This window comes from Flavobacterium sp. 2755 (assembly GCF_031455715.1).
In the GTDB taxonomy this organism is placed as follows: domain Bacteria; phylum Bacteroidota; class Bacteroidia; order Flavobacteriales; family Flavobacteriaceae; genus Flavobacterium.
This window is the reverse complement of sequence record NZ_JAVDTG010000007.1, coordinates 288357-346027: the sequence shown is the minus strand read 5'-3', so window position 1 is coordinate 346027 and position 57671 is coordinate 288357. Positions and strand designations below refer to the sequence as shown.

The 57671-nt window shown below is 34.1% G+C and carries 51 protein-coding genes (2 of these 51 cut by a window edge); 22 read left to right on the top strand and 29 right to left on the bottom strand.

Annotated elements, in window-relative coordinates:
- Positions 1 to 372, bottom strand: the 5' portion of a protein-coding gene (locus J2Y38_RS17630) for a KTSC domain-containing protein (protein WP_053474414.1). 69 nt of this gene lie to the left of the window's left edge; 372 of the gene's 441 nt are visible here — the first part of the coding sequence; the start codon lies at positions 370 to 372; its stop codon lies off the left edge, out of view.
- Between the two features lie 337 nt (positions 373 to 709).
- Positions 710 to 955 (bottom strand): hypothetical protein, encoded by a 246-nt coding sequence (locus J2Y38_RS17625; RefSeq protein ID WP_073488378.1) that lies wholly within the window; start codon positions 953 to 955, stop codon positions 710 to 712.
- Between the two features lie 86 nt (positions 956 to 1041).
- Between J2Y38_RS17625 and J2Y38_RS17620 the strand changes: the two genes are divergently transcribed.
- From J2Y38_RS17620 to J2Y38_RS17575, 10 genes are all read left to right on the top strand, one after another.
- Positions 1042 to 1584 carry a hypothetical protein gene (locus J2Y38_RS17620; RefSeq protein ID WP_309845071.1) on the top strand — a complete coding sequence of 181 codons (543 nt, stop codon included), beginning with the start codon at positions 1042 to 1044 and terminating at the stop codon, positions 1582 to 1584.
- Entirely contained in the window at positions 1584 to 1730 is a 147-nt protein-coding gene (locus tag J2Y38_RS17615) for a hypothetical protein (protein ID WP_091290999.1), read from the top strand. The genes J2Y38_RS17620 and J2Y38_RS17615 overlap by 1 nt, the downstream gene beginning before the upstream one ends.
- Before the next feature lie 73 nt (positions 1731 to 1803).
- Complete coding sequence (locus J2Y38_RS17610) at positions 1804 to 2040, top strand: hypothetical protein (RefSeq protein WP_309845069.1); 237 nt, start codon at positions 1804 to 1806, stop codon at positions 2038 to 2040.
- Entirely contained in the window at positions 2027 to 2407 is a 381-nt protein-coding gene (locus J2Y38_RS17605) for a YchJ family metal-binding protein (RefSeq protein ID WP_309845068.1), read from the top strand. Before J2Y38_RS17610 ends, J2Y38_RS17605 begins: the two co-directional genes overlap by 14 nt.
- A 106-nt stretch (positions 2408 to 2513) precedes the next feature.
- On the top strand, positions 2514 to 3632 hold the full coding sequence (locus J2Y38_RS17600; RefSeq protein WP_053474419.1) for a VWA domain-containing protein: 1119 nt from the start codon (positions 2514 to 2516) through the stop codon (positions 3630 to 3632).
- Positions 3633 to 3909: 277 nt separating this feature from the next.
- Positions 3910 to 5373: an AAA family ATPase gene (locus J2Y38_RS17595; protein WP_309845065.1), complete on the top strand. Its 1464-nt coding sequence runs from the start codon at positions 3910 to 3912 to the stop codon at positions 5371 to 5373.
- A gap of 153 nt (positions 5374 to 5526) precedes the next feature.
- Positions 5527 to 6120, top strand: coding sequence for a 2OG-Fe(II) oxygenase (locus tag J2Y38_RS17590; protein ID WP_309845063.1), 594 nt, complete (start codon positions 5527 to 5529; stop codon positions 6118 to 6120).
- 66 nt (positions 6121 to 6186) lie between these two features.
- Positions 6187 to 7038 (top strand): DMT family transporter, encoded by an 852-nt coding sequence (locus tag J2Y38_RS17585; protein ID WP_309845061.1) that lies wholly within the window; start codon positions 6187 to 6189, stop codon positions 7036 to 7038.
- A 440-nt stretch (positions 7039 to 7478) separates the two neighbouring features.
- The gene (locus J2Y38_RS17580) at positions 7479 to 8765 is read left to right on the top strand and encodes a Glu/Leu/Phe/Val dehydrogenase (RefSeq protein WP_309845059.1); all 1287 of its coding nucleotides are present in this window, start codon (positions 7479 to 7481) and stop codon (positions 8763 to 8765) included.
- Positions 8766 to 8907: 142 nt separating this feature from the next.
- Positions 8908 to 10131, top strand: coding sequence for a sterol desaturase family protein (locus J2Y38_RS17575; RefSeq protein WP_309845058.1), 1224 nt, complete (start codon positions 8908 to 8910; stop codon positions 10129 to 10131).
- Positions 10132 to 10376: 245 nt separating this feature from the next.
- On the opposite strand, the gene J2Y38_RS17570 is transcribed toward J2Y38_RS17575, so the two are convergent.
- The gene (locus tag J2Y38_RS17570) at positions 10377 to 11975 is read right to left on the bottom strand and encodes a DUF6377 domain-containing protein (RefSeq protein ID WP_053474425.1); all 1599 of its coding nucleotides are present in this window, start codon (positions 11973 to 11975) and stop codon (positions 10377 to 10379) included.
- 474 nt (positions 11976 to 12449) lie between these two features.
- On the opposite strand from J2Y38_RS17570, the gene J2Y38_RS17565 reads away from it, so the two are divergent.
- The 6 genes from J2Y38_RS17565 to J2Y38_RS17540 all read left to right on the top strand — a co-directional run bounded on the left by J2Y38_RS17565 (position 12450) and on the right by J2Y38_RS17540 (position 22335).
- Positions 12450 to 12971, top strand: coding sequence for a DUF5004 domain-containing protein (locus tag J2Y38_RS17565; protein ID WP_053474426.1), 522 nt, complete (start codon positions 12450 to 12452; stop codon positions 12969 to 12971).
- Between the two features lie 7 nt (positions 12972 to 12978).
- Positions 12979 to 14061: a hypothetical protein gene (locus J2Y38_RS17560; RefSeq protein ID WP_309845055.1), complete on the top strand. Its 1083-nt coding sequence runs from the start codon at positions 12979 to 12981 to the stop codon at positions 14059 to 14061.
- 120 nt (positions 14062 to 14181) lie between these two features.
- Positions 14182 to 17199 (top strand): SusC/RagA family TonB-linked outer membrane protein, encoded by a 3018-nt coding sequence (locus J2Y38_RS17555; protein WP_309845054.1) that lies wholly within the window; start codon positions 14182 to 14184, stop codon positions 17197 to 17199.
- A 24-nt stretch (positions 17200 to 17223) separates the two neighbouring features.
- The gene (locus tag J2Y38_RS17550; RefSeq protein WP_309845052.1) at positions 17224 to 18738 is read left to right on the top strand and encodes a RagB/SusD family nutrient uptake outer membrane protein; all 1515 of its coding nucleotides are present in this window, start codon (positions 17224 to 17226) and stop codon (positions 18736 to 18738) included.
- 302 nt (positions 18739 to 19040) lie between these two features.
- On the top strand, positions 19041 to 20285 hold the full coding sequence (locus tag J2Y38_RS17545) for a glycoside hydrolase family 71/99-like protein (protein ID WP_309845051.1): 1245 nt from the start codon (positions 19041 to 19043) through the stop codon (positions 20283 to 20285).
- 25 nt (positions 20286 to 20310) lie between these two features.
- Positions 20311 to 22335, top strand: coding sequence for a glycoside hydrolase family 97 protein (locus tag J2Y38_RS17540; RefSeq protein ID WP_309845049.1), 2025 nt, complete (start codon positions 20311 to 20313; stop codon positions 22333 to 22335).
- A gap of 442 nt (positions 22336 to 22777) precedes the next feature.
- Here J2Y38_RS17540 and J2Y38_RS17535 read toward each other — a convergent pair whose 3' ends face one another.
- Positions 22778 to 23698 (bottom strand): hypothetical protein, encoded by a 921-nt coding sequence (locus J2Y38_RS17535; protein ID WP_309845048.1) that lies wholly within the window; start codon positions 23696 to 23698, stop codon positions 22778 to 22780.
- Positions 23699 to 23933: 235 nt separating this feature from the next.
- Here J2Y38_RS17535 and J2Y38_RS17530 point away from each other — a divergent pair, with 235 nt between their 5' ends.
- Positions 23934 to 25109 (top strand): hypothetical protein, encoded by a 1176-nt coding sequence (locus J2Y38_RS17530; RefSeq protein WP_309845045.1) that lies wholly within the window; start codon positions 23934 to 23936, stop codon positions 25107 to 25109.
- A gap of 209 nt (positions 25110 to 25318) precedes the next feature.
- On the opposite strand, the gene J2Y38_RS17525 is transcribed toward J2Y38_RS17530, so the two are convergent.
- Both J2Y38_RS17525 and J2Y38_RS17520 read right to left on the bottom strand, forming a co-directional pair.
- Positions 25319 to 25753 (bottom strand): DUF6526 family protein, encoded by a 435-nt coding sequence (locus J2Y38_RS17525; protein ID WP_309845044.1) that lies wholly within the window; start codon positions 25751 to 25753, stop codon positions 25319 to 25321.
- A 294-nt stretch (positions 25754 to 26047) separates the two neighbouring features.
- Positions 26048 to 26530, bottom strand: a complete 483-nt coding sequence (locus J2Y38_RS17520) for a DNA-deoxyinosine glycosylase (RefSeq protein ID WP_309845041.1) — start codon at positions 26528 to 26530, stop codon at positions 26048 to 26050.
- 184 nt (positions 26531 to 26714) lie between these two features.
- On the opposite strand from J2Y38_RS17520, the gene J2Y38_RS17515 reads away from it, so the two are divergent.
- Together J2Y38_RS17515 and J2Y38_RS17510 are read left to right on the top strand one after the other, a co-directional pair.
- The gene (locus J2Y38_RS17515; protein WP_309845039.1) at positions 26715 to 27731 is read left to right on the top strand and encodes an AraC family transcriptional regulator; all 1017 of its coding nucleotides are present in this window, start codon (positions 26715 to 26717) and stop codon (positions 27729 to 27731) included.
- 345 nt (positions 27732 to 28076) lie between these two features.
- Positions 28077 to 29027: a bifunctional helix-turn-helix transcriptional regulator/GNAT family N-acetyltransferase gene (locus J2Y38_RS17510; protein ID WP_309845036.1), complete on the top strand. Its 951-nt coding sequence runs from the start codon at positions 28077 to 28079 to the stop codon at positions 29025 to 29027.
- A 74-nt stretch (positions 29028 to 29101) separates the two neighbouring features.
- Here the strand turns inward: J2Y38_RS17510 and J2Y38_RS17505 are convergent, their stop codons facing one another.
- The 9 genes from J2Y38_RS17505 to J2Y38_RS17465 form a co-directional block, all read right to left on the bottom strand.
- Positions 29102 to 30301, bottom strand: a complete 1200-nt coding sequence (locus J2Y38_RS17505) for an FAD-binding oxidoreductase (RefSeq protein WP_309845034.1) — start codon at positions 30299 to 30301, stop codon at positions 29102 to 29104.
- The gene (locus J2Y38_RS17500) at positions 30298 to 30789 is read right to left on the bottom strand and encodes a low affinity iron permease family protein (protein ID WP_309845031.1); all 492 of its coding nucleotides are present in this window, start codon (positions 30787 to 30789) and stop codon (positions 30298 to 30300) included. The genes J2Y38_RS17505 and J2Y38_RS17500 overlap by 4 nt, the downstream gene beginning before the upstream one ends.
- Positions 30790 to 30800: 11 nt before the next feature.
- On the bottom strand, positions 30801 to 33620 hold the full coding sequence (locus J2Y38_RS17495; protein ID WP_309845029.1) for an AsmA family protein: 2820 nt from the start codon (positions 33618 to 33620) through the stop codon (positions 30801 to 30803).
- Positions 33621 to 33635: 15 nt separating this feature from the next.
- Positions 33636 to 34499 (bottom strand): MlaD family protein, encoded by an 864-nt coding sequence (locus J2Y38_RS17490; RefSeq protein WP_309845026.1) that lies wholly within the window; start codon positions 34497 to 34499, stop codon positions 33636 to 33638.
- Between the two features lie 26 nt (positions 34500 to 34525).
- Positions 34526 to 35305, bottom strand: a complete 780-nt coding sequence (locus tag J2Y38_RS17485; RefSeq protein ID WP_309845024.1) for an ATP-binding cassette domain-containing protein — start codon at positions 35303 to 35305, stop codon at positions 34526 to 34528.
- 1 nt (position 35306) lies between these two features.
- Entirely contained in the window at positions 35307 to 36065 is a 759-nt protein-coding gene (locus J2Y38_RS17480) for an ABC transporter permease (RefSeq protein WP_309845023.1), read from the bottom strand.
- A gap of 491 nt (positions 36066 to 36556) precedes the next feature.
- The gene (gene fabF, locus J2Y38_RS17475) at positions 36557 to 37801 is read right to left on the bottom strand and encodes a beta-ketoacyl-ACP synthase II (protein WP_309845020.1); all 1245 of its coding nucleotides are present in this window, start codon (positions 37799 to 37801) and stop codon (positions 36557 to 36559) included.
- Positions 37801 to 38358 (bottom strand): TetR/AcrR family transcriptional regulator, encoded by a 558-nt coding sequence (locus tag J2Y38_RS17470; RefSeq protein WP_309845018.1) that lies wholly within the window; start codon positions 38356 to 38358, stop codon positions 37801 to 37803. Before J2Y38_RS17470 ends, fabF begins: the two co-directional genes overlap by 1 nt.
- Positions 38359 to 38578: 220 nt before the next feature.
- A complete protein-coding gene (locus tag J2Y38_RS17465; protein ID WP_309845015.1) occupies positions 38579 to 40849 on the bottom strand; it encodes a glycosyltransferase in 2271 nt (756 codons plus the stop codon).
- 435 nt (positions 40850 to 41284) lie between these two features.
- Here J2Y38_RS17465 and J2Y38_RS17460 point away from each other — a divergent pair, with 435 nt between their 5' ends.
- Complete coding sequence (locus J2Y38_RS17460) at positions 41285 to 41446, top strand: DUF1328 domain-containing protein (protein ID WP_073417710.1); 162 nt, start codon at positions 41285 to 41287, stop codon at positions 41444 to 41446.
- A 231-nt stretch (positions 41447 to 41677) separates the two neighbouring features.
- Here the strand turns inward: J2Y38_RS17460 and J2Y38_RS17455 are convergent, their stop codons facing one another.
- The 10 genes from J2Y38_RS17455 to J2Y38_RS17410 form a co-directional block, all read right to left on the bottom strand.
- Positions 41678 to 42139, bottom strand: a complete 462-nt coding sequence (locus tag J2Y38_RS17455; RefSeq protein WP_309845013.1) for a DUF1440 domain-containing protein — start codon at positions 42137 to 42139, stop codon at positions 41678 to 41680.
- A 4-nt stretch (positions 42140 to 42143) separates the two neighbouring features.
- Complete coding sequence (locus J2Y38_RS17450) at positions 42144 to 42653, bottom strand: DinB family protein (protein ID WP_309845010.1); 510 nt, start codon at positions 42651 to 42653, stop codon at positions 42144 to 42146.
- Positions 42654 to 42671: 18 nt separating this feature from the next.
- Positions 42672 to 43046: a VOC family protein gene (locus J2Y38_RS17445; protein ID WP_073488292.1), complete on the bottom strand. Its 375-nt coding sequence runs from the start codon at positions 43044 to 43046 to the stop codon at positions 42672 to 42674.
- A 76-nt stretch (positions 43047 to 43122) separates the two neighbouring features.
- The gene (locus tag J2Y38_RS17440; RefSeq protein WP_053474484.1) at positions 43123 to 43332 is read right to left on the bottom strand and encodes a hypothetical protein; all 210 of its coding nucleotides are present in this window, start codon (positions 43330 to 43332) and stop codon (positions 43123 to 43125) included.
- Positions 43333 to 43344: 12 nt separating this feature from the next.
- Entirely contained in the window at positions 43345 to 43725 is a 381-nt protein-coding gene (locus J2Y38_RS17435) for a DoxX family protein (RefSeq protein WP_309845006.1), read from the bottom strand.
- A gap of 571 nt (positions 43726 to 44296) precedes the next feature.
- On the bottom strand, positions 44297 to 45715 hold the full coding sequence (locus J2Y38_RS17430; protein WP_309845004.1) for a TolC family protein: 1419 nt from the start codon (positions 45713 to 45715) through the stop codon (positions 44297 to 44299).
- A 122-nt stretch (positions 45716 to 45837) separates the two neighbouring features.
- Positions 45838 to 49005: an efflux RND transporter permease subunit gene (locus tag J2Y38_RS17425; protein WP_309845001.1), complete on the bottom strand. Its 3168-nt coding sequence runs from the start codon at positions 49003 to 49005 to the stop codon at positions 45838 to 45840.
- Between the two features lie 12 nt (positions 49006 to 49017).
- Positions 49018 to 50238, bottom strand: coding sequence for an efflux RND transporter periplasmic adaptor subunit (locus J2Y38_RS17420; protein ID WP_309845000.1), 1221 nt, complete (start codon positions 50236 to 50238; stop codon positions 49018 to 49020).
- Between the two features lie 245 nt (positions 50239 to 50483).
- Positions 50484 to 51077, bottom strand: coding sequence for a TetR/AcrR family transcriptional regulator (locus tag J2Y38_RS17415; RefSeq protein WP_053474489.1), 594 nt, complete (start codon positions 51075 to 51077; stop codon positions 50484 to 50486).
- 267 nt (positions 51078 to 51344) lie between these two features.
- Positions 51345 to 52262 carry an SMP-30/gluconolactonase/LRE family protein gene (locus J2Y38_RS17410; protein ID WP_309844998.1) on the bottom strand — a complete coding sequence of 306 codons (918 nt, stop codon included), beginning with the start codon at positions 52260 to 52262 and terminating at the stop codon, positions 51345 to 51347.
- Positions 52263 to 52636: 374 nt separating this feature from the next.
- Between J2Y38_RS17410 and J2Y38_RS17405 the strand changes: the two genes are divergently transcribed.
- On the top strand, positions 52637 to 53956 hold the full coding sequence (locus J2Y38_RS17405) for a gluconate:H+ symporter (protein ID WP_309844996.1): 1320 nt from the start codon (positions 52637 to 52639) through the stop codon (positions 53954 to 53956).
- Positions 53944 to 55380, top strand: a complete 1437-nt coding sequence (locus J2Y38_RS17400) for a gluconokinase (protein ID WP_309844994.1) — start codon at positions 53944 to 53946, stop codon at positions 55378 to 55380. The genes J2Y38_RS17405 and J2Y38_RS17400 overlap by 13 nt, the downstream gene beginning before the upstream one ends.
- A gap of 349 nt (positions 55381 to 55729) precedes the next feature.
- Here J2Y38_RS17400 and J2Y38_RS17395 read toward each other — a convergent pair whose 3' ends face one another.
- The 4 genes from J2Y38_RS17395 to J2Y38_RS17380 form a co-directional block, all read right to left on the bottom strand.
- On the bottom strand, positions 55730 to 55957 hold the full coding sequence (locus J2Y38_RS17395) for a DUF2683 family protein (protein WP_053474493.1): 228 nt from the start codon (positions 55955 to 55957) through the stop codon (positions 55730 to 55732).
- A gap of 580 nt (positions 55958 to 56537) precedes the next feature.
- Positions 56538 to 56879, bottom strand: a complete 342-nt coding sequence (locus J2Y38_RS17390) for a hypothetical protein (RefSeq protein ID WP_309844992.1) — start codon at positions 56877 to 56879, stop codon at positions 56538 to 56540.
- A gap of 126 nt (positions 56880 to 57005) precedes the next feature.
- The gene (locus tag J2Y38_RS17385; RefSeq protein WP_309844990.1) at positions 57006 to 57599 is read right to left on the bottom strand and encodes a hypothetical protein; all 594 of its coding nucleotides are present in this window, start codon (positions 57597 to 57599) and stop codon (positions 57006 to 57008) included.
- A 25-nt stretch (positions 57600 to 57624) separates the two neighbouring features.
- A protein-coding gene (locus J2Y38_RS17380) for a hypothetical protein (RefSeq protein WP_309844989.1) crosses the window boundary here: on the bottom strand, positions 57625 to 57671 show its end. 370 nt of this gene lie beyond the right edge of the window; 47 of the gene's 417 nt are visible here — the last part of the coding sequence; its start codon lies off the right edge, out of view; it ends in the stop codon at positions 57625 to 57627.

Sequence of the window (57671 nt, the reverse complement as noted above, 5' to 3'; positions counted from 1 at the left end):
AGAATCAGCATTTACCATTTTCACGTAAGTAGCTTTAGGAACACTAATGTATTCGTAAACACTTCCGTTAGAAAAATCAATAATCAAACGTCCTTCTACAAATTTGTAATCTGTAATAGTGCAAGTTGAAATTGTCTCTGTATATTCAGGTAAATTAAGTTTAATAGTATCAGGGTGAATACTTACTAAAAAGTGGTAAGCTTCAATGATTGTTTTGCTTTTTTCTTCTGCCTCTTTTAAACCAGCGTCGTCTCCTACAAATTTATCAGGATGAGATTCTTTCATCGCATTACGATAAATTGTTTTTAAATCTTTTAACTCTGCAGTTTTTTCTACGTTTAGTAACTTGCGGTATTCAACTATTTTTTTCATAAATAAAAGGTAACTACTTGTCTATTAGTTTGAAATCGATATTAATTAGTTCAAATCGACAAATTTTTTGCAAAGGTACACTTTTTTTTAACTTTTCACTTTTGATCGAAAAAATATTCGGTAGAAGTTATAGGTTTTATAATGTTAGGACGATATTTTAACGCAAAATACGCTAAGATTTTTTTTTAAGTATGTTTTTTATAAAAACGGAAAGTTCGCAAAGCTTTACGTTAACAGCTTTACGAACTTAGTATTATTAATACCGCTTGCAATACAGTAAAAGAATCTTAGCGTACTTTGCGTTAAAATATTCTCATTTCAACTTGAAACAAAAAACTTATTCTGGCTTATGATTCGCCTTATCGAAGTTTTTAGATTTCTTAGGATATTTATCGTAGCTAATGTCGCTTGGATTTTCGATTACAGATTTAATCGTAACCCAGTCTCCAAGATTAAAGTTAGTATGAGCGATTTTATAATCTAAAAGATATTCACCACAGAAATAATTGTTGTTTTCATCTTTTTCGATAATGCCGGTATAAACCCCTTTTTGCGGCATTTTTTCTTGTGAATCTTTAGACATAGTTTTTTATTTTAAAATTGAAGTCGCAAAGTTAATCAATTTAGGTTTGTTTTAGGGAGTTCGCGACAATCTCAGTATATTTGCACATGCAGAAAAATTTTAAGCCACATCCAAATTCTTTTAAGAATACCTTTTGTGTTTTTAATGAAGTGCTTCCAAATGAAATAGAAGGTTTAAAAAAACAGTTTGAAAGCAAGGCAGGAAGTTCTTATTATTATACCGAAGCCGGGATGTATCGCGTATCCAATCATTGGGGAAGATTAGCCAATAGCAAATGGCGTTTAATTGCGCGTGAGCCGGAAATCGAATCGAAAACAAAAATTGGTTTTGCTGCCTGGGAAGAATTTTATCCTGATAATGCCGAAGAGAAACTATATTACATAGAAGCCGATTTTGAAAAGAATCTCGCCAATTATCAGCATAAAAATAACCCGAATTACGACGGAAAAGCGATTTTGAGAACAAGTTTTGAAACCACAAAACGCTTAAAACAAATTAGAAATCTGCAGCAATTAACTTCGTGGGCAAAATATTTTGATTATGATGATATTGCCGATTTAAGAAAGCAGATTATCAACGAACTGATTTTTACTGAAAGGAGTTTAGAAGAAATTAAAAGAGACATATAATGGGACGCAATAACGAAAGAAATATCAAAATTCACAATGACAAATTGCACAAAGCTCAGGCTAAGAAAAAACAAGCCGAAGTTTCCCGCAAAGAAAAACTCAAAGAAATTGTGAAAAAATTCAACGAAAATAAAACAGAGGAATAAATATAGTTTTAAGTTTCAAGTTACAACGGGACGTGAAACCTGAAACTTGAAACAAAAAAAACAAACATAATATATGAATACAAAATTTGAAACTTTAAAAGCAAGTGTGCAAGAAATCATTGATTTAATTGCTGCCGGAGATTCCAGAGAAGCAAATAATAAATTATTAGATGTAAGCGAAGTATTAGACGAAATGATTGATTTTGCTGAAGAAGATGAAGAAGTAAGAGAAATCAGCAGATATCAGGTTTTATTAAACCAGCTTCATGTAAAACTTAACGGAGAAGAGGAAGTAGATGGCGACGCATAAATGCTTTTGTGATACAGGATTACAGTTTGAAAATTGCTGCGGATTGTATCTTAAAAACAATCAAAAAGCGCCTACAGCTTTGGCTTTAATGCGTTCCAGATATTCGGCTTATGCGACTCATAATGCTGAATATCTTTTGGAAACAACCTATATTTCAGAAAGAAAATATTATTCGAAAGCAGAAATTCTAAAATGGGCTACCGCAAATAAATGGCAAAAATTAGAAATTCTGAGTTTTACAGAAAATACAGTGGAGTTTAAAGCCTATTTTTTAAACTCTGATAATAAACCGCAGACTCATTATGAGTTTTCAACCTTTAAATTTGAAAATAACGCTTGGTTTTATGTCGATGGAAAGTTTGAATAATTGTTACATCTAACACTGTTAGCTGTGAATTTTGGTTAAATATTTTAACTAAAAATTAATAAACGTTTCTATTTTCATAATTCCAAAAAGGCTTAATTTTAGAATTATGAAAAACGAATTTAAAAAAGGTTTTTATTTTAAGTCGTACGAAGCCCCGTTTCAGTCTCCGTTTGAAAAACTTTTTGGTATTTTCAAAGAGCTAATCACCCATACTTCGGGGGATTTTGATGAAGCAATCAACTGGCTTCGGGAATTAGATATAGAATATAAACTAACAGATGAGAACTACACAATCGATGATTTTATCGAAGATTTAAAAAAGAAAGGTTACATAAAAGACGAAGTCAAAGAAGATGGAAGCGGCGGTTTTGGAATCACTGCTAAAACAGAACGCGCAATTCGTCAGCAGGCTTTAGATCAGATTTTCGGAAATCTGAAACGTTCCGGAAACGGAAATCACAAAACAAAACATGCCGGAAATGGCGATGAACATACGGGAGAATTTCGCGAATTTAATTTTGGGGATGGTTTAGAACGTATTTCATTGACCGAAAGTCTGCGAAACGCTCAAATTAATAATGGTGTTGAAAGTTTCATGCTGACCGAAAATGATTTGGTTGTCGAAGAAACGCAGTACAAAGCACAAATGAGTACCGTTTTGATGATCGATATAAGCCACAGTATGATTTTATATGGTGAAGACCGAATCACGCCTGCGAAAAAAGTCGCAATGGCTTTGGCAGAATTAATCACAACCCGTTACCCAAAAGACACGCTGGATATTTTGGTTTTTGGAAATGATGCCTGGACGATTCCAATTAAAGATTTGCCGTATTTGCAAGTTGGCCCGTATCACACCAATACAGTTGCAGGATTGCAATTAGCGATGGATATTTTACGCCGAAAACGAAATACTAACAAGCAGATTTTCATGATCACCGACGGAAAACCAAGCTGCGTACGCGAACGCGACGGTTCGTACTATATGAACAGCAACGGTCTCGACGAATATATTGTAGATAAATGTTACACGCAGGCACAACAAGCCAGAAAATTACATATTCCAATTACGACTTTTATGATTGCAAACGATCCGTATTTACAGCGATTTGTGAATCATTTTACAGAAGCAAATCAGGGAAAAGCATTTTATACCGGATTAAAAGGTCTTGGTGAAATGATTTTTGAAGATTATGAAACGAATAGGAAGAAGAGAGTGAGGTAAGTGTTCAGTGTTCAGTTTTTAGTCGCAGTTTTCAGTTGTCATGCTGAGCGAAGTCGAAGCGCTGCTTTTATTGATTTGTGATAATTTTACACACAATGCATATCGTAGAGACGCACATCAGTGCGTCTACGCAAAGTGATGACACAAAGTTGATTTAAAAAAGGTTCAAAGTAGCAAAGGTTCAGAGGGACAAAGGTTTTTGAAATAAATTTATGCACAACGCAACAACACAATATTTGCCGTTAAATAACAATAAACAAAATAGATATTTCATAAAATGGAAATTAATAATATAAAAACATTAGGGCAGTTAAAAGCTGCAGGATATAAAAGCATAAGTATAAAGGACGAATTGCGAAATAATCTTCGTGAAAAGATAAAATCGGGGAAACCAGTTTTTGAAGGTGTTCACGGATTCGAAAATACCGTAATTCCGGAATTAGAACGTGCGATTCTTTCTCGTCACAATATCAATTTATTAGGACTTCGCGGACAGGCAAAAACACGTTTAGCGCGCAAAATGGTAGAATTATTAGACGAATATATTCCGTTTGTAACAGGTTCAGAAATCAATGACGAACCGTTGAATCCAATTTCACGTTTTGCAAAAGATTTAATCGAAGAAAAAGGAGATGAAACTCCAATTTCATGGTTACACAGAAATGAACGTTTCTTCGAGAAATTAGCAACGCCAGATGTAACCGTAGCCGATTTAATTGGAGATGTTGACCCAATTAAAGCTGCAAATTTAAAATTATCTTATGCGGATGATCGTGTAATTCATTTTGGAATGATTCCGAGAGCAAACAGAAGTATTTTTGTTATCAACGAATTACCAGATTTACAAGCCAGAATTCAGGTTGCATTATTTAATATCCTTCAGGAAGGCGATATTCAAATTCGCGGATTTAAATTGAGAATGCCGCTTGATATGCAGTTTGTTTTTACTGCAAATCCAGAAGATTATACCAACAGAGGAAGTATTGTAACGCCGCTTAAAGACAGAATTGGTTCACAGATTTTAACGCATTATCCTGAAACGGTCGAAATTGCAAGAACAATTACACAACAGGAAGCAAAACTGGACGAAAACCAAAGTGATGTTGTTTATGTTCCAAATTTAGCGAGAGATATTTTAGAGCAAATTAGTTTTGAAGCCCGCGAAAGCGAATACATTGACAATAAAAGTGGTGTAAGTGCCAGAATGAGTATTACCGCTTTTGAAAACTTAATTAGTACCGCAGAACGCCGTGCTTTAAAATCTGGAGTTGATAAAACAAATCTTCGTTTATCTGATTTTATCGGAATCATTCCGGCGATAACTGGAAAAGTAGAATTGGTTTATGAAGGAGAGCAGGAGGGAGCTGCTTTTGTAGCGCAGCATTTAATAGGAATGGCAATTCGAACTTTGTTTCCAACGTTATTTCCTAAAATAGAAAAATTAGAAAAGCCGGGAGAAAAAACACCTTACTCAGATTTAATTGAATGGTTTTTTGCAGAAAGTGGTTTCGAATTATTAGACGATGCTTCTGATGCTGAATATCAGGCTATTTTAGATGAAGTAACTCCTTTGGATATTCTATTAAAAAAATACCAGCCGCAATTAGATCAAAAAGATCAATATTTTGTAAAAGAGTTTGTACTGTGGGCTTTGGTAGAATATAAAAAACTAAGCAAAGACCGTTTTGCACAAGGGCACCAATTTAAAGATATGTACGGAAGTTATATTAGTAAATTATAAATTATTAGTTGTTAATTGTTAATTCAGCAGTAGTTATCAAACCCGACAGGTTTTAAAAACCTGTCGGGTTTATTATTTCTAAAAACAGCATTACCAGTTTTAAATAGTCTACCTTGCTCCGTTGGCTGTATTTGCAGTTTGCCTAAAAAAGCGATGGATGATAGTTTTGAGGATTTGATAGCAAGTTATATAGAGAATAAAATTGGAATTTCGGAACGGTTTATAAATGATGAATTATCCAATAATCTCAAGCAAAATTTAATCGATTTAAATGCTGCCAGTTTACTGTTGGCGGCGGGAATTGGAAATTCTGAAAAGCTTTCTTTTGACGGAAAAATTAGAAACGACGCTATTTATTGGCTGGATAAAAAGCACAATAATGCTTTTGAAAATGAGTTTTTCGATAAAATTGATGCTTTTGTACTTTATCTAAACGAAAGCTGCTTTGCCGGAATTACCGGTTACGAATTCCATTATTCGTTATATGAAAAAGGCGATTTTTATCTCAAACATTTAGATCAATTCAAAAATAATTCAAGTCGTAAATATTCTATGATCAGTTATTTAAATAGTAATTGGAAAGAAAGCGACGGCGGAGAATTAATGATTCATCAAAACAACAGCGAGCAGAAAATATCGCCTATTCAGGGTAAAACCGTTTTCTTTAAAAGTAATGAACTGGTTCACGAAGTTTTAGTTACACAAAATACCAGAGTGAGCATTACAGGATGGTTAAAAATTGACTAATATGTTTTTTTAGGAACATTCATTATAAGGAGATAAACGCTATTTTTGTATTCAAAATTTAATTCTATGTTGTTTCTTGTTTTAAGCATTTTATGCAGTGTAACGGTTGGTGTTATCTTCAAAATAACCCGTAAATACAATGCAAATCCTATTCAAATTATAGCTTTCAATTATATAATGGCAATATCACTTTGCTATTTTACTTTTAGCCCGGATTTAAATTTAGTTCATGCAGATGCGCCTTGGAACATTTATGCAGCCGTTGGTGTTTTACTGCCGATAGTTTTTCTGTTTTTATTCACTTCCATAAAACATATGGGAATTGCAAAAACAGATGCTGCACAGCGTTTATCGCTCTTTATTCCGATAATTGCAGCGTGGCTTATTTTTAAAGAAGAATTCAATTCGTATAAAGTTATTGGCTTGATAATAGGATTTATAGCATTGTTATTCATCTTAAAAAAACAATCCGGGAACGATCAAAACAAATGGATTTATCCGGCAGCTGTATTTATAGGTTTCGGGATTATCGATATCCTTTTTAAACAAATTGCACTTTTTACCGCTTTACCTTATACAACTTCATTGTTTATTGTTTTTGATATTTCATTGGCTGTTTCTTTACTCGTTGTCGTTTATGATGTTGCGGTAAAAAAAGTAAAACTGAATTATAAAAATATTCTTTTTGGAGGTTTAGTCGGAATTTTTAACTTCGGGAATATATTGTTTTATTTAAAAGCGCATAAGGCTTTCGCCGAAAATCCTTCAACAGTTTTTGCAGGAATGAACATGGGAGTTATTGTTTTAGGAAGTCTTGTTGGAATGCTTTTCTTCAAAGAAAAATTATCTAAAATCAATATTTTGGGGCTTGTTTTGGCCCTAATTGCCATTGTTTTTATCGTAAAATCACAATTTTAGCACTTTTTTTAATTTCTTAAATCATTAATTTACAAGGGATTTAATGTTAAATTTATATTTTTCTGAAATAAACCCGACTAATTCTATAGAGTTTATAAATATATTTTATAGATTTGCAATGACAATGAAAAACTATAGTCTAAATATCATCCCGTTTATGTGCAGTTTGACGATGTGCTGCATGTCGACCTATGCGATGAAATGGCGTTAATAGAGAAAGTACTTGTTAGTTATTTTTTTTTTAGCCTTTCATGCACCATGAAAGGCTTTTTTTAGGAACTATTAAATAAAAATAAAATGAGATCGAATAGAAACATAAATAGTATGATGCATTGCTGCCAGATGAAAATTCCTTGTTGCATGTGCAGCTGCTGATTTTATTCAGAAGAAACATTTTATGAAGCCCAAATCGATAAACCAAAAAAATAAAAATAAACACTATGAGTGCAGAAATTATAAAACAGAACCCCTTTCAATCTATGATTGACAGGTTTAATATAGCAGCCGATATTCTTAATTTAGATGAATCATTAAGACAAAAGCTGCAGCGTCCGGAAAAACAAATTGTGGTCAATTTTTCTATAACATTAGATAATGGAACCGAACAAAATTTTGAAGGATACCGCGTAATTCACAATACAGCTTTAGGTCCGTCAAAAGGTGGAATCCGCTACGACAATGCTGTTAATCTTGATGAAGTAAAAGCACTTGCCGCCTGGATGACCTGGAAATCTGCTGTAACCGGAATTCCGTTTGGAGGAGCAAAAGGCGGTATTATCTGCGACCCAAGAACACTTTCTAAAACAGAATTAGAAAGAATAACACGAGCTTATACAAAGGCTTTAGCCGATATTTTTGGTCCTGAAAAAGATGTTCCTGCACCGGATATGGGAACAGGCCCAGACGAAATGGGCTGGTTAATGGATGAATTTTCATTAGTTCACGGCAAAACAATTCATGCCGTTGTAACCGGAAAACACCTGCATTCTGGAGGATCATTAGGGAGAGTAGAAGCAACCGGAAGAGGAGTGAGCATTATTACTTTGCTTGCACTTGAAAAACTAAAAATCAGACCAGCTAGATCAACCGCTGCTATTCAGGGATTTGGAAATGTTGGTTTACATTCGGCTTTGTTTTTATATGAAAAAGGAGTTAAGATAGTTGCTGTAAGTGATGTTTCTGAGGCGTTTTTCAATCCTGAAGGAATCAATATTCCGGAGTTGATTTTGTATTACAATCTGAATAACAAAACTATTAAAGGTTATCCAAATTCAGTTGCGATCAAACATGAGGATTTATTGCTTTTAGATGTTGATGTTTTGATTCCGGCTGCAAAAGAAGATGTTATTACACAAAAGAATGCCAAAGATATTCGTGCTAAAATAATTATTGAAGCTGCAAATGGACCTGTTTCTTCTGATGCTGATAAAATTTTACACGAGAATAATGTTTTAGTAGTTCCGGATATTTTAGCAAATGCCGGAGGTGTAACCGTTTCTTATTTTGAGTGGCTTCAAAATTCATTGTTAGAATCCTGGAGAATTCATCAAATTAATAAGCGTTTAGAAGATATATTAGAAAAAGGTTTTGAAACTGTATTTAGAGTTGCAGCCAAACATAGTGTAACGCCGCGAATTGCTGCTTACATTATTGCTTTGAAAAAAGTGGCAGACACACAATCTGTTAAAGAAGTAGCTCTGGAAGCCGATAAATACAAGCAAAACTAGATTTTTTCTAAGAGAAATTTAAGACTATTTTCATCGGTTAATATCAATATATTTGTATCTGATATTGGTTGATGAAAATATCTTTTTTAGTTTAATTAATTGTTATTTAGTTTCTTAAAATCGATAAAAGTAATTTTTAAAAATGAAAAATATTAATTTTCTTGCCTTTGCAATGCCCGCTTTCTTTCTGTTTTTATTTTTGGAATATAAGCTGGCGCAACGAAAAAAGAGACCTGAAATTTTTAATTATGAAAGTTCTGTTTCTAATATTAGTATTGGAATTGCAGAACGATTGATTAATTTGTTTGTTGCCGCAAGCTTTTACCAATTGTACTATTTGATTTATGATGATTACCGGATTTTTGATGTTCCGAGTAATTTTTTAGTCTGGATTGCCTTAATTCTTGCCACAGATTTTGTTTGGTATTGGTATCACAGATTAGGACATGAAGTCAATTTTTTCTGGGCAGCACACATTGTACATCATCATAGTGAAGAATTTAATTTTACGGCCGCAGCCAGAATCACCACTTTTCAGGCCATAGTCCGAACGGGATTTTGGTGTATCCTTCCTTTTGTTGGGTTTCATCCCACAATGGTAATTACAATGCTTATTGTTCACGGAGCATATTCTTTTTTTACGCACACACAGCTAGTAGGAAAAATAAAATGGCTTGAATATATTTTTGTAACGCCTTCTGTTCATGGTGTTCATCACGCATCTGACGAAAAATACCTTGATAAAAATTACGGCGATATGTTTACGTTTTGGGATCGTCTTTTTGGAACTTTCCAGGAAGAAGAAGAAAAACCAAAATACGGATTAACACATCCGCTAAAAAGCTATAGTTTTCTTTGGCAGCATTTTCACTACTATTTTGAAATATATGAATTATGGAGACGTTCAAAAGGATTCAAAGCAAGATGGAAAGCCGTTTTTGGAAGTCCTGCACACATGGATCAGGATATTCGTCCAACTTTAGAAAAACGCTTTTTGCAAGACAAAAGTAATCCGCATCAAAGACTCCGATTTAGAAATTACCTTTATATTCAATTAGGAATCTGTACTTTATTGCTAACCGTTTTTACGTATTATTTTGATCATTTAGAGGCATACGATAAGATTTTTGTATTGTCGATTATCATTATCACTTTAATAAACTGCGGCGCTATTTTAGAACAGCGCAAATGGATTTATTATCTCGAATATACCCGTATTTTTATGATAACGACGTATTTTTTATACGAAAGAGATCTAACCATATTTTTCTTCGTTCCGCTGGCCGTTATGATTTTTGCTGAGCAATTATTCTCGTTGAGTAAATATTATCAAAATATGATTTTACAGTTAGAATCTGCAGAATAAATAAAAAAGCGACAGTAAAATGTCGCTTTTTTATTTTTTAAATTTCAGGAACAGTTTGTCATTTCGACTGAAAGGAGAAATCGCACTAGAAATTCCGCAAAGTGTATAGACAATCTTTGTCGATTCTCGAGTGCGATTTGCTTCGCCTGTTCGCTATCGCTCGGGTCTCCTTTCAGTCGAAATGACAAGATTGTGTGTAAAAAACTTAGTCCCTTAGCAACTTAGTATCTTAGCATCTCAGAAACTTAGATAGTTTTAATCGCCATAATTTTCTCTTCAAAAGTATCTTTAAAGTCTGATTTGCTTTTAATTCTGGTTTTGTAGGTATAAATGGTAGCTACAGAAAGTTCCAGAAATTCAGCCATTTGACTGCTGTCCTGAATTCCTAATCGGTACAAAGCAAAAATGCGGAGTTCCGTGTTTAAAAGTTCGCCTTTCTTTACAATACACTTGTGATCATTCGGAAATAAATGATTGAAATCAGTCACAAAAGTTGGGAATAGTTTCAGGAAAATTTCATCAAACTGATGGAATAAATTTTCTCTTTCTTCCTTTACATTATAGCGTTTTAAGCTCGCAATAACTTCATCTGTTTTTTTGGTAATAATTTTATGAAGCGTACTTTTTTGGATATGATCAATCTTATTAATGAAAGCCGAAGTTGCCTTAATAAAATACGTAATATATTCCTCTTTAATCGCATTTGCCTCGCTTAAACTTATATTCATTTCCTGAAGTTGAGCGTATGACGAAGCCATTATTTTTCTCGCTTTATTTTTCTCCTTTAATTGTTTGAAAATAATAATCGAGAACAAAATGATTATCAGCGTCAGGATAGTCAAAAGAATAATGATCTTTTCCAGTTTATCATTTTTATCTTTTACGTTATTTAACTGCGCTTTTTCGATAATAGGTAATATGGATGAGATTTCAATTTTGCGATGTCTGGCGTTGTAAAAAGTAGCGTCATCCATGGCAATATTAATATACTCGTTTGCTTTATCCAGATAACCCATTTTAAAGAGTTCATTGGCAAGATTTCTGAGTGCGACAGTTTCTTTCGTCGCATTTTTAACATCGGCAATAGCGGCGAGTGCGAGATAATAAATCGCTTTTTTAGTATATCCTCTTTCAGAATAAATATAACCGAGACTCGAAGTAGCGATTCCGTAATAATCCGGAGGTAAATCGTAATTATTGATCCAGTAGCTAAAAGCAAATTCGGCACCGCGCCAGTCTTGCTGCTTTAAACGTTTTAAACTTTCGGCAGCCCAATATTCATTAGAATTAGTTCCAATTAATTCTAAGGCCTTTTTAAGGAAATGATTTCCCTGCTGAACATAATGAATATTAAAACGCTGATCGCGGTTATAATCGGCTAAATCATAGTATGCGCGGGCTTTGATGTTATAATATTCAAATTTGTTTTTCTGATCCAGTTTTTGATCGTCAATAACATTCAGCGTATCAATAGCTTCTTTAAATAATCCAGAGGAAAGCAGTACAAAACCTTCCTTAATTCGACTTTTAGCCAAATATTTAGGATCTTTTAAAACAATGGCTTTGATTTTTGCTTCTTCTAAATAATAATAAGCCGAGTCATATTTGAATGATTTGTATTCTTCAAACAATGACATATAGGTATGATACAATTGCTCGTTATTTTGGCTGACAGTAAATTTTGAAACATTCTTTTTTAAAGTTTCAATTTTGCGATATTTCTGTTTTAAGTAAACTTCTTTTTTTAGCAGTACATTGTCTAATTCTTCAAGAATTGGATTTGTCTCTTTCGCAGTTAGAGAAAAACCCGCAATGAAAAAATACAGTACAAATATTTTTTGCATGGTTTGGTTGTGGTTTTAAGGTAAGGTAATTTATGGTTGAGCTAATTCGTTTAAAAGCAAAATTAATTAAAAACTGATGATTAACAGTTCTGGAAATAGGAGAGTATCGTTTTAAGATTTTTTTTCGAAATGCCTTAGTGTGAGTATCTAAAAGGCCTTAAAATGTTAAAAGTACTCTAATAATTTGCAATTATACAATAAAAAGCGGTTATATATATGTATAGTGAAAAAATATTCACATAAAATTTCCATATTGTCATATTTACCATTATTCTACAGGTACTTTGCATCTAAACAAGACCTTGATTTTTGTGTTTTTAGTAAAATTTTAAAGCACTGATAATCAGTTAATTATTTACGAAAACGTTTGAATTATATCTTGATTTTTTACAGATATTTTTTTTTAGATTTATTTAACATCTAGCTTCGTACTGTCCTTTTTAAGGGATGAAAAACTAACAAAAACCAAAATTTATGAGAAGTAAAAGTTATTACTGGTTAGCTCTGTTTATTTGTTTTTTCGTGATTAGCTGCGATAATACAGAAGACGGAAGCTACGTTGATCCAATTACGATTTATGAAAAAGTAAACGGAAATTGGGGATTAACAAATCTAAAAATGGTTGACGAATTTGCAAAGGCAAATAAGATCGAACCAAGCGAGGAAAACTTGAGTACTTTTTTTAACTACGAAGATTTTAAAATCAATTTTAGCGTAGACGAAAAAAACAAACCTACAAGTTATGAAGTGACGGGCAATGTACCTCCTTTATTTGCTCCAAAAGGCTATTGGGAATTAAGCTCAGATTTTCAACAGACCAATGCAAGCGCAGTAAGAATCTACTTGTACAGCGACGCTGCAAAAACTCAAAAAACAGACGAACTTAGAGTAACATCTGTTCCTGGGAACAATGACGAAATGGAATTTCAGTTAGTGCATTCTTCAGGAGGAACTCCGTTTGTGACTTATGTATTTAAATTAAATGCTATTAATTAAAAGTAATATGAAAAAATTTCTATATACAATTTTACTTGCCCTTTTGATGGCTCCAACATTTACAAAGGCACAAGAAAACGCGGGAGCTGTGGGACCTATGTCATCATTTCCGGTTGTTTACAAATATGACGAGCAAGTTACATGGTACTTTGATCTTTCTGGAACTACGTTTGCAGAAAATCAGGATTTATACATATGGATTTGGTCACCATCTGAACCAGATGCGGGAAATTGGGAGAATTCATCTGATTTCGCAAAATTGCACTATGAAGGAAATAAAGTGTGGAGTTTTACTTTAACTCCAACAGTTTATTTTTCTAAAACCCCGGCTGAAATTGCAGCAAGTGCAGGATTCTGGTTTCGTTTAAAAGACAAAACGGGATCTAAACAAAGCGACGTGGCGAATATGCCATACACTGATTTCTCTTCTTTTTATACTGCGAATGAGCTGATCAGAGCTTATCCAACAAAACCAACAATTGATAAAGGTGTAAGTATTTTATTTAATGCCAATTTAGCTCCGGGATTTGCGGGCGCAACAAGCGTTCACATTCACAGTGGATTGAACAACTGGGATATTAAACAAGAATACCAATCATGGTTACCGGACATTGTTGAAAAAACCAAACTAAAAGATTTAGGAAACGGATTCTACAAAATGGATTTAGTTCCAAAAACATACTACAATGCACCAGACGGTTACGTGATGGAAAATTTAGTTTTCCTTATGGTAAAAGACGACTGGGCAGGAACAATTCCGGATCAAGTTTTATATGCAGGAGCTTATGAGCCGCCGCCGCCGCCAGTATTTGGATTTTTCCCTTTACAAATAAGCCAGAAAGATTTCTTAGGAATTTACAGAAAAAACAACGAGCCGGGAGTAAACAAATTACTTTACACGATTACGGCTGGTGCAAAAACAATTTCTGGTGAGTTTAGCGGAGGAACTGCAGAGATAAAAGGATTTGTCAATTTGGTTACAGAACTTAAGGATTCTCCTGTTTTAAGTGAAATTCATGTTTTAGTTAAAGACAACAAAGACAAAACAATTTCAGACACGACGATTCCGCTTAAAACCTTAGACAAATAATTCACTATCAAATTAAAACATCATTCTAATGAAATGAGCATAATCCTAAAATTAGTCATTGAACAAATAATGGATATGCGAATTACATATGACTGATAGAAAAACAATAAATAACTACATATGAATAGTAAAAATAAAAGAATAGTCCTGCATCAAATGTGGACTACTAAATCGCTGGTATTCATGATTTTCATGCTTTTTCTTTCGGCAGGAATGTTTGCTCAGGGAAAAAAGCTGGTAACGGGTACCGTTTATGACAATACAGGCACTGTGTTGCCGGGAGCATCGATTATCGAAACAGGAACAAGAAATGCGACAACGACAGATTTTGACGGAAAATTTAGTTTAGAGGTAGCCGTAGGAGGTTCAATCGAAGTTTCATTCATCGGTTCAACCACTCAAAAAGTGCAGATAACAGCAGCTTCTTCAAAATTAGAAGTTCGTTTACAAAATGACGGTTATCAATTGGCAGAAGTTCAGGTGGTTTCTGTTGGATACGGGACACAAAAGAAATCTGATTTAACCGGAGCTATTTCAACTGTTACGGCAGATAATTTAGTAAAAGGAACAATTTCTTCTACAGAACAAGTTTTGCAAGGAAAAGTTGCCGGATTAAATATCATTCGTCCTTCGGGAGATCCTGCTGCGGGTGCAACACTTCGTTTACGTGGAGGAACTTCATTAACAGCAAGCAACAGTCCGCTTATTGTAGTTGACGGAATTGCTGGTGTTGATATCAATGTGGTTCAGCCGGCAGATATTAAATCGATTGACGTTCTTAAAGATGCTTCGGCGACAGCCATTTATGGATCAAGAGGAGCAAACGGAGTTATTATTATTACAACAAAATCAGGAACAAAAGGAGTTTCTGTAGTATACAGCGGTTTATCAAGCGTAGGTTATGTTGCTGATAATTTAGACCTTTTATCTGCAAACCAATGGAGAGGTTATGTTCGTCAAACCGGAAACATGGATGCTGTTGATTACGGCGGAAATACAAACTGGCAAAAAGCAATCGAACAAACAGCTATTTCACAATCACATACTTTAAGTATTAATTCTGGAAAAGTTGACAGCGGTTTTAGAGCTTCGATCGCTTACTTAAACAATGAAGGCGTTATTAAAAAATCTGGTTTAGAAAGAATCAGCGGAAACGTGAGTGCATACCAATATCTTGGAGACAATAAAGATGTAAAATTTGATATGGGTTTATTTGCTAATATCGACAAATGGCATCCTATTGATTACAGAATTTTTGAACGTGCTTACAACTTAAACCCAACAATTCCGGTTTATGATGCAAACGGAAACTTTACATCTGTAGGAGGAAATATCTATGAAAACCCGGTTGAGATTTTAACTAACAGAACAGTTGATAACGAAAGACACAGACTTTTAGGATACTTTAAAACAGAGGTTAAATTCTTAAACGATTTTCAGGCAGTTGCTAATATTTCGTTAGAACATAATGCAGTAGCGGGTGGTACATACAAACCAACTTACGCTATTATGGAAGGTAGAACTGAAGCTGGTTATGCGCAAAGAACATACGCAGAATATACAAACGCACAAGGCGAACTTTATGTAAATTATTCTAAAGTATTTGGTAAACATACCGTTAGTGCATTGGCAGGTTATTCTTATCTGGAAAATATTTATCAAGGTTTTGGAGCACAAAGAAGCGGTTTTGTGAGTGATGCTTTTGGCTACAATAACTTAGGAGCAGGTTACAACTATCGTTTAGGAGACGTTTATTCTTATAAAGGAAAATCAAATTTAGTTTCTTTCTATGCTCGTGCAAATTACAATTACGACGGAAAATATCTGCTTACTGCAACAGTAAGACGTGACGGTTCAAGCCGTTTTGGAGAAAACAATAAATGGGGAACTTTCCCGTCTGCATCTGCAGCGTGGAAAATTTCTAACGAAGATTTTATGAGCGGTACAAAAGACTGGTTAGGATCTTTAAAATTAAGAGTTGGTTATGGAGTTACAGGTAATCAGGACGGAATTGGTGAATATAAATCACTTTCTATTTTAGGTGTTGGAAACGATAGTTACTACGATCCGGTTACAGGAACCTGGAGTTTAGCTTATTCTCCAAAACAAAACCCAAATCCTGATTTGAAATGGGAATCTACAAGACAAATCAACGTGGGTATCGATTTTGGTCTTTTTGACAGAATCACAGGTTCATTTGAATGGTACCAAAAAAACACAGACGATTTATTGTATACTTATGAAGTTCCTCAGCCTCCATATTTAGTAGGAACAATGCTTGCAAACGTGGGTGAAATGTCTAACAAAGGAGTTGAACTTACTTTGAATGCTGATATCGTAAGAGGAGATAAATTTACATGGAATGCTAATTTAACACTTGGACACAACATCCAAAAAATCGAAAAATTATCAAACCCAACGTATAAAACTGATGTTATTTACAGTGGTTCATTACACGGTTTAGCAGGTATGTCTGGTCAATATTCTCAGGTTATTGCAGAAGGATATCCAGTGGGAACTTTCTGGGGATTCAGAAATGCAGGTCTTGACGAAAACGGAAAAATTCAGTACTACAATGCGGCAGGAAATGTTGTGGCAGAAAGTGCTTTAGTTGATGCTGATAAAACAGATTTAGGAAACATTCAGCCAGATTTAACTATGGGTATTGGAATGAATTTTACTTACGGAAATTTTGATCTTGGAATTACAGGTTACGGAATGTTTGGACAAAAAGCGTTGAATGCTACAAACATGATGCTGAACGATCCAACAAGATTACCATCTTACAATGTAACAGATGATTACTTAGGAAGCGGAATTACTTCTGCTCCAAAATATTCAGATTACTGGATCGAGGATGCTTCTTTCTTTAGATTACAGACACTTTCAATTGGATACACAATGCCATTAGGCTTCAAAAATTCAAAATTAAGAATGTATATCATGGGAGAAAACCTTGCAGTATTTACAAAGTATAAAGGTGTAGATCCTGAAATTGGATTGAATGCGCAAGATGGAGTAGGTCAAACAGGAGTAATAGACCAAACAGGATTAGCAGCGCCTGGTATCGATAAATATAACAATTATCCAAGACCAACTACAATTTCTGTAGGATTAAATTTCACGCTGAATAACTAAGCGATTAACTCAAAAATATAAAAAATGAAAATCAAAATAACAGCAGCAATATTAGTAAGCATGCTTTTTACGATATCATCATGTACCGATCTGGATGAGCAATTATATGATAAAGTAGAAGATGGAAATTTTGGAAATACTCCAAAAGAAATTGATGCATTAGTTGGCGGGGCGTATTCTTCGTTAAGAGGTTTCGCCGATGGAATTTCAAACAATTATCCAACCTGCGAATACGTATTCTTTTTGAACGAAACAGTTTCTGATGAAGCTACAATTCCTACCAGAGGAACAAACTGGTACGATGGCGGGCAATATCAGGATGCACAAAAACATACATGGAAAGCAGACAACCGTATGATTCTTTCGGCTTGGCGTTACAACTATACCGGAATTGCAAAAATCAACTCCATCATTTATCAAATCGATAAATCGTCATTGACAGCTAATGCAAAAGCACCAATTTATGCAGAATTAAAAGCGTTAAGAGCGTATTACTATTACAATCTTTTAGACTTATTCGGAAATGTGCCAATTGTTGTAGACTTTGCAGATACAGCACTTCCAACAAATTCTACAAGAAAACAAGTTTACGATTTTGTTGAAAAAGAATTAACAGACGCAATTCCGCATTTAACTGGAAATGTAGTGTATTCAAAAATGACAAAAAATGTGGCTTATGCTCTTTTAGCAAGATTATATTTAAACTCAAAAGCTTTTATAGGAACAGAGCGCTGGCAGGATTGTATCGACATGTGCCAAAAAATTTCAGGCTATACATTAGCTCCTGATTTCTTTGCCAATTTTGCAACTCAAAACGAGAAATCTCCTGAAATTATTTTCGCAATTCCTTACGATTCAAAAGCAGGAACAGTTGGAAATTACATGAGTTCAATGTCTTGTCATTACCTTCATAAATTGACAATTTCTCCAGTTGGAGATTATCCTTGGAGCGCAAACGGAATGTGTGCGCAGCCGGGAGTTTATTCTGAATTTGCTGATACAGACAAAAGAAAAAAATGTATGGTTGCCGGAGATCAGATCAATTTAGCAACCGGAACTGTAATTACAATGGATAACGGAGAACCATTAACCTATACAGAAACAGTTACAAGTGTTGCCGATGCTAAAGAAAATGAAGGTGTTCGTTTAGGAAAATACGAAATGAAAGCCGGAGAAACATGGGAACGTGATCACGATTTAGTAGTAATTCGTTATGCCGAAATTTTAATGATGCAGGCAGAATGTTACGTTCGTTTAGGATCTGCAGATTTAGCAAAACCTTTTGTACAACAAGTTACTGCACGTGCAGGAGAAGAAATGCCAGCAACAATCGATCTTAACTTTATAGATAAAGAATTGCTTAAGGAATTTACTTTTGAAGGAAGAAGAAGAACTGATAACATTCGTTTTGGAACTTTCTTCCTGCCATGGTGGGAAAAAGGAACAACAGAAGCTTACAAAGCAATTTTCCCTATTCCAAGTACCGTTTTAACAACAAATAAAAACCTGAAACAAAATCCTGGGTATCCTTTGAATTAGGTTCAAAAATGTCAGTCTTCCATGTTGGTTAGTCGTGGAAGGCTGACATATTTATAAGAATATTTTTGCCACAGATTAAAAGGATTAAAAAGATTTAAAAAAATGTTTCACGCAGATTTTGCAGATTAAAGCAGATCTAATTTTAATGTATAATAAATCTGCACAATCTGCTTAAATCTATTAAAATCTGCGTGAAATAATTTAATCACAGATAGTGAGCAAATAAAGACAATAAAAAATCATTCTAATCTTTTATCCCGATAGCTATCGGGAGTGGCAAAAAATAAAAACAAAACATCAATATGAAAAGATATATCACATTATTGTTTTTTGGGATAATGAACATTGTAATCGTTTCCGGATGCAGCAGCGATGACAAAAGTCCCGAAGAACCAGTAAAACCAGAAGTACTTAAACCTGTTGCCGTTGAAAAGACAAACAGCACCAAAATTTATGTACACTATATGCCCTGGTTTGAAACCAATGAAAGCAGTGCCGATAAAAAATGGGGATACCACTGGACAATGGCAAACAAAAATCCGAATACTATAGGTGCAAACAACCGCAGGGAAATTGCTTCTTATTATTATCCTCTTATTGGTCCATATCATTCGGGAGATAAAAATGTGATTGAAAATCATTTATTATTGATGAAATACTCAGGAATTGATGGTGTTTTGATCGACTGGTACGGAACTTACGATGTCAACGATTACAGAATGGTAAAAGAAAACACAGAACAGCTTATTGCCATGCTCGATAAAGTGGGATTGGAATATGCAATTGTTTATGAAGACAGAGTTACGACAAATGTTGTCAATGCCGGAAAAGCAATTTCTGTAACCAGTGCAGCAAAAACAGATTTAGCTTATATGGAGAAAAACTATTTTGATGATGCAAATTATATCAAGGTAAACGGAAAACCATTGTTATTAAATTTTGGGCCAATTGTATTGCAAACGCCTGCCGAATGGACAAACGTTTTCAATAGTATAACGACAAAACCAACTTTTTTAACCCTTTGGGATCAATCTGTAGAAGCTGGAGCAAATGCATCTGGGGAATATGCTTGGGTTTATAAAAACAGTACCTATCTAACAAATTTTTATACCAATACAAAACCAAAACTTTCTGTAGCAATTGGAAGTGCTTATCCTGGTTTTAAAGATTTTTATGCCGAAGGCGGAGGCGGAGCAGCAATTGGATGGACAATTGAACACAATAATGGCGCAACGCTAGACGAAACACTTTCTATGGCTAAAAATGCCAATTTAAATTACCTGCAGCTAATTACGTGGAACGACTTTGGAGAAGGAACCATGTTTGAACCAACAGTTGAATTTGGTTACTCGTACATCGAAAAAGTAAAAGCATTTGCGGGAGTTAAAAACACCGAATCTGTATTTCCGGATATAAGTAAAATGTATAATCTGCGAGTAGAAAAGAAAGGCAATGCCGATGCTCAGAATAAACTGGATCAGGCTTTTAATTATTTTGTTTCCATGCAGCCCGCAAAAGCAAAACAGTTAATAAACGAAATAAAATAAGAGTTGTAATTAATACAATTAAATAATGAAAAACATAAGATATAGATACTGTATAATTGCTTTAGCGTCAATATTAATTTACGCCTGCAGTGCTGGTACTAAAAAAACATACAAAATTAATTCGCCGGGAAAAGTAACCGAATTAGTTTTTGAATTAACTGTTTCAGGTCAGCCTCAATACAGTTTTACTTCAAACGGAAAATCAGTTATAGAACCTTCGTTAATGGGATTTGAATTTCAGGGAATTCAAAAAATGACTGAAGGTTTTGAAGTGGTTTCGACTGAAGAAAAATCTGCTGATGCAACTTGGGAACAGCCTTGGGGAGAATTCAAAAAAGTTCGCGATCACCATAACGAATTGATTGTTCACTTAAAAGAATCAAAAGGAGAAGAGCGTTTAGTTGATATTATTTTCAGAGTATTTGATGATGGTGTAGGATTTAGATATGAATTTCCAAAACAGCCTAATTTAGGAAAAGTGAAAATTTCAAACGAAATCACGCAATTTACCTTTAAATCAAATAATGATGTTTGGTGGATTCCGGTGCACCGCGAAAACAGTTATTACGAAAGTGAATACCGTAAAACGACAATCAGCAAAACAGATACCATAAATACACCGGCAACTTTTGAAACAAAAGAGAATTTATACGTGGCAATTCACGAAGCCAACTTAACCGATTTTGCTTCAATGACACTTTTAAAAACAAGTGATAAACAATATAAAAGTGATTTAGTGCCGTGGGCAGATGGCGTAAAAGTATATGCTGAAACGCCTTTTAAAACGCCTTGGAGAACCGTAGTTGTGGGTAAAACTCCGGGAGAAGTTGCAACTTCTACAATCATGCTGAATTTAAATGAGCCTTCAAAAATTGAAGATCTTTCGTGGATTACGCCTTCTAAATACATCGGAATTTGGTGGGGAATGCACTTAGAGAAATTCACTTGGGGGCAAGGTCCAAAACATGGTGCTACAACAAAAAACACAAAAGAATATATTGATTTTGCTGCGAAAAACAATTTTGACGGCGTTCTGGTTGAAGGCTGGAACGAGGGCTGGGACGGCGACTGGACTGCCGATGGTTCTGCATTTAGTTTTGTAAAAGCCTATCCGGATTTTAATCTGGAAGAAATTACAAAATATGCTGCCATAAAAAATGTTCGGTTAATAGGTCATCATGAAACTGCTGGCGCTTCTAAACATTATGAAGGCCAGCTGGAAGATGCCTTTAAATTGTATCAAAAAATGGGTGTAAACTCGGTTAAAACAGGTTATGTAAACAAATATTTGGACAAAAAAGAATGGCACGACAGCCAATATGCCTCTCGTCATTACAGAAAAGTAATCGAAACAGCGGCCAAATATCACATAATGATCGACAATCACGAACCGATAAAAGGAACAGGAATTCAGCGTACGTATCCAAACTTTATGTCACAAGAAGGCGGAAGAGGTCAGGAATACAACGCGTGGTCTGTAGACGGCGGAAACACGCCTCAGCATTTAACAACTTTACCGTTTACAAGAATGCTTTCAGGTCCGTTTGATTACACACCGGGGAATTTTAATTTTGATTATAAAACACCTTCTGGAGCAAGAGTGCAAACGACTTTGGCAAATCAATTGGCGTTGTATGTTATCATTTTCAGTCCGCTGCAAATGGCTTCAGATTTACCGGAGAATTATGTTGACAAACCAGAATTTCAGTTTATAAAAGATGTTCCGTGTACGTGGTCAGATACTAAAGTTTTGGATTCTAAAATTGGAGAATACACGACAATCGTTCGTAAAGACTGGGACGAGAAAAACTGGTATTTAGGTTCGATTACTAACAAAGATGCCAGAGATCTTAAAGTAACTTTATCTTTCTTAGACAAAGGAAAAGAATACGAAGCCGAAATTTATGCAGACGGAGCAGGAGCAAACTATAAAACAAATCCTTATCCGGTTACAATTTCAAAACAAAAGGTAAATAACCAAACCGTTTTAAATATCAAATTGGCAGCTGGTGGAGGAACAGCTATAAAATTTACTCCAATCGAGAAATAAGAAGTTTAGATTTTTTGAGTTAAGTTTGAGTGGATGAACCCGATATCTTGAAAAAGGTGTCGGGTTTGTTTTTTATTAAACCATATAAGTTATATAAGTTCATTTAAATGTATGCGCATAATTTTTTTAACGCAAAGAGCGCTAAGTTTTTTTTGATATAGATTGCATTTAAAATGCGCAAAGTTCGCAAAGCTTTGTGTTGATTAGATTGTGTATTTTAACGCAAAGCACGCTAAGATTTTTTGATATAAATTGCATTTAGAATGCACAAAGTTCGCAAAGCTGTATCAACATAAAGCTTTGCGAACTTTGGTTTTATAAAAACCTAGCTTATCAAAAAATCTTAGCGTCCTTTGCGTTAAAACCTTTGCGAACTTTGCGGTTAAATTTTTAGATTCCTATAGGAACCTGAAGCGTGAAACTTTAAACCTGAAACAAAAACTCAATGTTTATAAAACTTGACATGATTCCCAAAGCTGTAAGTTGCCGCCAAAGTTGGCCCATTATAACCCCATTTAAAGAAACCATCAATTTTTGGTCTGGTTACATCAAGTCTGAAATTTAAGCCGGTATAACCCGCTGTAAGACTGAAATTTTTATAAACGTTGTATAAAACCGATAAATTATAACTGATAATTCGGCCGTCGATATCGTCAATTTTTAGGGCAAAATAATTTACGTTTGCATACAGTCCCACTTTTTTTCCAAGGACAAATTCACCCCAAATACCAATATCGGGTAAAGGAGCAGTAAAGCCTACATTGTCGTGAGCTTCTACTTGAGCTGTTTGTCCTTCCAGTCTTATACCAACATCGGCAAGCAAAACGTGTGCACCAATTAATAAACCCAATTCATATTTTGGTTTAGAAATAATGGCATATCCATACGCAAATCGAACCATTTCGTTATTCATAAAAGCCGAAACTCGAGTATTGACTTCGTAAGTATTATCTTTAAATTCGATTGTTTTTTGAAGTGTTTTTTCAGAGTTTCTTTTCAAATAAAAATATTCCAGATTAAAACGGGATCTTCGGGAAGCGCGCCATTCAAAAGCACCAAAAAAGGAAACCGTATTCGTTTCAAAACCTAAATCTTTTTCAAAATCAATATCAGTTCCAATTCTTCCGCCCGTTCCGTTAACTTCAACTTCGGTATTGTTTACGGGAAAGAATACACCTGCCGTTGCTTTAAATCGCCTTCCGTGCCACGGAAGATCATCTGCTGTGTTCTGAAATTCATCTGAATTATTTTTTTCAATAGTTACAGTCGTTAAAGTATTTTCATTTGTTATTTCGGCGGTTGTTTGTGCGTTTGCCGAAAAAAAGGAGAGAGGAATTATCAAAAAATAAACTAATTTTTTCATGGTATTGAGGTTTTAGGTTTATTAATGAGATTACAATCATTAAAGTTAACAAAAAAAATCACGCAAATTATTTTTATCTGATTTTATTGTTTTGATTTTCAAGTGTATATGAAAATTGTTGTCGGATAATGCTTATTTATAAATGAAGTTTAAACACCTTGTACATGTCAAAAATTAAGAATGAGTTTTGTCATTGCCATTGTGATTGCTTATATTTGAGTATAAACCTTTAGATATGAACAAAGCTTTAAAGCAATACCTCGTTAAGTCTTTTATAATTTTAGCAGTAATTCATTTAGCCTATTTTTTATATGGCTATTTTACTTTTGAAGGAATTAAGAAAATTGATATTTACTCAGAGTTTTACAGATTTAAGTTTTATGATGATATTTCTATTTCCCACTTTTTTATAAGCGGATTGTTTTTGCTTTTCTTTCTTATTTTTTTATTGAAGAATCATGCGAGACAGCGTTATTCTTTTGGAAAAGTATTGCAAATAGGTATTTTTTTATTGCTGATTTCGTTTGTGAGTTTGACATTTTTTATCAGTTTTAGTTTTGGACAAAATGCAAAGCTGAAAGGAGAATTATCGGAGAAAAGTTATAACAAAGACAAAGAACTGCTCAATGTTTTGAACCCGTTTTTATATAGCTGGAATTCTTATTATTCAGAAAAACTGTTTAATTACGAAAATATCTTATATCCAAAACCATATCCTGTAATTAAAGAAGAAAAACAAGAACTGATTTATCACGATCAATTTGGTACAGTAACGACTTATTACAGTATTGATACGCTGAAAGTTTTAACCGAAACCTATAATAAAGTTTCTAAAAAAGCAGATTCAATTTTTGATTTTGTCGGATTAGATGTAAATATTGTAAAAGACAGGATTATCAAACAAACAGTTGTTGGAGACAGCACACAAATCGTATTTAAAGGAACTGAAGTAAGCCCGGAATATGATAAAGACATTTGTATTTTTCTTGAAAACAAATCGCTTTATAAGCCAGTGAATGGTGAATCAATTGAAAAACAGCAATATGAAGCTGCTGTAAAAAGATACAATTTGGTATATAAATTCAAAAAAGATTCACTAACAAAGCAATTTCAAAAACTAGATACTTTATTTAAAAAATATAATATAGAAACTAATATTAAGCCAGAAAGATTAACTGCTGATGTTTTTCTCTATGCCAAAAATCAGGAAAGAGATTTACAAGGATTAGAAAATTACTTTGACAGAAAAGCCCTGAATGAAAAATTCCAGACTTTAGAACGTTATTTTTATCAGCCAAATTATCTTCATCCTAATATTTTACCCATATTTATTGCTGTAGTATTAGCGGTTTGGTTAGGCTTGTTTTTATTTTATATTCCTTTTAATTATATGAAAAGTAAAAAGTTATGAGTTTTGAGTTATGAATTATAAGTTATATGGCTTTTAAATAATTTAATTTATTGACGTTCCTGCAAGGTTTTTAAAACCTTGTAGGTATAAATATTTCAAGTAAATTGATATGATATAGAAACCTACAAGGTTTTAAAAACCTTGCAGGAAACGAAAAACTGTACTCAAGAGAATCTAAAATCTGCAATCTAAAATCTAAAATCCCCTCTCTAAACTCGATTATAATCTGCACGCCAGTGAACAATCGCTTTTTTTATGGCATCTCCGCTGAGGTTATTTTTTAAAGCATCCTCAAGTAACGGAAGAAATTCATCATCTGGAGCAAATCGTAACGCAAAAATTTGATCATCGGTTAATTTGTGTTCAAATTCTTCCAGTCTTTTATTCGTTAATGTAAAGTAGCGATAACGTAGTTCTAAGCGCACAATTCGGTTTTGTAAAATAAGCGCATAATGCTGGCGAAGCATATAAGCGAGGAAAAATAAAAACACAAAAACTACGCTTATAAAAGACCAAATAAGAGCATCATTTGTAGTAGTAGCAAAGTAAATACTAAATACAAGAAATACCGTTAAAACAGGATAATACACAAAGTGGTGCGGAGTGTAAAACCGAATATGATTGTAGTAAGTTTGAATTTTCATAATTGGAATTTTATGTTAAATGTAGAAAAAAAGAAAGCTACCCTAATAATTTAGAATAGCTTTTTTCTCAAAAATAAACTAACATAACCAATGTTCTCTTTATAATCTAAACTTGTAAAAAGTTTGTCTTAGTAATATCTATAATTTTAAAAAGCCTCTTCTTCATCAATCCTTCTAAACTGTGGCTTTGATTTCTTAATTGTAAAATTATAGTATACTGAGAAATTTCGTGTTATATTTTAAAGTTTAAAAGTTATATTATTTCAATATTTTGAATTTTATTAGCCACGAATTTTATAAAGAACCGATAATCTTCCATTCGTCTAATTTGGATTGAAAAGATTTGCTGGCATTTGCCGGACTTGTGGACGGAAGTGTAATAAGCGTATAGGTTTCTTTTAAATGAACATACTTTTTAAAGAATGCTGCCGCTTTTTGTCCGTTAAATAATATCGTATTTATTTTGGGATGCTGTTGCAGGAATGTCTCAAAATCATTGGCGATTTCGTTTTTTATAGCGCTGTCTAAACTTCCTACACGGTCACAATATTGTAAAACATCCCAAAGCGCAATTTTGTTTTTAAGCAAAAGCGCTTTTTTGGTTTCGTAATCATTCGAAAAATCCTCATTAAAAATAGTAAACAAAAACTTCCAGAAATTATTCTGATTATGTCCGTAATATTGATTGAGTTCTAAAGATTTTGTTCCGGGCATCGTGCCTAAAATCAGGATTTTAGAATCACTTGAACTTATAGGGGAGAAGGAATAGCTTTTCATTGATTGAATTAAGAAATATTTTATTTGAGTTAAACTTATAGAGATAAGTAATTATAAAACAATTGTAGAAAATTATATAACATTTTTGGTTTGTGATTGAGCGAACTTTGGATATCTGCTTTTTAAACAAAAATGCTATTGGTTTAAGAATCATTTAAAATTACAGAATTTAAATCGAAACAAAATGAAAATAGTTACTATACATACAGAGAAAATTCAAAACATATTTGAAGAGTTGAATAAAAACTTCGGCGGAAAAGTAACTTTTGACGTTGATGAATATACACTTGAAGTAAACAATAATTTTGCAAAAGGTTCTATTAGCGGTGCTTCTTTTAATGATAATATTTCATACGTTCAATTTGATATGACTTTTTCGGTTGATTTAAAAATGAATGTAAATAACGGAATTTCATCTCCATTATATTTTGCCTATTGTTCTAAAGGAAATCTTTCACACAGTTTTGGAATTCATGGCGAAGAGCATAAATTAAAAACTTTTCAGACTGCAATTGTAACTTCAAAATTAAACCAGGATAATGTTTTGCTTTTTGAAAAAGATAAAAAAACAAAATTCACATTAATAATTGTGGGAACACAATCAACTCAGGCAAATTCTTTAAACCAAATGGTTAGGGAAACGTTTTTTGAAGAAAATCTTAACGGAGAATTCTTTTATGCCGGTTCATACAACTTAAAAATTGGTGAAAAAATAGAACAGTTAAACGCCGTAACGCAAACCGGAGTGGTTAGAAATTTATTGAAAGAAGGTATTTTGAGAATCATTCTGGCAATGGAAATCCAGCAGCATACAGATGATTTAAATTCATTTTCGAAAGAAGCAAACTGCTTAACTTTAAGAGAAATGGAAGAAATAAAAGAACTTTCAGAATCTATAAAAGCAAATCCCGAAGAACCTTTTACCATTAAATCATTAAGTAAAAAATCGGGTTTATCGCCAAATAAACTTCAGGAAGGTTTTAAAATGATTCACAACAGAACTGTAAACGATTATATCACCCACATGCGCGTTCTAAAAGCCGAAATCCTAATTAGAACATCAGACTTAAATATTTCTGAAATCGTGTATTGCATTGGTTTTACAAGTAGAAGTTATTTCTCTAAAATCTTTAAACAAAAATTCAACTGCAGTCCAAAAGAGTATAAGTTTAACTTGAATCCTTTGGCAGTGACTGCCTAGTCAAAGTTGCTAAGGTTCTAAGATACTAAGATGCTAAGTTTTTTCTTAGCAACTCAGAAACTTAGCCGCTTAGCATCTTAAAGAAAATTAATGTCGTTAGCTTTAAGCAACATATATATATACAAAAACGCTAAGGTTCTGAGTCGCTGAGGTTCTAAATTCAAATTAGAGGCTCCAAACTTAGGATCTTAGTTTTTTTTAGTAACAAAGTGGCAAAGAAACAAAGCTACAAAGGTTAAAAACTTTGTCCCTCTGTCCCTTTGCCACTTTGTTACTAAAAAAATCTTTTGCCAAAAAAAGATTTTTTTATATATTTGCATAACTAGTTATATAATTAATTATGATATGGAATTTTTTGACAAAGTAGGTAAAGCGGCTATAGGAAGTCGTTTACGATTAATGACAGCGGTTTTAACAGATGATGCTTCTAAAATTTATGAATTATATGGAGCCGATTTTGTTCCGAAGTGGTTTCCTGTGTTTTATACGCTGACAGAAGAAAGAGAATTAACGATTACGGAAATTGCAAATGAAATTGGACATTCGCAGCCTTCGGTAAGCAAGATTATTCAGGAAATGACGGCTGCCGGATTGGTTCAGGAAAGTTTAAAAACAGATGATAAACGCAAAAACAATGTTGTTTTGACTGAGAAAGGTTTTTTGTTTGCGAAAAACATTCAACAGCAATTAAAAGATATTGATGTTGCGATTGAGAATTTAATTGCCGAATCTAAACATAATCTTTGGGCAGCGCTTGAGGAATGGGAGTTTTTATTGGGACAAAAATCAATGTTTAAAAGAGTAAGCGATCAGAAAAAAATCCGCGAAAGCAAAGATGTCAAAATCGTCGAATACAAACCAGAATATCAGGAAGCTTTCAGAGCGTTAAATGTAGAATGGATTTCAACGTATTTTGAAATGGAAGAAGCAGATTATAAAGCACTCGACAATCCCGAAGAATATATCTTAAACAAAGGCGGAAAAATTCTAGTGGCTTTGTATGAAAACGAACCCGTAGGAGTCTGCGCGCTTATTAAATCCAATATTCATGACTATGATTTTGAAATGGCAAAAATGGCCGTTTCACCAAAAGCACAAGGTAAAAATATTGGCTGGTTATTAGGACTGGCAATTGTTGCAAAAGCCAAAGAATTAGGAGCAAAAAAGATTTATCTGGAAAGCAACACAATCTTAAAACCTGCTATAAATTTATATTATAAATTAGGCTTCGAGAAAGTCTTTGGTCTGGAAACACCTTATAAAAGATGTAATATTCAGATGGAGCTTAAAGTTTAAGAAAGTTGCTAAGGTTCTAAGTTGCTAAGAAAAAAAACTCAGCAACTTAGAACCTTAGCATCTTAGAACCTTTTTCAACGCCCAAACCTATAAAAATCTAAATCCGGATTTTTTTTGTTTTTAATAGAATCAACGATCGAATTCATTCCGATTACGCTGAAAGTGATTCCGTTGCCGCCGAAGCCTAAGACGTAATGGATATTTTTTTTCGGGTCTGGTTTTCCAAAATAAGGAAGACCATCTTTGGTTTCTCCAAAAGTTCCAGCCCAGGAATAATCTAATTTGAATTCTACATTTGGGAATCGCCTTTTAAACTGACGCATTAAAGAAGCTTCTTTTTTGGGAATCAGTTTATCTCGTTTCCTGGCATCTCTAAATTCTTCATCACCTCCGCCCATAATGATTCGGTTATCCGGAGTCGCGCGATAATAATAGTACGGAGAAGAAGTATCCCATGCAACAGCATTTTTTAATATTGTCGGTAATTCAGGAACAATTTCAGAAGCCAGTGCATACGTACTTTTTAAATCAACGATTTTTTCTTCAATAGTTTCAGTGCTTTCATAACCGCTGCAGTACACAACGTGATCTGCCGTTATGGTAAATTTATTTTCGGTATGTGCAATGCATTTTCCTTTTACAGTTTGTACAGAAGTAATATTCGTTCTGTCATAAATCTGCATGCCGTTTTGATGGCAGTAATACAATAAATCGTTCGCCAGTTTGAACGGATCCATAACTGCTGCAGTTTTAGATTCGATGGCTGCAATCGCGTTTAAACCCATTTTTTCAAGTTCGTATTTATTGAGCCAGGTTACATCAAAATCACGTTGTTTTCTAGCTTTAAATTCGTTCTTTAAAAACGGAATATCTTTTTTGTATGAAGTAAAATAAATACTCTTTTTAAATTCAAATCCGCAGTCGCTTTCTACGGTATCAATTATATTTCGCAGGTCAAAAATAGCTTTCTTACCGTTTCTGTAACTATCGACAGCGCATTTTTCGCCCCGAAGTTTAATCAGTTCGTGCAGCGGAACATCAATTTCATATTGAAGCAAAGCGGTACTTGCAGCTGTACTTCCGTTTGCTACGTCCCGGCGGTCAACAAGTACTATTTTTTTTCCTGCGGTAATTAATTTATAAGCCATTAAAGCGCCTGTTATTCCTCCTCCAACAATTAAAATCTCAGTTTTAATATCAGAATCAATAGAAGGATAACTGGTATTCATGGCACTTATAAGTGGCCAAAAAGTTTCTGTAGAGCGTAATTTCATTTCTTAGTCGTATTTCGTGAAGCACGATGTTTAGTTCTGTTTTTATCTTTGTACTCATGCTGCGAATGCGCTTCGGTCAGCGAATGAGAGGTGCGGATGCTTTCGTCTTTTTTTGCAAGTTCAGCCAAGTGACGGTAAAACTTCTGAATAATAATCATTTCATCTTCGGTCATATTTTCAATATCTACCAGACTATTACTTGAGTGTTCATTTGAAGCTACCAGTTCGTTTAGTTTTAATTGAATAGCCAGTGAATCTTTGTTTTGGGCTTTCTGAATTAAGAAAACCATTAAAAAAGTTATGATTGTTGTTCCGGTATTAATAACCAGCTGCCAAGTTTCAGAATAATCGAAAATAGGCCCCGAAACTGCCCATGCCAGTACAATAACAAAAGCACCAATAAAAGCAGTTGTGCTTCCGGCTGCTTTTGAAGTTTTTGAAGCGAATTTTTCAAATGCACTTCCGCCATTTTGTTTTTTCTTTTTCATTGCCTTATAAATTAGCTTTTCTTTTTGCTGACTTTTTCTTTTTTGATCACTTTATTATTCTTTTCGTCGTAAACTGCATCATAAATTTTCTGACCTGTTTTACTGAAAATTTTAATTTTAGGATCTTCATGTGTTCCGGTTATTACAATTGGAAAACCAATAATACCACCCGGCGGAAGTCCTAAACGCATTCGTAAATCCAGCAATCCGTCAAAACTTGTTGTTCCTTTTATGGTGGGTTTAAAACTCGCCACACTAAATGTAAAAGGCTCAATATGAATTAAATTATTATCAATGTTTGATTTGATTTCGATTCCTTCCATTTTAGGATCGTCCAAACCTTTTTGTCCCGTTTGAGAACTGACGCCTTCAAATAATTTTAAACCTTTAATTTTTACATCACGAAGATTAATAGTTCCGCCGCCTTCAAGCGATTCGTAAATAGGTCCCATGTTTCCGTTTAAATCTCCTTTTATTTTATAATCAACAGAAATAATTCCCTGCGCTTTTTCGGCAGCTGTAACCATATCATGAAACATCGGGATTTCTTTGTAAGCACGCTGAACGCTGAAGTCTTTTGCATTAAAATGTGCATCAAAATGAGCCGTTGTTGGCGATTCATCTTTATAACCGGCATTGATGCCCACAATACAATCGATAATATTAAAGGTGGTATTTTCTAAAAATAAAGCCCCTTTTGTAATGCCTACTTTTCCGGTAAGTTTATTTAAGTTTAATCCGTTATATTCTACTTTATCAGCATTTGCGGTAAGCGAAACATTTAAGTTTCTGGGAACCAAAACAACGCCGCTCATTTTTGGGTGATCTTCTTTAGCATATTCCACTTCCAGTTTTCGGTCTTTATTTTCACCTTTTTCCAGCGCCATAAATTCATCTACATTAATCAATTTTGATTTTAGATTGAAATCTCCGCTTAAAGTTCCGTGCGATTCCAGAAAATAATTAATTGTATTTAGAAGATATCCGTTAATATCAAAATCAGATTTTCCGTAAGAAGCATAGAATTTTTCAAACCACATTTTTTCATTCTGAAAACGGAAATTTCCCTGCTTGATAAAAAACGGTTTCGGAAATAATTCTGATGTTGCTTTGATGTTTTTCAACAGAATTGTTCCGCGATTATCCAGTTTACTGTATTGACCCGTTGTGGCGTAACTTTGTTTTCCTTTAAGAGATAAATCAGCTTTTGCGTAACCCGTTACATCAAGGCCTTTTTGGGAAAATACCTGATAGATTCGGCCAACGTTTAATTCGCCTTTAATTTTTGCATTGTAAGCCAAATCGCTGAAATCAGATAAAGTGGCGTTTACATACATTGGGTTTCCTTCAAAAACAAATGATGCAGGTGCAACGGCCACGATCAAATCTTCATAAGTTCCGGCTTTGTTCAACACATTGGCAACAAAAGTAATATCAGTAATTGGGTTAGGATAGGAGTCTGTTTTCAGCCAGCCGTTTCTAAGCGAAATACCGCCAATTGTTTTAGGAAATAATTTTTTTGAAGTACTAAAAAGCCCTCTCGCCTGAATATTAGTTTTTAAAAGTCCTTTTAATTCCACGGTATTTAAACCTATAGCAGCGTCGACAACGGCAAGATCAAGAGCACCTTTTACACTGGCGTTGATGTTCATTTCGCTTAAACCTTTACTGTGTAAATACGCATTGAAATAATCTTTTTCGCCCACTTTAAATCGTAAAGTTCTAAGGTTTACAAGCAATTGTTCTGTATCAAGAGAAGGCAGAATGGCGTTTAAATCCATTTGGAAATCCGTTAACGGAACGGGTGCATTTTGATAATTTATTGCGCCATCTTTCACTTTTAGATTAAAAGCTAAATTGGGTTTCTGTTTTTTCGAAACGTTATAATCTCCTTTAAAAGAAAGTACTAAATCACTTTTTCCGGAAATTTCAGTTTCATCAAGCCAGGTTAAATATTCCGGAGGCATTACAGAAAGTAAATCTTTTACGGTCGTATTTTCTGATGCTGCTTTGATATTGATTTTATAACCATCTTTTAAAATAGTAAATAAACCGGTAAAGGTTAAAGGAAGTTTATTAATCTGCAATTCATTTTTTTGAAGAATAAACGAAAGTGCATGTGTATTGATTCTGGTAATTAAATCAGCACTTACGGCTTTTTTTCTAAGATAAGCGGTTCTGTTATAATAGAAATCTAACGTATCAATTTTAGCATCGGTATTTAAATCGAAAATATCGTCACTTAAATTTCCTTTTCCAACATAATTAAAACCTTTTGCATCGATCAAAATCTTGGCAGATCGGTCATTGTATTTTACATGACAGTTTTCTAAATCAATTCGTTCCAGTTTTATTGCCGTTCCTTCTTCGGGAGCATTTGGATCTTTTTTCTCGTCTTTTCTATCTTCTGGTGCAACATAAATATTGTAATTGGCTTGTCCTTTTTCGTTGACCATTACATTTATTAAAGCATTCGAAACGTATAATTTATTGATTTTAACTTCACTGTCAAAAATTAGTCTTTTTAAATTTATCCCAAACGCAACCTGCTCTGCTCTTAGTAAAGTATCATTACTAAAAGGCTTTGAACCTGTCATTGACAAATCATCAAGCGAAACAGTTAACGATGGAAAATGCGTAAAAAATGAAAGTTTGGACTTAGAAAATTCGAGTTTGGTGTCTAAACGTTCGTTGGCAATCTTTTTAACTTCTGAGGCAACTTTTCCGGGAAATAATAATGGAAGCAAAAAAAGTAACAGCAGGATTCCTGCTATTACTATTCCCGTCCATTTGAGTATTTTAAGGCTTATATTTTTAAACGAAGTTTTCATGGCGTAGAGTATTTATTATTTCTTTTCAGCATCTTTCTTCTCAGCGTCTTTTTTTGCTTCTTCAGCTTTTTGCTTGTCTTGCTTTTCTTTCTCTTCTTTGGCTTTTTCCTGTTTTTCTTTTTCTTCTTTAGCTTTGGCTTCTTTTTCTTTAGCCTCTTTTTCCTGCTGTTCTTCTTTTTTCTCTTTTATTTCTTCTTTCTGTTTTTCTTTTGCTTTCTCTTTTTTCTTGAAGTAACCTCTAAAAAGGAAATTGCTTTTGGCAGCTTCCATATTTTCGCTGAAACCTTTTGTGCCGGTTTCTAAATTTGAAAGCGTATTTGAAACGCTGTTTGCCATTTTATCATCGCGGACTAATCGTGCCAAAGCGCCGTTACCGTTATTCATACTGTGGCTGAAAATGGCAAGTTCATCAGAAATAACGCCTACATTATCAACACTTTTTTTAACGCTTTTCATAAGGTCAGCCATTTCTATTCCGTTTACAGAAGCAATTGCTCCGCCATTTTCAACTATTGTTTTTGATTTTACTCCGGGAGAAATAGTAAGGACTTTATCGCCCATTAATCCGTCAGAACCAATACTGGCGCGCGCATCTGTTTTTATAAATTCGCGGACTTCATCTTTTATAACCATTGACACTACAACTGATGAATCATTTATTAATCTGATTTCTTCAACTGTACCAATGTTAATTCCTGAAAAACGGACGTTGTTTCCCACTTCTAAACCGCTTACCGTTTTAAATTTTGAGGTTAAGTTGAATGTTGAACCAAACAGGTTTTTTTGTTTTCCGATAAAATATATGGCCATTATAAAAAGCAGCAGCCCAACTGTTACAAACATTCCTAATTTCCAAGTATATCCAGATTGCTTCTCCATGATTTCTAGTTATTTATTTTTGCTGTTTATTCAAAAAATGAGCGTACCCATTCGTCTTCATCTTTTTCTAATTCTTCGTATGTTCCTTCAGCGTGAATTACGCCGTCTTTTAAAACCATAATCCTGTCGGCCGTCATCTTAGCGCAGGCCATATCGTGCGTTATAATGATTGATGCCGTTTTTTGTTTGTTTTTTATATCGAGAATTAATTCACTGATTTCTCGTGAAGTAATTGTATCTAAACCTGTAGTAGGTTCGTCGTATAAAATGATTTCAGGCTTTAAAATCAGGGTTCTTGCCAAACCAATTCTCTTTCTCATTCCGCCAGATAATTCTGCCGGCATTTTATCGATCGCGTCACTTAAACCTACACTGTCAAGCGCTTCAATGACTTCACTTTCAACTTCTTCTTCTGTTAAATCCCTTTTGTGTGCTCGTAATGTAAAAGCGAGGTTTTCTCTAACAGACATGGAATCGTATAAAGCACCGCTTTGAAATAAAAATCCAATTTTGACTCTTATTTGGTTGAGTTCGTCTTTTGAAACATTCAGCACATCTTCGCCAAATACTTTTATTTCGCCTTTGTCTGGTTCTATTAATCCTACGATACATTTAATTGTTACCGATTTTCCTGATCCCGAGCGTCCTAAAATCACTAAATCTTCGCCTTTGTTTACGGTAAGATTTACTCCTTTTAAGATCGTATTGTCTTTGCCAAAAGTTTTATGCAAATCTTTGATCTCGATAATGGGACCTTGATTTTTTTCTTCTGATTTTGGTTCGATATTTTGGTCTTCTTTAATCATCTTAAAAAAATAAATCGGTTATTTGAACTGCTACCATATCGATAATAAATATGGCCAATGAAGCGGTAACTACGGCAGAGTTTGCAGCTCTACCCACACTTTCTGTTCCGTTTGCGGCATTAAAACCTTTATAACATCCAATCATTCCTATAAAAAATCCAAAGAAGAATGTTTTTATGGTTGCCGGAATCACATCTAAAAATTCGAGAGACTGTACAATCTGCGTTAAAAAACGATAAAAATTAACATCACCATGAATGTTGATTCCTATATATCCGCCAACAATTCCCACTGCATCTGCAAAAAATACTAATATGGGAACCATTAATGTACAGGCTAAAATTCTGGTTACAACCAAATAGTTGTAAGGATTAATGGCCGAAACTTCCATGGCATCGATTTGCTCCGTAACTTTCATAGAACCTAATTCGGCACCAATTCCAGATGAAATTTTTCCGGCACAGATTAAGGCCGTAATAACAGGCGCAATTTCTCTAATTAAGGAGAGTGCCACCATTCCGGGAAGCCAGCTTTCGGCTCCAAATTTTACCAAAGTTGGTCTGGATTGAAGTGTTAACACTAATCCCATAATAAAACCTGTGATTGCCACTAAGGGCAATGACTTATAACCGATGATGTAACATTGTTTCAAAAACTCTTTTGCCTCATAAGGAGGAATAAAAACCTCCTTAAAAAACCTCTTGGCAAACAATGTTGCGTCTCCAATTTGTGCGAATGTATTTTTTAGGCTGAGAATCAAAATGTTTAGTTTTTAAGTTAGGTGTGATTTGAAAATCAATTATTTAACAGTTTATGGTACTTTTTAAATTATATATGAAAGTTACTTCTATACTTGTTAAAATACTTTACACAACTTTTTTTGTGCCTTATATAATTTTCATGAAATCACAATATTTTTATGAATGCTGCGTTACAGGAATTCTATAGAAAACAAAAGGGCTGTCTCAATTTTAAGACAGCCCTTTTATGTATCGGTTATTCATTCCATAGGAATGTTTCGTAGGTAGAAGAAAATGCGGATCAGCGACATTTACGTTCCGTAGGAACGTTTGATTTTGAAATTTTTTTTAATAATCTGGCGTGTCAAACGTTCCTACGGAACGTAAACGATGATAACGATATAATTTTTCTACCGACGAGATGTTCCTCTGGAACATGGTGAAATATAAAATAAAATGGGCTGCTCTTATTTTGAGACAGCCCATTTAAAATTAAGTATGTTGTAATTGTTTATTCTGCAAATTTTTTAAAGATGGAACTGGCAACGTGACCGCCAAAACCAAAAGTATTACTCATCGCATAATTCACTTCTCTGGATTGTGCTTTGCCAAGTGTCAGATTAAATTTATCTGCAAATTCTGGTTCTACTTCTTGTGTGTTTATTGTTGGCGGAACGATATTTTCCTGAACCGCTTTAATGCAGGCAATCGCTTCAATTGCTCCGGCACCACCAAGTAAATGTCCGGTCATTGATTTTGTGGCACTAATATTCGCATTCGGGTTTATTCCAAATACTTTTTCCACGGCTTTAAGTTCGCTTAAATCTCCCGTTGGAGTAGAAGTTGCATGTGCATTAATGTAATCAATTTGGTCTGGAGAAATTCCGGCTTCTTCAAGAGCAAGTTCCATTCCTAAAACTGCACCTTCACCTTCAGGATGTGTTCCTGTTAAATGGTACGCATCTGCGGCTAAACCTCCGCCCACAATTTCGGCTAGAATTACAGCATTTCTTTGTATGGCGTGTTCGTAGCTTTCTAATATGACAACGCCGGCTCCTTCGCCCAAAACAAATCCATCCCTTGTTGCATCAAATGGACGTGAAGCTTTGCTGTAATCATCATTTAAGGTAGACAATGCTTTTGAAGCATTAAAACCGCCAATGGAAGATTCTGTAACCGAAGCTTCAGAACCTCCGGTGATCATCATATCGGCTTTTCCCCAGCGAATATAATTGAAAGCATCAATGATTGCGGTATTGCTTGCAGAGCAGGCTGCAGCCGTTGTATAGTTTATTCCGCGAAGTCCGTATTTAATCGAAATAACGCCTGAAGCTATATTCACAATTCTTTTCGGAATAAAAAACGGACTGAATCTTGGTGTTCCGTTTCCTAATTTATATTCTCCAATTTGTTCTTCAAAAGTTGAAATTCCGCCGTCGCCGCATCCCCAAATAACTCCAATTCTGTTTTTGTTTAAAGAATCAAAATCGATATTGGCATTTTTTACCGCTTCATCTGCCGCATACAAGGCGTATTGCGTGAAGAGGTCGTATTTTCTAATTTCGTTTTTTTCAAAAATAGACGAAGCATCAAAGTTTTTAACTTCGCATGCAAATTTAGTTTTGAATTGTGTGGTGTCAAATCTTGTTATGGGAGCTGCACCGCTGACTCCGTTAATTAATGAATTCCAAAATTCCTGAACATTATTTCCAATGGGAGTTACTGCTCCTAATCCTGTTACTACAACTCTTTTCATTATTTTTTAGGTCTTAATTCTGTTAATATTGTTTCTCTTACCAAGTCAAAATCATTATCGTTTGTAAGTCTTGAAAGCTGTACAATGGCAACCATGTTGGTGATGATCATTATGGCTTTTGTTCTTGGTTCCATTTCAAAATCGAATATTTTGAGTTCTTTTCCTTCTATTAAAACTTCCGTCAGCCAGGTAATTACAATTTGGGCAAATCCCTGCAATTCTGTTTTTATGGATTCGTCGAGCGTATTTAAATCTGTTGCTAATGATCCTACAATGCACACTTTATTTTCTTTTTTAATTTGTGTTTGTACATCTAAAAAAGCTTCTAGTTTTATTAAAGGTGATTCATTGGCTACTCTTTTCTTTAAAGCCTCAGTTCTGGCAATATGTTCTTTTATAGTCGCCACGCCAAGATCTGATTTAGTAGGGAAGTGGTAATGAATAGAAGCGGTTTTTATGCCAATATCATTTGAAATATCTTTAAAACTAAAAGCATTGTAGCCTTTGTTTCGAATAAACTGATCTGCTTTTTCTATAATATTTTCCCGTGTTGTCATAGCTTCAATTTTTTGACAAAGATACTACCTATTAGTAGATAGGCAAATTTATTTAGTTTATTTTTAAGATGAATTATTGCTGAAAACAAAAAATCCCTCTCATTAAGAAAGGGATTTTCCGGGTTTAATAGAATTTTGGTCAGTCTATTGTGTGATAAAATTACAAATTTGAAATTACAAATCCCAATTTGTAATTTGGAATTTTTTAATTGGATTTCTTCTAAGAGTTAATCGCTACTCCGGTTCTCAATTTATTTATGGGAATAACTTTTGATTCGTCTTGAGCAAATTTTTCCATTATTAATCTTGCGGTTAAGTAACATACGGTTGATTCTGCACCTTGATTTAAGTTTACATTGTTTTTTTCAAGACCGTCATAACCACCACCGCTTACGGGATTGTACATAATTTGATTTAAATGATTTTTTCCTAAAAACCAGTTAAATGCAATTTTCATTTTCTTTCTGTATTCCGGAGTTTCAAATGTATTATAAAAAGCATTTAAAGTCTGAATTGTGTAGGTAACATCAATTGGCTGTTCTCCGTATTGCTGCGGTTCTGCGCCTTTGTGGTACCAGCTTTGATTGGAAATTGCTTTAAAGTTTCCGTCTGAAAATGTTTTCGACAATAAGAAATCTAAGGAATCTAATGCTACTTTTTTGTAAACAGGTTTGTTTGTAATTAAATAAGCGTATAACATAGATTCCGGCAGAATTCCGTTTCCGTACGTTAAATAATTTTCAAACCACTGCCAGTCTTCTGATGCGGTATCTTCGTAATTTGCCAGTAATTTAGCATTTAGTTTATTGATGATGGCTGCCACATATAAATTTGGAACTGCATTATGATACAAGTACAAACCTTTTGTTGCAAAACCAATAGAACGCGGCGACTGAATATTTTCTGCCCATTTTAAGGAATTCAGAAAACATTTTGCTGCTTTTTTAGAAATGTTTTCCGGCAGAATATCTGAATTTGAAACTACAGTTCCTAAAGCCCAAATTGCTCTTGCATTTGAATCTTCCAGATTAACTTCGGCATTTTGTTCAATATGTTCACGGTTTTCCTGATCGACATAATTGATGAAATTTCCTTTTGGTTTCTGACATCTTTCGATAAAATCCAAGTAAATTAAAATATACGGAAGATCGTCTTTATCTCTGGTTAATTTGTAATGTGCACAAAATGCGATCAAAGCACGTGCATTATCATCTAAAGTATAACCTGATTCTAAATCCGGAACCGAAATTTTACTGAACTGAATAATTCCCAAATCTGTGGTTAATCTTTTAATATGTCTTAACTGAATATCCGGATAACTGTATTTGATATCTGATGGATTTTCGATTAATTTTTTATAAGTATCCATGTGTGTTAATGCTGCATTTTCCCAAGATGAAGCTCTCATTTTAGTAAAGGCATTGATTCCCATTTCACGTCTTAAATTTTCATCAGAAATCAATTTTAATGTTTCTTCTGCAAATTGATCCACATTTCCAATATCAACCAAAACGCCGCAGTCTGAAGTTAAAACTTCTCTTGTATGCGGAATTTTTGAGGCAACCATTGGGCAGGCGCAGCTCATTGCATAAGCAAAAGTGCCGCTTACAGCCTGGTTTGGATCTTTTGAAGTAAACAAATAAATATCAGTTGCTTTTAAATATTCTAAAAGTTCATCGGTATCTAAATATTTATTGATGAAACGAACATTGTTGTGTAAATTTAATTCGTCAACAAGTCCTTCCAGTTTGTCTCTATAAGTATCAACTCCTTCTTTAATTAAATTTGGATGTGTTTTGCCAATAATTAAATATAATACATTCGGTTCTTTTTCGACGATTTTGGCCAAAGCCTGTAAACCGGTTTCGATATTTTTTCCTTCGCCCAAAAGTCCAAAAGTTGAGAGTACAATTCTGTCCTGAATATCAAATTTTACTTTTGCTTGTGCTGGTTCTTCATAAATTACAATATGGGTTCCGTGTGGCACAGTTGTTATGATATCTTCTTCAATATCATAATCGTTTATCAAAATTTCTTTTGACTGGTTGGTCATTACAAAAACAGAATTACTGTAGCTTAAAAGTAGTTTTACAAAGGTTTTCAATTCGTTATTCGGGTTTGGAATAACGCTGTGAAAAGTATAAGTTATAGGCTTTTTTACTGCATTTAAAAAGTCTAGTAAATGATCACCATAATTACCGCCAAATAAACCAAATTCATGTTGAATGTGAACTAGTTTCACATTTTTATCTTTATTAATTTCTTCGGCAACTTTTGTGTATTCGGCTCTTTCTTTTGTATTCAATGTAAAGGCCTGCGTTGGATTTGTCTGCGGCTTATCGACTAATTCGCAAATTTCGCAGGTTATTGATTTACCAAAAATATCGGTAATTCCTTTAATGGTATCTTGAGTATAAGTTGCTATGCCGCATTGTGTTGGAGGAAATGTTGAAAGAAAAACAATTTTCGATTTATTTGATATCTTCTTCATGGGGATGCTGTTTTAGTTCTGTTAATAAGTCGTCAAGGTTCAGAGTAGCCGCCACAATTTTATAATCGGCGACACCATAATAATATAATAGTATTAAAAATGGCTTTTTATTGAGAAAGACACCTAATTTACATAACCGTGTCTTTTATAAAATTGAGCTATGCAGCCAGTTTTTAATTTTGAATAAAATTACCTTGGGAACGCAGCGGTAATTAACTCAATCGATCAAAAAATTAACTCTAAAGCTTCTGGATGGGAATTGTATAACGTTGAGACTAAAATTCTAAAACTAGCGGATAATTTTATGATTTATAACGGATTGCGATAATAAATATACCATTTGAGTTAATGGTTTTTGTAAGTAAAAGGGAACTTTGAGAGACAAACAAATCGGACTTGTAAAAAGTCATATTTTATAACTTAAATTTTGATGTTATGTTACGTTGGACAGTCACATTTATAATTCTAGCTATAGTAGCCGGAATTTTTGGTTTTGGAGGAATTGCTGCCGGAGCCGCTAGTATCGCAAAAATTTTATTCTTTATATTCTTAGTTTTATTTATTATCTCATTAATAAGCGGAAGAACAAGAGTTTAAAATCTTAGTTTATTGTTTAAAAAAGCGAAATCAATTGTTGGTTTCGCTTTTTTGTTTTAATCTATACTTATATTTTTAACGCAAAGTACGCTAAGGTTTTTATAAAACTCAAAGTTCGCAAAGCTATGTCAACACAAAGCTTTGCGAACTTCAGCATTGAAAATGCAGCCTTTCAAAAAATCTTAGCGTGCTTTGCGTTAAAATTATTGCGTTAATTTAATAACTCAAAACTCATATCTTATAACTTTTCTTAGTTACAAAAGCGATTGGTAAACCAATGCAGACGATTAAAATTAAAACAGAAATGATTAACGGAAGATCGAATTCTTTTGATGGAAGATTAGGAAATACAATGGGAAGTACAATAAGGTTCATTACAATCCAGACAAAGATTCCGTAGACAATTCCGGAAACAATAATATTCTTTTTCAAAATAGGAACATGAGGATATATCTTATAATAAAAATAAGCAAAAGCCAATGCTATAAAATAATGCAGCAATAAACCATAAAAAACCATTTGTGCACCGCCTGTATAGGCATGCTGTTTAAAAACACTGCTGGCAATAGACTGCAGAATTTTCTCGGCAGTTGTTTGATGTAATATAACAGAGTAAACGAAAATTGCAGCCAGAATATCTAAAGTTCCAGCCAGTAAACCAGAGAATAAAATAGTTTTAGATTTTGATATCATTCATTTAGAGTTTAGTTATGTATTGAAAAATACTATTTAATTGATGTGTATGTCTTTGGGTGTGAACTAATGCAAAATCAATCCATTCGTACATGGTGAATTTGTCAAAACCGGGAACCTGAAAATCTAAACAGGTTAAGGTTAAATCGTATTTTTCGGCACAATCTAATAATTCAGATTCAAGTCTGAGCAATTCTATATTTAATGCATTTTTATTGTATTCTTTTTTCTCTGGTTTCAGGAATACCGGAGCATCCATTTTTATGGTGAAGTTTAAAAACAAACCTTCAATATCTTTAATTTTTTCGTCGGGTTTTCGGGTTGTTTTTTCCGTATTTCCGGCAAATAATTCAGGAAATCCGGAACAGGCTAAAATAATATGCTGTACAACTTGCCCGGGAGTCCAGCTTCCTTGAAAGGGAATCTGATTTAATTCGTTTTCAGAAAATTTGGATAGAATATTATTTAATTTTTTGAATGTTTCAACAATATCTTTTTGAACGTCTGTCTTCATATTATTGATTTTTAAGATTTAATTTACGGAGGTAATCCACCAGACATTTCCAAAAGGATCTGTTACGCCGCAGGTTCTGCCGTAATCCTGATCGCTTAATCCCATTAAAGAAACGGCGCCGTTTTCTAATGCTTTTAGATACGTTTTATCGGCATTAAGAACGTAGACAAATAAGTTGGCCGTTTGCTTTGACCAGTCTTCAGTTTCATCGGTTACCATAATTGTGCTTCCGTTTAAGGTAATTTCGGCATGCATTATGGTTCCGTCTTCGCGGAGTGCTTTTGAATGTGTTTCTGAAGCTCCGAAAACATTTTTTGTAAAATCTATAAATTGCGATGCGCCTTTGAGGATAAGGTAAGGCATTACAGTTTGATGTTCTGCAGGTAAATTCATTTTTTGTGGTTTAGATGTTAGTATCTCAAAAATACGATTTTTATTGCAATATTTTGTAAATCAGTAAATTGTGAATTTACGGAAGTGCTTCGCAATGAAAACCATGCGAATTTAGAAGTTCGATTATTTTATGGTTCGAAATAGAAGCGGCGTGAACCCGAAGAATTTTATCGCAATCTTCAAGATCAAAATTGACGATGCTGTTTGGGAAATGTTCAAGAAGTTTCCCAACAATCATTACTGATTGCTCGACTTCCTGAACATTTGTTTTAAAAACTTCTATCATCGCAAGTTAGTTTTACAAAGCGATATTTTTGTATCGCTCGATTTTATGATAATAGATATATGAGATTGCCAAAATCACTAAAAAGATTAACGGAAAGAAACTTTGAAGATTAATGCCGTCTACCGCAAAATGACTGATTGAGGCAAATATGAAGTCAAAACCAAATCCGGCGTAAGCCCATTCTTTTACATTTTTAGGAATAGATGGAATCACTAAAACCAGAACTCCCAGTATTTTGAAAATTACCAGCGCATTTCCAAAATATTCAGGATAACCTAAATGCTTAATTCCTTCTTTTGCCATTTCTGTCTGGGAAGTAAAAGCCGGCATAACACCTTCGAATAGAAAAATAATAGTTGTTGCAATCCAAAAAATAATTTTTGCTTTTTTCATGTGGTTTGTTTTTAAATAGTTATTAGTTAATGTATTACAAATATACTATTCTTGTTTTTTCATGAAATAGTTATTTACGACTATTTTAGGGGCATTTGGGACAAGTTTTTTGATTTTTGATTTTAGATTATTTGCCACAAAGGCGCGAAGGCGCAAAGTTTTTTTTTAAAGTTTTCTTTTTTGACTTGTGTAAGACACAAAGTATGTCTTTGCTAGGAACGAAGCAATCTCACTAGAATGAGCCACAAAGTTTGATTTAGCAATTAAGATTGCTTCGTTCCTCGCAAAGCCTTTGAGTATGTACTTTGAGAGGGCTTCGACTTCGCTCAGCCTGACAAAAAATGACAATAAAAAATGCTCTCGCAGATTTTGGAGATTAAGGAGATAAAAATCTTTTTAATCTGTGTAATCTGTGGTATAAAAAAAATCTGCAGAATCTGCGAGAGACTTAAAAAAAACTTTGCGCCTTAGCGCCTTTGTGGCAAAAAAAAACTAAAAAACGCCATGAAACCTAAGTCTCACAGCGTTTTCCTCTCAAAAAATAAATAATTAACGGGTAATGTAACAGGTATTATTTCCAGCCTCCGCCAAGAGCGCGGTACAATTCAGTATTAGCTGTAAGTTGTTGTCTTTTTACATCAGCAAGTTCAAGTTCGCTTTGCAATAAATTTGCCTGAGCGGTTAAAACTTCAAGATATTCTGCCATACCATTTTTGAATAAAAGGTTAGCATTTTTAATCGCTTGCTGTAAAGTTTTTACTTTTTCTTTTAAGAAAGTTTCCTGTTGTTGTAATTTCTCTACTTTAACTAAAGCATCAGAAACTTCGCTTACGGCAACCAAAACAGATTGTCTGAAACTTAAAACAGCTTTTTCTCTTTCTGCAACAGCAATATTATATTGCGTTCTTACTCTTTTGTTGTTCAAAAGCGGCTGTGTTAAACCTCCTGCAACAGTTCCGAATAATGAAGCTGGAATGTTAAACCAATTGCTGGTTTCAAAAGAGTTTACGCCGCCTTGAGCTGTAATTCTTAAAGCTGGATATAAATCCGCTTTTGTGATTCCAACATTTGCGTTTGCTGCTTTAAGAGCTAATTCGGCACTTTTTACATCAGGTCTTCTGCTTACTAATGCAGACGGAATTCCAATTGCTGTATTGTTTTTAACTTCAATTGCACTTAACTTAATTGTTCTTTCTTTAGAATTAGGAAAAGAACCAGTTAAAACACTTAAAGCATTTTCCTGTATCGCAATGTTTTGTTCCAATAACGGAATCAATTGTGCTGAGTTTAATTTTTGTGCTTCAGATTGTTGAATTGCCAATGTAGTTACCTGACCAGCATCGTATTTTAATTTGATAATATTAGTTGTACTATCGTTTAATTTTAGATTTTGTCTGGCAATTTCTAATTGTGCGTCCAGCATTAAAAGGTTGTAATATCCTCTTGAAACATTGGCAACAATATTTGTCTGTAATGCTTTTTTAACTTCTGCAGATTGTAAATATCCTGCATAAGCGCCTTTTTTCTGATTTCTGATTTTCCCCCAGATATCAGCTTCCCATGAAAGTGAAGCTCCGGCAGAATAATCATCGATATGTTTAGCACCAATTGCCTGGTTTAAGTTCAATCCTGTAAAACTATTGTCTGACGGATTGCTTGTACTTGCATTTACAAATAAATTAACCTGAGGTACATTTCCCCATTTTGATTGTGTAAATCTGTATTGTGCAATTTCAATGTTCTTTTCGGCAATCTGCAAATCGTTGTTTCTTGCAACGGCGCTGTCGATCAATTTGATAATATCTTTTTCGGTAAAGAAGTTTTTCCACTCCACATCAGCAATACTTGTTGTATCACTCGAAGTTGATGCATTCCTGAAATTCTCAGGAAATGCATCTTTTGGAGTTTCAATATCCTTCGAAACTTTACAGGATATTAATGTCGTGATCAGAATGGCGAAGGTCACGATTTTGGTTATATGATTTTTCATTCTTTCTTTTATTAAATTTCTGTACAAGTATCTTTAGTTTCAAGATCTTTTGAGATTCTGTACGATATATAAGCGATGCCAATTATGATGGCTACTAAAGCTGTGGTTATATAGTTTTCCATTTATTCTTTTTCTTCATTATGGATTACGGCAACTGGTTTTCCAGAAACCTTTTCTTGTAAATGCTGGAAGATGATGAATAAAACAGGAATGATAAACAATCCTAGAATTACTCCAGAAATCATACCTCCGGCAGCACCAATACTAATAGAGTGGTTACCTTGAGCTGATGGTCCTTTTGCGCTCATCATTGGTACTAAACCAACAATAAAGGCAAGAGATGTCATGATAATTGGTCGTAAACGTAATTTTGCAGCATCTATTGAAGCTCTAATTAACGCTTGTCCCGATTTTCTTTTCTGTACGGCAAATTCGACAATCAGAATGGCATTTTTGGCGAGAAGTCCAATCAGCATGACAAGGGCAACTTGTACATAAATGTTGTTCTCAATTCCAGTTAAACCAATAGCTACGAATACTCCAAAAATACCTGCAGGGATTGATAAGATTACTGCCAAAGGCAAAATGTAACTTTCGTACTGTGCAGCAAGTAAGAAATAAACGAATATCAAACACAGTAAGAATATTGTTGCGGATTGTCCTCCGGATGATATCTCCTCACGAGTTTGGCCCGAGAATTCAAACCCGTAACCTGCAGGTAATTGTTGTGCTGCTACTTCTTCAATTGCTTTAATGGCATCTCCTGAACTAAATCCTGGTTTTGGAATGGCATTAATAGAAATTGAGTTAAATAAATTGTATCGTGATGCGGTTTCTGAACCATAAATACGGGTTAGTTTTACTAAAGTATTTATTGGAACCATTTCGCCTGTTCTGTTTTTCACAAATACACGGTCAATTGCTGTTGGATCAGCTCTGTCTTCGATATCGGCCTGAACTACAACACGGTAGTATTTACCAAATCTGTTGAAATCAGATGCCTGTGCACTACCAAAATAAGCCTGCATTGTCTGCAGAATGTCTTTTACATTTACGCCTAATTGATTTGCTTTTTCATCATTAACTTCCAATTGTAATTGCGGATAATCTGCTTTGAAAGAAGTAAAGGCAACTGCAATCTCCGGACGTTTCATTAATTCACCGATAAAGTTTTGAGAAATTCCACTGAATTTATCCAGTTTTCCTCCTGTTTTATCTTGTAGAACTAAATCTAAAGCCTCAACGTTACTAAATCCTGGAACAGTTGGGAAACTGAATACGAAGAAACTTCCGCCAGAAATAGCGCCCAGTTTTCCACGAACCTGATTCATGATTTCGTCAATGTTTTTTACTTCGCCTCGTTCTTCGTTTGGTTTAAGCAATACGAATACAACTGCAGAAGATGGACTTGTAGAATTCGTCAATAAGTTGAAACCTGAAATCGCGGTTACGAATCTTGAAGCGTCTAATGCTTTTAAAGTATTCTCAGCTTCGGTCATTACTTTTTGAGTTCCGTCTAATGATGTTCCAGATGGTGTATTTACTGCAATTGCAATAAATCCTTGATCCTCTGTTGGAATAAATCCTGCAGGAGTTGTTTTTACCATTACAATCGTAGCCACAACAATTAAAGCTAATCCGCCTAAACTCAACCATTTTCTTCTGATTAAGAATTTAAGTCCGCCTACGTAACGATTCGTTAAAGATTCAAAACTGCTGTTGAAAGCGGTAAAGAATTTCTCTTTAAATCCTTTTTTTACATAAGCTGAGTCGTGATCGTGTGCTCCGTGATTATCTTTTAAGAATAATGCCGCAAGCGCCGGACTCAATGTTAAGGCATTTACTGCCGAAATTACAATTGCAATTGCCATAGTAAAGGCAAACTGACGATAGAAAACTCCCGTAGAGCCTTCCATAAAACCAACCGGCAGGAATACAGCAGCCATTACCAGCGTAATCGAGATAATAGCACCCGTTATTTCGTGCATTGCTTCATGGGTTGCGATTTTTGGAGACAAGCGTTTGTGCTCCATTTTCGCATGCACCGCTTCGACTACCACAATGGCATCATCGACCACAATACCAATCGCCAGAATTAATGCGAAAAGTGTTAAAAGGTTGATCGAAAATCCGAATAACTGCATGAAGAAGAACGTTCCTAAAATTGCTACAGGTACAGCAATAGCCGGGATTAATGTTGATCTAAAATCTTGCAAGAAGATAAATACCACAATAAATACAAGTATAAAAGCTTCTAATAAAGTATGCTCAACTTGCTCAATAGATTGGTCAAGAGATACTTTTGTACTATAGAAAATATTGTGTTTTATGCCTTTAGGAAAATCTTTAGAAGCCTTTTCCATCATTTTGTTAATAGCAATCTGAATATCATTTGAGTTAGATCCAGCTAACTGAATAACCCCAATTACAATTCCTTTTTTACCATTTAAACGTGTTAAACTGTTATAAGAATAGGCTCCAAGTTCAACTCTCGCAACATCTTTTAAGCGAAGTACTGAACCATCTGCATTAGAACGTATAGCAATATTTTCATAATCTTCCGGTTTAGTTAATTTCCCTTTGTATTTAATAACGTATTCAAAAACCTCTTTGCTTCGCTCTCCAAATTTACCCGGAGCAGCTTCCAAACTTTTGTCCTGGATAGCTCCCATAACTTCGTTTGGAGTCACTTTATAAGTTGACATTTGCGTTGGATTTAACCAAACACGCATAGAGTAATCTTTTACACCACCAAAAATACTGGCAGAACCTACACCCGGAATACGTTTTAGTTCCGGAATAATATTGATTTGTGCATAGTTGGCAACAAAAGTCTGATCGTATTTTGCTTCATCATCTGTGTACATACCAATCGCCATGATGAAACTGTTTTGTTGTTTCGCCGTAACAATACCTTGTTGTACAACCTCTGCAGGAAGCTGGCTTGTTGCCTGAGCAACTCTGTTTTGAACGTTTACCGCAGCCTGGTCAGCATCTGTTCCTAGTTTAAAGAAAACAGTAATTGCCAAAGTACCGTCGTTACTCGCTGTAGAACTCATGTAAGTCATGTTTTCTACACCATTTATAGATTCTTCGATAGAAGGTGCCACAGAACGTAAAACCGTTTCTGCGTTGGCTCCCGGATATACCGCCGTTACCAAAACCGATGGTGGCGCAATATCAGGAAACTGTTGTAAAGGCAATTTAGTTAAACCAAGTACTCCAAGAATCACCAATAAAATGGAGATTACGGTTGCCAGTACAGGTCTTTGTATAAATATTTTGAACATTGTCTTTTAGAATTATTTTTTATTAGTTACTTCGGCAACTTTAATTGATTTTTCTGGCTGAATCGCTTGTCCATCCTGAAGTTTGTCAATACCGCTTAACACGATTTGGTCACCAGTTTTTACACCTTCTTTAATTAAATAATTGGTACCGCTTTTACCCACAATAGTAATAGGCGTTTTAGTTACTTTGTTGTCTTTACCTACACTGAAAACAAATACTTTATCCTGCATTTCAACTGTAGCCGACTGTGGAACTAAAATTGCATCGTCGTGGTTTAATCCTAAACGGATTCTTCCTGTGTTTCCAGAACGTAATGTTCCGTTTGCATTTGGGAAAGTTGCTCTAATTGTGATTGCTCCTGTAGTTTTATCAAACTGACCGTCAACCATATCAATTTTTCCGGTTTGAGGATAAGCGTTGTTATCAGCCAAAATCAAAGTAACCGGAGGTAATTTTTTGATTTTATCACCAAGAGAGCTTCCAGCGTATTGTGCTTTAAAGTTGATGAAATCTGTTTCTCCTAAAGAGAAATAAGCAAATACTTCATGAACATCTGATAAAGTTGTAAGAGCTTCAACATCAGAAGCAGAAACTAAACTTCCTTGTTTTTTAGGTAATCTTCCAATGTAACCGCTAACTGGAGCCGTAACATTTGTATATCCTAAATTAATTTTAGCAGAACCTACCAAGGCTTTTGCCTGCTCGATATTTGCAGCAGCAATTTTTTGAGAAGCTTTAGCCGTTTTTAATTGATAATCAGAAACTACTTTGTTTTGTACTAAAGGAGTCAATTTATCTACTTCTAAATTAGCGTTGATTAAAGCCGCTTCTGCAGCGTGTAAACTTGCCAATGCATTGTTTAACTGTTCACGGTAAGGACGTTCGTTTATTTTAAATAAAGTTTGTCCTTTGCTTACGTAAGCACCTTCATCAACAAAAATTCTGTCAAGGTTTCCACTTACTTGCGGGCGAATTTCAACATCTACAGTTCCTTGTATAGCAGCTGGATATTCAGCATCAGTAGTTGTATTTGCACTTGTTATAGCCAACACAGGTAAAACCGGCGGTGGTGGAGCAGTAGGCGCCTGATTTTTGTCGCCACAGCTGCTTAATACTAAAGCCAGAACAAAACTGGTTATAATTATTACATTTTTCATTTTCATATTGGTTTTAATTGGTTGAACATTTTCTCGGATTAAATTCTTAGGTATTCTGGCATTCTCGGGATTCATATCTAATTAAATTAAATTATCTAACGTTGTTAAGTAAATGTGCGCAAACTTTCCTACTTTATGTTTTTTCAATCTATTTTCAATCATTATTAAAATATTTAACGGCGTTAAGTAAAAGTCTAAAAAAAGAGCTTTTATTACTCTATTAAATTTTCTAACAGTGTTAAGTTAAGGTTATAAAAAAAAGGATTTTATATTATCCAATTAAATTATTTTACACTGTTAAGTAAAAATTGAAAAAAAATCTATTGTATTGATTTGATGATACCACCAATGGCATCTTTCAAAATTTGAGCATTTATTGTTTCTAAAATATCACTTTTGTTAATGATGTTGATGGCGATTAAACCATGAATAACAGAAAAGAAAGTAAAATATTTTTGTTTAATGATATCTTCACTCGGATTGCTGTCTTTCATTACATCAGCAATAACTCCGGTGAATAATTTGTAAGGTCCCTCCTGAGCCGAACATCGCTGTGCGCAGCAGGTCATTTGAACACCAAACATTAACTGATACATCTCAGTATTTGTAAAAGCGAAGTCCCAGTAAGTCATCCACATGGCTTCTAATTGATCTTCCGGTTTTTCAAACTTATCTATTGCAACTTGTAGTTCTTTAGTCAGTTTAATAAAACCTTTACCTGTCAATTCTTCAAGTATTGCTTCCTTATTTGAAAAGTATTCATAAATAATAGGAGCAGTATATTCGATTCTGTCGGCAATTTTACGCATACTCAAACCATTCCAGCCTTCATCTTTTACGATATCATAAGCAGCCCCAAGGATATTATTCCTTGTCTCTTCTTTTTGTCTTAAAATTCGATCTTTGCTAGCCATTATATTCGAGTATTAAATTGTTTAACACTGTTAGGCAAATGTATGGCGGATTTTCTAATAATGAAATAAATTTATCATAATATTTTCTTATTCAACCATAGAGAGAATTAAAATACTAGAAAAATAAGGTGTTCCGAAAGGTTTTCTGTTTTTGTGAAATTTAATTTTAAGCAAAATTCAACCCAAATTCGAATCAAATTAAGATGATTTTGAAGTTTTTTGATTCTGAAAAAAGCCTAATTTTCTCATTGACGCATAAAATTTTGATTATTTCATTCCCCGAACACTCATTTCTATCGTATAAACACTTTTACTGGCAGTAATGAATAATGTTTTAAATTTTTTTCCTCCAAAACAAACATTAGCTGTCCATGGTTCAGGAACATCAATATGGGCTATTTTTTCTCCTTGTGGATTGAATATGGTAACTCCTTTTCCGCATAAGTAAATGTTTCCGGACTCGTCTATTGTCATTCCATCTGAACCTGATTCAGTAAACAGCGTTTTTTTGCCTAAAGAACCATTACTTTCGATTGTATAAGAGTACGTTTTATTTGCTCCTATATCCGCTACGTATAAGGTTTTTCCATTCGAAGTTCCAATAATGCCATTAGGTTTTACAAGGTCATTCCCAACGTTTATAATTTTGGATTTATCCGGAGATAAATAGTAAACACATTCTTTCTCTATTTCTTTGGAAGTATGTTTCCAATAATCCCTTTGGTAAAAAGGATCTGTAAAATAAATACCGCCTTTTGGGTCAACCCAAAGATCATTGGGGCCATTCAGCCTTTTTCCTTCAAAGTTGTTTAATAGTACAGTATAATTTTTGTTTTTGTCTATTTTCCAAAGCTCATTTTTTTCATCGGCGCAAGCCAAAAGATTGCCTGCGTGATCAAAATACAAACCGTTCGCCCTTCCTGCATTTTCCATAAAAACAGAAAGTTCGCCATTAACCGACCATTTCATGATTCTATTATTAGGCTGATCTGTAAAATAAATATTTCCTTTTTTATCCACTGCAGGGCCTTCTGTAAAACTGAATTGGTCTGATAGTTTTGTGAGAACTGCGCCTTTTGCTATTAAGTTATAGCTTTTTTCTTTTGATGGCTGAGCGTAAATAAAATTTGTAAGAGCTAAAGTAATAACAAATATAAGTTGTGATTTTATTTTAAGTTGGAGCATTATAAAAAGGTTTAAAAGTTGCTTTTGAAGCGTTTTTAAAAGTAGTTTTTATTTCTGATATTCTGCAAAGTTGGGTTAAGATTCTTTTGAGGAGCAGAAATTCCGTTTTCAAAAGAACGTTTAGTCCCGCTCTCCACTATATTCCCGATAAACAAAAACTACGGCTAAAAAGCCTTGTTTTTCTAAATCGGGAGATGCCGTTTCTCCCGATAGCTATCGGGAGGGGCTAGGCGAGAAAGTATCTTTTTTATAATTTCCCTAAGCAGCTTTAAAGGAATTTATTTTACATATTAAATTTTAAATGGCGGCTTTACGTGTAGAAAGTAATATTTTTACGAGACAAATTCAAAAAACACTCATTCAATAATTTAATTATGTCGCTACTGATTCTTATTGCCGGGATTATCTTATTATTGATTCTAATTTCCGTTGTAAAACTCAATGCCTTTATTTCCTTAATAGTTGCCGCTTTCTTTGTTGGCATTTTTAAGCAAATGCCTTTTCCGGATTTAATTAATTCGATACAGGAGGGAATAGGAAGTACGTTAGGTTCTTTAATTTTAATTATTGCTTTTGGCGTTATTTTAGGAAATTTACTTTCTGATAGTGGCGCTGCACAGCGAATCAGCTCTGTCATGATTCAGTCTTTTGGTATTCAGTATATTAAATGGGCAATGGTCATAACCGGATTCTCTGTTGGAATTTCTATGTTCTACAATGCAGGGTTTATAATTTTGATTCCAATGGTTTTTGCTGTGGCCAAAAGCACTAAACAACCTATCATTTATTTGGGAATTGCCATGGCATCGGCACTTTCTATTACGCATGGTTTTTTACCACCACATCCGGGACCAACAGCAATTGCAGTTATTTTTAAAGCTAATATCGGTAAAACACTTCTTTACGGACTTATAGTTGCGCTTCCGGCACTTTTCATGGCGGGAATCGTTTTTCCTGAATTTATAAAAAAAATAAACGCCTTTCCTCCAAAAGGATTATTCGACAGCAAAACTTTCACAGAATCAGAAATGCCTTCTTTTGCAATTAGTATTGTAACGGCATTAGTTCCAGTTTTTTTAATGGCCACTGCGACGTTCAGTGAATTATTTTTGCCCAAAGAAAGTACGTTATGTGCCGTATTGCTTTTTATTGGAAATCCGCTGACTTCAATGTTGATTGCAATACTTTTTGCAGTATTTAGCTTAGGCATTTTACGCGGAAGAAAAATGCAGGATATTATGGATAAATCGGGTAGTGCTTTAAGTTCGGCTACCATGATCATTTTAATAATTGCTGCCGGCGGTGCTTTTAAACAAGTATTAATTGACAGCGGAATAGGGACAGATTTAAGTACTTTTTTTGAACAATCCTCTCTTTCCCCTTTATTGTTAGGCTGGCTGATTGCGACTATTATTCGCATTGCTTTAGGATCTGCAACAGTCGCCGGATTAACCGCAGCCGGAATTGTACAGCCTTTAGTGATTGCATCTGGTGTGAGTCCTGAATTAATGGTTTTGTCCATTGGCGCTGGAAGTTTAATGTGTTCGCATGTAAATGATACCGGATTTTGGATGTTTAAAGAATATTTTGGCATCAGCGTCTCGGACACTTTTAAAACCTGGACGGTTATGGAAACCATTATAGGAGTAATGGGATTAATTGGTGTATTACTTTTAAATTTATGGATCAAATAAATAGTATGGAAGCATTGTATATTGGCATTGACATTGGAACAACAGCAACAAAAGCTGTTTGTTTTGATAAACAGGGAAATGTGCTTCGACAAATTGTTAAGTCGTACAGCATGTATCATCCCAAGCCGGAATGGAGTGTTCAAAAGCCGCACGAAATTTTGCAAACCGTAAAGGAATGTATTAACGAGATTACAAACGGAATTCAGCCTCAGTTTATCAGTTTTAGCTCGGCGATGCAAAGTGTCATTGCAATTGATGAAAATGGAAAACCACTGACAGATGCTATTTTATGGGCAGATAACAGAGCTGCGGGAATTGCCGAAAAACTTAAAAATTCAGATCAGGGAAAACACTTTTATCAAAAAACCGGAATACCAATTCATCCTTTTTCTCCTTTGACAAAAATTGCCTGGTGGAAAGAATTTGACTCTGAATTATTTTCCAAAACTTATAAATTCATCAGTATTAAAGAATATGTCTGGCATCATTTGACCAATGAATATTATACAGACACCTCTATGGCGTCCGGAACTGGATTGTTAAACATTCATACTTTAGATTGGGATGAGGAAGTTTTGGATTTCTTGAACATAAAGCCACACCAACTCTCTAAAGTTTGCGAAGTCACACACCAATGCAAGGGAATTTCAGATGATTTTCTTTATATAATTGGCGGTGGGGACGGTGCGTTGGCGAATCTCGGAACAGGCGCCATGAACAAAAGTTGTATTGCTTTAACTATTGGCACGAGCGGAGCAGTTCGACTGCCCATTGACAAACCGTATCTTGACGACCAAATGCGCACGCAGTGTTATCATTTGATGGACAATCAATATCTTACTTTAGGCGCTGTTAATAATGGTGCGATAATTTTACAATGGCTGAAAGAAACTTTACTAAAAACAGAACAATCTTTAGAAGTTCTTATTGAAGAAGCCGCAAAAATTCCTGCAGGTTCTGATGGACTGCTTTTTGTACCTTATTTATTGGGAGAACGAGCGCCAATCTGGGATGCCTCGGCTCAGGGAACCCTTTTAGGAATGCAGATTACGCACTCACAAGCACACTTGGTAAGAGCCACTTTAGAAGGAATTTTATTTGGATTGTTCCAAATCACAGAAATTTTAATTCCGGATCCCGAACATAGAAAAGAAACAAAAGTTATGGCCAGCGGCGGATTTGGTAAAAGCGAACTGTGGCTCCAAATGGTTGCTGATATTTTCCAGATGCAGGTTGAAACCTCGCAAACTATCGAAGGATCTTCTTGGGGCGCTGTTCTTATAGGTTTAAAATCACTCGGCGAGGAGATCACAAATGATAACAAAACGGGACAAACCTATTTTCCTAATACGGAAAATAAAAGTGTATATGAAGCTGCGTTCAACAAGTTTAAAAAAGTATATCCTTTGCTGAAGGATTTTTAAGAACCAATAGGAATTTGCATTAGAAGTCAAGCTCTATAATATTGGTCTAGCCTTTGGCTCTTTATCTTAAAGGAAATTTTTCTGGATTTTGAGATGTATGAACAATAGCATTTAAAAATATCGTTTTTGATAACTCATCAACCATAAAAAATGCAATGTAAGGGAATTTTTTAAATGGAATATAACGGTAATTATTATCGTGAAATTGACAAAAAGGATTTATTTGTAAGGCTTTGTAAACCTTCTTATAATCATTAAGAAAGCCTAAGGCGACTTTCTTACTAACTTTTGATTATAGTATTCAACAGCTTCTTCAATGTTTTTTAATGCATTTGGAGAAACAATAATCTTATAATTCATACTTCTTTTTTAAATCAGTATATAGTGATTCAGCATCTGTATATTGGCTTTTGTCTGAATTAATTTGACTATCTAAAATTTGCTGCTGTTCTGTAGATAACTCGTAAGGTTTCACATTAGCTATCTCAAATTTAATCTTTAGTGCTTTCATAAAAGCTTTTACAGCTTCTATTTGAGAAGCGTCTTCTGTATATGCTGTGATATTAATTGCTTGCATGATATTAATTTACTAAAGTTGTCCAACAAAGTTAAAACAAAAGTCTAATTTCCATGTTAATCTCTATAATTTATTTCTATTTTCATTTCTACTGATTTTATTTTTTTTCATAATATTTTAAAAGATTGTTTCATGTTAAATTAGATTATATGTCTTGAACCGGATTAAAATCCGGCGCTACAAATTATGCCTTTGAACTGGACTGAAGTCCAGCCCTACAATATAGGCCGAGCCTTTGGCTCTTATCTTAGATTTCTTTCATTTTGATATATTTGTCATTTTTCTTGCGACTGTCGATAACAGAACAATAGATACAAAAAAGAAAAAGATTTCTTTTTCAAGTAATGAAAAACAAAAATTCCGAAGGAATGATCCATATTGTAGAGCTGGACTTCAGTCCAGTTTAAAAATACATAAATTTCACAATCTAAATCGCCAATCTTTGTCGATTTACGAGTGCGATTTACTTCGTCTGTTCGCTATCGCTCGAGTCTCGTTCCTCGAAATGACAAACAGCACGCTAAAAAAGTCACAACCTTGTCAGGCTGAGCGATCTCGAGGCTTCGGGAGAAGCCCGCAATCAACTTACCGACACATGTTTACTAAAATACGCAACCGCCATTTCTACAATTTCGTCTTTGGTAGTAAAACTATATTGTACCCCGTTTTCTAAAGTATATTGATCACCAATATTTGGAAAATATTCTTTTCCATTTGCGTGAAATGAATGTATAACGGTAAACCACCGATGGCGCTCGTGATCTTTAAAAGAATATATTAGATTATCTGAAGTAATAAAATTAGTTCCGTTATTGACATCAAGTATAGAAGTGTATTTACTTTTTAGGAAACTGCCATGAATACAGATGTTTGAATTGAATTTTTGAGATAATAATTTGGTTATTTTTTGGGTATTGTGCATATAAAAATCTTTTAAATTTTGGTGTAGTATTGTAAATGTAAGACAGCAATTTTCGTCCACTATACCCTTAAAAGTTTTTATTATATTAAAATAAGGTTTTTTACAACTTATCAAAAAGGAATATTTTCAATTTTCAATTATTCTATTTATTGCAAATTTTTTCATTTGACTTTTTACCAGATAATATATTCCAACAAAAAGCAAAAACACCATAATTTTAATCAATAATGCAAGAAAAAAATTAGAAGGATAAATATCTAAATCACGATACATTGTCCATGAGCTTGGTAAATAATCGCGATGGAAACTAGTAATAAATATTATAAATTGTTCTATTGAAACAATAAGCAAAAAGCTGAATACAATTCTCAATAAAGCATTTTTACTAACTTTTTTAAATCGCAGTAATTGTGTAAGAGCGAACCATAGAATAGGCTGAAACCAAATCCCAAACCAATATTTCCCGAACAATCTGTTGATCAAATCGTTTTGTTCTTCGGGATTACTTTCTGCATAAAAAACAAAAATTCCAATTATCCAGGCAGTAAAATAAATTACGCCAGCCAAAGAAATAAATTTAACAGCTTCTTCATCTATTTTGTACAGAATAGGTTTCTTTACAAAAATCAAAACAATTAGATATAAAATTGAATATAAACCAAAGGCTGTAAAAAAGTCTATCGTTATTATTTGAAGAAGAAATAGAATGTTTTCTCTCATTATTTATTTTTTAGGGATGGTTTTATTAATCGAAAAAATATTCAATTACTATTTTGTCTTCTGTCACAATAT

Coding starts and splice junctions, on each gene's coding strand:
- J2Y38_RS17415 (WP_053474489.1), bottom strand. CDS start 51,077: ATGGCTAGCAAAGATCGAATTTTAAGACAAAAAGAAGAGACAAGGAAT.
- J2Y38_RS17420 (WP_309845000.1), bottom strand. CDS start 50,238: ATGAATCCCGAGAATGCCAGAATACCTAAGAATTTAATCCGAGAAAAT.
- J2Y38_RS17545 (WP_309845051.1), top strand. CDS start 19,041: ATGAAAAGATATATCACATTATTGTTTTTTGGGATAATGAACATTGTA.
- J2Y38_RS17400 (WP_309844994.1), top strand. CDS start 53,944: ATGGATCAAATAAATAGTATGGAAGCATTGTATATTGGCATTGACATT.
- J2Y38_RS17570 (WP_053474425.1), bottom strand. CDS start 11,975: ATGCAAAAAATATTTGTACTGTATTTTTTCATTGCGGGTTTTTCTCTA.
- J2Y38_RS17435 (WP_309845006.1), bottom strand. CDS start 43,725: ATGAAAAAAGCAAAAATTATTTTTTGGATTGCAACAACTATTATTTTT.
- J2Y38_RS17525 (WP_309845044.1), bottom strand. CDS start 25,753: ATGAAAATTCAAACTTACTACAATCATATTCGGTTTTACACTCCGCAC.
- J2Y38_RS17455 (WP_309845013.1), bottom strand. CDS start 42,139: ATGATATCAAAATCTAAAACTATTTTATTCTCTGGTTTACTGGCTGGA.
- J2Y38_RS17405 (WP_309844996.1), top strand. CDS start 52,637: ATGTCGCTACTGATTCTTATTGCCGGGATTATCTTATTATTGATTCTA.
- J2Y38_RS17540 (WP_309845049.1), top strand. CDS start 20,311: ATGAAAAACATAAGATATAGATACTGTATAATTGCTTTAGCGTCAATA.
- J2Y38_RS17410 (WP_309844998.1), bottom strand. CDS start 52,262: ATGCTCCAACTTAAAATAAAATCACAACTTATATTTGTTATTACTTTA.
- J2Y38_RS17470 (WP_309845018.1), bottom strand. CDS start 38,358: ATGACAACACGGGAAAATATTATAGAAAAAGCAGATCAGTTTATTCGA.
- J2Y38_RS17465 (WP_309845015.1), bottom strand. CDS start 40,849: ATGAAGAAGATATCAAATAAATCGAAAATTGTTTTTCTTTCAACATTT.
- J2Y38_RS17490 (WP_309845026.1), bottom strand. CDS start 34,499: ATGGAGAAGCAATCTGGATATACTTGGAAATTAGGAATGTTTGTAACA.
- J2Y38_RS17620 (WP_309845071.1), top strand. CDS start 1,042: ATGCAGAAAAATTTTAAGCCACATCCAAATTCTTTTAAGAATACCTTT.
- J2Y38_RS17575 (WP_309845058.1), top strand. CDS start 8,908: ATGAAAAATATTAATTTTCTTGCCTTTGCAATGCCCGCTTTCTTTCTG.
- J2Y38_RS17515 (WP_309845039.1), top strand. CDS start 26,715: ATGAAAATAGTTACTATACATACAGAGAAAATTCAAAACATATTTGAA.
- J2Y38_RS17580 (WP_309845059.1), top strand. CDS start 7,479: ATGAGTGCAGAAATTATAAAACAGAACCCCTTTCAATCTATGATTGAC.
- J2Y38_RS17590 (WP_309845063.1), top strand. CDS start 5,527: ATGGATGATAGTTTTGAGGATTTGATAGCAAGTTATATAGAGAATAAA.
- J2Y38_RS17595 (WP_309845065.1), top strand. CDS start 3,910: ATGGAAATTAATAATATAAAAACATTAGGGCAGTTAAAAGCTGCAGGA.
- J2Y38_RS17430 (WP_309845004.1), bottom strand. CDS start 45,715: ATGAAAAATCATATAACCAAAATCGTGACCTTCGCCATTCTGATCACG.
- J2Y38_RS17495 (WP_309845029.1), bottom strand. CDS start 33,620: ATGAAAACTTCGTTTAAAAATATAAGCCTTAAAATACTCAAATGGACG.
- J2Y38_RS17625 (WP_073488378.1), bottom strand. CDS start 955: ATGTCTAAAGATTCACAAGAAAAAATGCCGCAAAAAGGGGTTTATACC.
- J2Y38_RS17425 (WP_309845001.1), bottom strand. CDS start 49,005: ATGTTCAAAATATTTATACAAAGACCTGTACTGGCAACCGTAATCTCC.
- J2Y38_RS17600 (WP_053474419.1), top strand. CDS start 2,514: ATGAAAAACGAATTTAAAAAAGGTTTTTATTTTAAGTCGTACGAAGCC.
- J2Y38_RS17535 (WP_309845048.1), bottom strand. CDS start 23,698: ATGAAAAAATTAGTTTATTTTTTGATAATTCCTCTCTCCTTTTTTTCG.
- J2Y38_RS17395 (WP_053474493.1), bottom strand. CDS start 55,957: ATGCAAGCAATTAATATCACAGCATATACAGAAGACGCTTCTCAAATA.
- J2Y38_RS17615 (WP_091290999.1), top strand. CDS start 1,584: ATGGGACGCAATAACGAAAGAAATATCAAAATTCACAATGACAAATTG.
- J2Y38_RS17505 (WP_309845034.1), bottom strand. CDS start 30,301: ATGAAATTACGCTCTACAGAAACTTTTTGGCCACTTATAAGTGCCATG.
- J2Y38_RS17390 (WP_309844992.1), bottom strand. CDS start 56,879: ATGCACAATACCCAAAAAATAACCAAATTATTATCTCAAAAATTCAAT.
- J2Y38_RS17460 (WP_073417710.1), top strand. CDS start 41,285: ATGTTACGTTGGACAGTCACATTTATAATTCTAGCTATAGTAGCCGGA.
- J2Y38_RS17445 (WP_073488292.1), bottom strand. CDS start 43,046: ATGAATTTACCTGCAGAACATCAAACTGTAATGCCTTACCTTATCCTC.
- J2Y38_RS17585 (WP_309845061.1), top strand. CDS start 6,187: ATGTTGTTTCTTGTTTTAAGCATTTTATGCAGTGTAACGGTTGGTGTT.
- J2Y38_RS17610 (WP_309845069.1), top strand. CDS start 1,804: ATGAATACAAAATTTGAAACTTTAAAAGCAAGTGTGCAAGAAATCATT.
- J2Y38_RS17560 (WP_309845055.1), top strand. CDS start 12,979: ATGAAAAAATTTCTATATACAATTTTACTTGCCCTTTTGATGGCTCCA.
- J2Y38_RS17530 (WP_309845045.1), top strand. CDS start 23,934: ATGAACAAAGCTTTAAAGCAATACCTCGTTAAGTCTTTTATAATTTTA.
- J2Y38_RS17450 (WP_309845010.1), bottom strand. CDS start 42,653: ATGAAGACAGACGTTCAAAAAGATATTGTTGAAACATTCAAAAAATTA.
- J2Y38_RS17550 (WP_309845052.1), top strand. CDS start 17,224: ATGAAAATCAAAATAACAGCAGCAATATTAGTAAGCATGCTTTTTACG.
- J2Y38_RS17385 (WP_309844990.1), bottom strand. CDS start 57,599: ATGAGAGAAAACATTCTATTTCTTCTTCAAATAATAACGATAGACTTT.
- J2Y38_RS17605 (WP_309845068.1), top strand. CDS start 2,027: ATGGCGACGCATAAATGCTTTTGTGATACAGGATTACAGTTTGAAAAT.
- J2Y38_RS17520 (WP_309845041.1), bottom strand. CDS start 26,530: ATGAAAAGCTATTCCTTCTCCCCTATAAGTTCAAGTGATTCTAAAATC.
- J2Y38_RS17555 (WP_309845054.1), top strand. CDS start 14,182: ATGAATAGTAAAAATAAAAGAATAGTCCTGCATCAAATGTGGACTACT.
- J2Y38_RS17440 (WP_053474484.1), bottom strand. CDS start 43,332: ATGATAGAAGTTTTTAAAACAAATGTTCAGGAAGTCGAGCAATCAGTA.
- J2Y38_RS17510 (WP_309845036.1), top strand. CDS start 28,077: ATGGAATTTTTTGACAAAGTAGGTAAAGCGGCTATAGGAAGTCGTTTA.
- fabF (WP_309845020.1), bottom strand. CDS start 37,801: ATGAAAAGAGTTGTAGTAACAGGATTAGGAGCAGTAACTCCCATTGGA.
- J2Y38_RS17500 (WP_309845031.1), bottom strand. CDS start 30,789: ATGAAAAAGAAAAAACAAAATGGCGGAAGTGCATTTGAAAAATTCGCT.
- J2Y38_RS17485 (WP_309845024.1), bottom strand. CDS start 35,305: ATGATTAAAGAAGACCAAAATATCGAACCAAAATCAGAAGAAAAAAAT.
- J2Y38_RS17565 (WP_053474426.1), top strand. CDS start 12,450: ATGAGAAGTAAAAGTTATTACTGGTTAGCTCTGTTTATTTGTTTTTTC.